Origin of the sequence: Vibrio sp. MED222 (genome assembly GCF_000153005.1) — a bacterium.
Taxonomy (GTDB): Bacteria; Pseudomonadota; Gammaproteobacteria; order Enterobacterales; family Vibrionaceae; genus Vibrio; species Vibrio tasmaniensis_A.
Genome location: NZ_CH902608.1, coordinates 57672 through 101440, shown reverse-complemented (window position 1 = coordinate 101440; position 43769 = coordinate 57672). Strand labels below are relative to the sequence as shown.

Below are 43769 nucleotides of genomic sequence, written 5' to 3'. Positions count from 1 at the left end.
TTATTGTGACTCTAAGTACTCAATTGATTGTATTACTAAGTGGGCAACGGGTTGGGAGAAAAAGGGCTGGACTAAGTCGGGCGGCGAGATCAAAAACCTCGATATTATTAAGCCTGCGTATGCTCTCTACCAAGAACTGGCTTCAAAAATCACCATCTACCATGTGAACGGACACGTTGGTATTGAAGGTAACGAATTGGCCGATAGAATGTCGATTGTGGCTATTTCATCGAAAGAGCAGGAGCTAGCTCAATATCGTGACATCGAAGATCTTGAGTCTATTTTGGCACTTCGAGCAGGTTAGCTAGGCTTCTTAATGAAAAGCTAATGAAAAGCTAATGAAAGTTACTGAAAGCATAAGTCGCCATCATTAGGCAGTGCTAAGTTGAGCGTTACATTTCAAATGGATGTAGCGCTCTTTTGTTCTTGTGGTGCTCAGTTGTTTTTATGTGCTTAGTAGCTCTTGTGATGCTTAGCCGTTCTTGCGATGCTTAGCTGTCTGAGTTAATCCTTATTGAGCTGGGTTCTCTATCCAACGAGATAATTGCTGAGCTTGTTTGATCGAATTAAAACTGTCTTTCACTCTCTCACGTGCCTTTAAACCCATCGATGTTTTATCGTTACTGCTCAGCTGCGCGAAACGCTCAATCGCTTCTCTTAATTCTTCCACGTTTTTTTCGCTAACCACAAAACCTGTCTCTGGTGAGACGATCTCTTTGCATCCCATGATGTTGGTGGTAATGACGGGTGTTCCCACGGCCATCGCTTCTTTTAAAACCAGTGGCCCTGTATCCACACACCCGGTTTCGGAAAAACAGAAGGGCGCGATTAGGCTGTCATAGTTCGATAGTTTCTCTTTCACCCACTCGTGAGGTTTCGCGCCAAGAAAGGTCACGTTTCGAGCAAGTCCTTTTTCTTTGACCTGCAATTTTAATTGTTGCTCTAAATCGCCAGTACCGATGATATCGAGATGAATGTCGAGAGGTTCGGCAATCGGTGCCAATGCATCAATAAGATGGTGGATACCTTTTTGCTCCACTAATCGACCAAGAAAAACAAAGCGAAGTTGCTTCGTTTCGGTTTTGGGGGTGAGTTGGAATTGTTTGGTATTCACTCCGCAGTGCAGGAGCTTAATGTTTCCCTTAGCCATGGTGTTGAAATCAGTGAGCATGTCTTTGCACACTGCGACCACAAAATCACTCGACGAAATCTTCTGTTCAATATCATAAGCGAACTCGTAAACATCATGACCGTGAGCAACGAACGAGCAGGTGATATTCAGTAGCTTTGCCGCGACGATGGCGTGAGCTGTAGTGTGCTGACAGAAATGCGCATGAACGTGTTCGACGTCGTTCTCGGCGAGTTGCAGCGCCAGTTTGAATCCATAAGCGAACAGTGATTTTTTTGGCATGCTGGTTTGCTTAGAAATAAATGAGATAGCCTTGATGAAACCTATCCAATTAATGCTGGCGACTTTACCCATCCGAACATTATTGCCTATTTCGACAATGTCGTAGTCGAACTGTTTTTCGCTGTTTTCAATTTCGAACGTCATTACACAAACATCGTGCCCACACGCTTTCACAGAGTCGACTTCTGTTTGAATGAAGGTCTCACTGAGTACAGGGTAGGTTGGTGCCACAAATGCTACTTTCTTCATTCCTTACTCCTCAAATCCATATGACTAAAGCTATCAAGCCAAGTTAATAACCAATAAAGCAAGATACGAACCAAGATCGAATCTTAGCTTTAGAGGGCTTTCTGAAGGTTATCCCTAAAGAAGTCGCTCGTTTTCTCAAATTGATAATCAAATTGGAGGTGCAGTTTTTTTGAACATCTGTGTTTGGTCGTCATTTTGAGAATAGGCGTGTAGGTGACTGATATAGAGCTGATTTCGTAGCAAGACGCTCTCGGCATAGAACGTGCAACGTTAGCCATATAACGTATAAATCTGAGGGCGTCATTATGGCTAAAGTAAGTGTTGTTATTCCTACCTACAATTGTTTGGATTACCTGCCGAAGGCAATTGGCAGCGTACTGAAGCAGACTCATCAAGATGTTGAGCTCATTGTCATTGACGATAACAGCAACGATGGAACGTCGACGTATCTCGCTTCGATAGAAGATGAACGCATTATTACGTTATCCACTTTGGGTGTTGGCGCGCCTCAAGCGAGAAACCTAGGGATTGAAAAGGCGACCGGAGAATACATCGCTTTTTTAGACGCGGACGACTTCTGGTTTCCAGAAAAAATTGAGCGCCAACTCGAATTTCATCAACGATACCCAGATCTTGCGATGAGCTTTACTAACTACGAACACCTTACTGAAGACTATCAAGTGATAGTTGATTGCTTTAGTTATTGGTCGCAGTTTCAAGACCAAGATGAAGCGTTTATCAATATAGAAAACCCATTAGAGTTCATCATTGAAAACAATGTTATTGGAACATCAACGGTGATGGTGAAAGCGGATGTGTTTTCTCAAACAGACAGTTTCAATGCTGACATTAAGTATGGGGAAGATTGGGAGCTGTGGCTTCGAATGAGTGAAAGCCATCAGATCGGTGTGTTGAACTCCGTGCAGGTTGGTTACTTGATGAGAGCGAGCTCTGTTACCCAAACTGAAAGTCTTAAATTGAGAAATTTGCAGTCTATAGAGGCCATTCTCCAGCGTTACCAAAATGACAATCAACGATGGAACCTACCGACGTCCAGTTTCAAAATTGCAAAGGCAAGAATACTAGAAGGTTACGCCGACTATTACAGAGGCTTACAACAGAACCGACGGGCCATCTCTTATAGCATCCGCTCGTTAGCGTTGGCTCCTCAAAAAAGAACCTTACGACATCTTCTTGGGGACTGTAAAAGTTTCCTAATGCCTGCATTGTAAGGAATAGGTGTCTGCTATGGGGTCACTAAAACAGTCCGCCTATTACGCCATTGGTATCGTGATGATGAAAGGGATCTCGCTCGTGATGATCCCCTATATCACCCATAAGATGACGTTGGTTGAATACGGTTCTTTAGAAGCCATCGTCTTGTTGGCTGACATCGGGACAATCCTATTTAGCTTTGGGATTGTTGAGGCAATGTACCGTTATGTGGGCGTCGCTGAGGGTGAAGAAAAGAGAAAGCTGGCCTCTAACTGTTTCACGTTGAGTGTCTTGGTCTGTGTGTTAGGCGGTTCTTTAATTGCTCTTAGTATGCCGTTGTTGTTATTGATGCTGCCCGTCGAGTTTCAGCCCTATCAAATATTACTTCTTCTGATACCGACCATGTTAGATGGTGCGATTTCTATCCCGTTAACACTGATGCGAATGAATGCGTTAGCTAAGCGCTTTTGCATGCTCAATGTATTGAAGGCAACGGTGCAAGCTGCAATGACCTTTGTGTTGCTTGAAGCGGGTTATGGCATTGATGGTGTTCTGATCTCTTCCGCTGTTTCGAGTGTGTTGTTGATGCTGTGTTTACTGCGTTATCAATGGCAGGAGATGGGCTCATTTGGCAGCCTAAAATACTCCGCTAAGATCCTAAAGTTTGGATTACCCACGTTAGTCGGTGGTGCTTCTATTTACATGATTACAGGCCTAGACCGTTGGGTGATGGCAAGCTTTGTGGGTGTTGAAGAACTTGCAATCTATGCGGTCAGTGGCAAGTTTGCGTTGCTGCTTGGCTTGTTACTGCAGCCTTATGCTCTGTGGTGGTTTCCAAATCGGGTGGCCATGCTACAACAGCCTGGCGGTAAAAAAGTCTGTGCGGATAGAGCGCTAGTCGGCGTGAATCTGGCCATAGTGTTGGGTTGTTTGATGATCCTTACGGTGCCTGGTTTTATTGCTTTGATTCTGCCCAGCAGTTATCAGTATGCAGGTACTATTGTTGTCGCACTCTTGGCGATTGGTGTGATTAAGAATGCAGGGGATTACCTCAACCTTGGTTGTTTCAGCGGTGACTCAAGCCAATCGCAAATGTGGATACAAGGCGGGTGTGCGATTGTAGCAACCATTGGCTATCTTGTTGTGACACCGATTTATGGCGTGTGGGGCGTGGTGGTGGTGCTTTGTGGTACTTATGCCGTGAGGCTGTCACTGCTTTATATTGTGAGCCAAAAGATGGAGTACTTGCCTTACGATCATCGTAAATGGATGGCTGCGGTGAGTATCGCCATACTTGCGATTACCAGTCACAGGCTTCTTGGTTGGGCGCTGGTTGATGTTCATGACTTTGTTTTAGGCAGTTTTGTGGCAATAGTGACGTTAGTCGTCTTTGTTCGATACTCTGTTATTCCTGTTCCACAAGTGTTGCTCGATAAGCTCACGTTAGGCAAACATTCCCACGTAAGTTGAACCGATTTCACCCAGAGCGCGGGTATTCTGATAAGCGTCTAGGGAAATATGAATTAATGATAATAAAACGCTGTTCATAATTATTTTAATTAGATAGTATTTATAAATCTAGTGAATGCTAACTATGGAAAGATATATGAATAAGTGGATGCTGCTCCTCTCTCTGTTTTCAGCTGCCTCATACAGTGATTCTCATTTTGCAACCGAGAGTGTTGATACTCCCGACTTCAATTCATCGGGTTTCAAGCCGCCTGAGGTTTCTCGACAGGAACAAAACAATATCGTTTGTGAAAGTGTCGTTTGTAATTCAATCTCGCGATCGCAGCCCGTTCCTGAAGTGGGCGAAGTACCGGATCGAGAGCCGAATAAAACATTAGAAACGATAGCGAGTGCGATTTTCATCGCGGGCGAAATTGGTATTGCAGACAATTTGATTGAACCAGACGAAGAGCATTATATTGTCGAGTAATGATTAATTAAAATGGCGGCATGTGAAGCTGAAATACAGAGCTTTCTGCATTCGTTCATTGATTAAATATTTACGAAGTTTTTAACAAGGACGAAAAATGGAAATCTGGAAGTTAATGCTATTCATCCCCGCTTGTTTCGCGCTCAACATGACACCGGGCCCAAACAATTTGTTATCAATGAACAACGCCCGTTGTTACGGATTTCAGGCCGCCTTTGTCCCTGGTCTAGGAAGAATCCTTGCTTTTTCCGGCATGATTGCTTTGGCTGCATCTGGTTTAGCGGTTGTGCTTTATACTTCTGAAACGCTGTTTTTCCTGATCAAATTATTTGGTGCAATGTATCTGTTGTGGATCGCGTTTAACCTATGGCGATCTCAAGCCAGCCCGGTCGCGGATATCGAGCGAAATAAGAACTGGTTTGGTCTTGTTAAACAAGAGTTCGCACTCGCTGCGGGCAATCCAAAAGCGATACTCATTTTCACTGCATTCCTTCCTCAATTTGTCGATGTTTCTGCGAACGTAAATACTCAATTCTTTGTTTTGGGAAGTACGTTTCTTGTATTAGAAATGCTCGCAATTTCTATCTATGCAGCCTTTGGCTTATATCTACGACATTGGTTTTCAAAACCTCAGATGGCCAAGCGTTTCAATAAAGCATGTTCTGTGTTTCTTGCCTTGTCTGGTGCGAATTTATTGGTGAGTCGTCAGTAGGAATTGACTGGTTTGTGAGTTGTATTTGTCGATGGTTTTGGTGCCATTAAAGAAGAGAGTGCCTATCTAGAGCCCGCATCTTGATGCCGGTTTAAATATGGGCGTACGCACGCCTAGGTCAACATCACGATACCGTGCATTAATACGACACTAGAGGTCAGTCGGGTTCGCATATCAAAGTAGCCGTCGGGGCCTTCACTTTGATTCTCTTCTCTCATTGACCTTTCCGCTCGCCAAACCGCAATGTAGCCTAAGATCAGAATCAGAGTGGTGAGGAACTCTTGTTGCTCACCGAGTAGCACCGCTAGCCACGCTGCCAACACAATAACATTGCTAAGAATCAGAGCCTTGTTGCTGGATTGGCTTTCGAAGTTCTCTATCCCATTGCCCCACAAGATGCCCGACAAAAAGCTCAAGATAACCACGCTGTAGGTGATGAAGAGTGTTTCGCCGCTCAAGCTAAAGAATTGCCTGTCGGTGAGTGATAACAGTAGGCCGAATAAAAAGGGGATTAAACCCATATAACCGAGCTTGGCCATGGTGTTGCGTGTTTGAGTTGTCTCCATGTAATCTAACCTCATAACTGCTGCTCTATTGCATTTTTGAGGGTGCTACTGGTTGGCGATGTAGAACTCGGGAAGGTTGCTATCACTTTGCCTTCTTTGCTGACCAAGAACTTGTAGAAATTCCATTTCGGTTTGATACCGGCTTGTTGTTGGATTTCGGCAAAGACTGGATTTGCGTTTGGCCCAGAGAGTGACGCGCGCGCCATCATTGGAAAGGTGACGCCATAATCTAGGTAGCAGATTTTTGCGGATTGCTTCTCGCTTCCTCTGTCTTGGCGAAAATCATTACTTGGGAAACCAACAACCGTGAACCCTTCATCTTTATACGTTTGGTGAAGCTGCTCTAGTTGCTCGAACTGAGGCGTGAAACCGCATTGGCTTGCCGTATTCACGATTAATAAAGTCTTACCTTGGAACTCTTCACACAGCTCAATTTCTTCGTTTGAATTTAGCAGCCTTTGTTTGCCGTTGAGTATCTCAGGGCAGCTTGCTGAAAATGCGAATGAACTTGTTAGGCTTGCGATTAGGGCGGTGGAGCACAGCAGTGAATGTTTCATAAGTCTGACTCATTTTAGTTGGCGTAACTGTTATTACTGTTCAGCGACTTGAAATGATCACTTTGCTAATCATTAACCGTCACTATTTAAGAACTAATCAAGTGTCATCGCTGATGAGATATGGAGCGACCAAACGACTTATGTTCACCCTTGCTCCAAGGCGAGATGCCAGTAGGTACATGCCTCCAATCTTTCGGTGGAGGAATAGAGCGTCTGCTGGTGGCGTATGCCAATACTCTTGCTCCATGCTGAGTATGGTTCCCGCTTCACGAAGCCTTTGTGCTAAACCACTGGCTTTGAAGTTGTAATCTTCGTCGACAAGCATGGGCTCACACGCCATAGTCACTAAGTTAAGAATGGCTTGGCGCTGATCGGGCAGTATGACTTCGCTAAAGAATCCAATCTGTTCGAGTGCTTGATTGAGCCCTGATTCGTCTTTATTAACAACAGAAGTAAAGGCCAAACGATAGCCATCACTGAAGCGGTCGCTGTATTCACGGGTGGCACCGAAATCCAATAAGCCAATCTGTCGTGTTTGTTCTACATACAAGTAATTGGCGAAGTTGGGGTCGGTCTGTACCATCCTAAAATCGAACAATTCCCTGAACATGAGTTCGAGCAAGCTGTGCATCACAAAATCTCGAGTACTTTGATCATAACCTTCAATTTGCTCTATCGAGATGCCCTCAATGAAGTCCATGGCGAGCACCGATTCTGATGAGATTTGCGCATGAATCTTAGGCACGACGAAGTGAGAGTGCTCTTTTAATGCATTTTGATAACGAGTCGCATAGTCGGCCTCGCGAGCATAGTCGGCTTCATCATGTAGTTGTTTTTTTGCCTCTTCTAACAAGCCTTTGTAATCGACTGACTTGGGTATCAACCCAACAATATTGAGCAATGTACCAACGTTATCCACATCACTGTCGATGCTTTTTCGAATGCCTGGGTATTGGACTTTTATGGCAAGTTTGTCTCCAGAGTCGCTATACGCTTGGTGAACCTGACCGATGGACGCACTGGCGATGGGCTTAAAGTTGAAGGAGATAAACTCCACCTTCCAGTTGATTCCGAGTGAATTTTCCAACACTTGGCTGAGCTGTTTGGCTGGCAGTGGGTCAGCGTCTGAACGTAGGCGAGAAAGAATATCGGCTAATTCAGGTTCTAAGACATCGCCTGCATCCATTGATAGCATCTGCCCCAGTTTCATTGCTGCACCGCGCAGGTGTGCGAGTTGATCGGTGAGCCGAGCAATGTTTTGTGGCGTTAGCAGTAAGTCTTTTGCTGTCGGCCTATTGCCCTGTGCGAGTTGCTTGGTGCCTTCCGTCAGCACATTACCCGCGACCCTTGTTGCCAGCGAGGCGAACTTACTGAATCTTGAAATACGATGGGTAGGTAGATTTCTTTCTTTTGCCGACATAAAGGTTCTCACTTAGTTATCAAGATTGATACCAATCGTAGTAAATAACTGTTCACCCTAGCTTGTTAAAAATCTCGATAACGTCGTTAGATTTTTTGATTGTAGAATAACTACTTATCGAAACTTCTTGTCGAAAAGAGCCGCCTTGTTCTCCAGCTTTTTCCCTGCGCTATTTTTGACCACTTACTTACTGTGATTGGTATGACTACAAAGTTCTATAAATCATTACCCAACCGAATGTTTTGTTGTGGTAACTTGTCTCGCGAAACAGTAAACAGAATTTAGAGGACAAAACATGAAGTTTATTTGGTTAAAAGTCGCGGTTACCGTTTTAGTTTTTGCTGCGCTGTTTGGTGTGGTGTATTACAAAGTCGCGAGTGGTATGTCTTAATACCAATGCAATTTAGTACAGCTATTTAGTGCAGCTGTTACCGTTGCAACGTGACTTTCCAGTTAGCCAGAAAGAGACTTTGTATCGGTTCTTGGCAAACCGCAGATAACACCAGTCGGCCATTGGCCTAAATATCGCCCAGCGCAATGGGGTATAAAGCCAACCTTTACCAACCAGCTTCCACGCTTGGTAAGTCACGTCCAAACCCAGCAGCAGTTTTCCATTCTCATCGAGTGCATGCAAAATCGTGTTGGCTGCCTCTGCATCTATCTGCGGGTAATCTGTAAACGCCTCACTGTAGATATCGATGGTTTGAATCTGATTTTTGGTATCAGATTTAGCCAGTGCCGCCATCTCTTTTGCACAAAGTGGACAGGTGCCATCGTAAAATATCGTTAATGCAGTCATTGTTTCCCTAACTATTTTTGCTAATTTTAAATTGTACGCAATCACCAACTAGGTGGATCATTTTACTCAGTTATCCGACACTGTAATTGTGACGACTATTTTACAGTACCATTACAAGGTAAATTCCGCGCTAATAACTAACGATAAAGAGTTGGTATTGATGATAATTAACGTAGCAAAAAAGTTTATTTTGGCAGCTTCTGTGCTGGTGCTAAGTGGTTGTGTTAGCTACAGCGTGACTGAGCAAGAAATGATGAACTACCTGCAAGATTCGGTGATGTTAGAACAAGAAGTCGGTGTGCAAAACGTTATGTATGCGCAAGTCGCTGTTGATGATTTAGCGGTGCAGATTGGTAGAGCTGATACCGAGCGTGTGTCTGTTTTAGCGAACACCAATGCAAAAGTTCAGGTGTTCAATATGCCGAATATGGGGTTGGACTTGGATATCGAGTTCAGTGCGATTCCTGAATACGACAAAGAGAGCGGCGAGATTTATTTGAAATCACTGCGTTTAGAGCGCTTTGAAGAAAAAGATAAACAGCTTTCGCCAGAGATTGCCAAACTACTTAAGCCTGCCGTTTCTATGATTGGTTTTGCTTTGTCCCAGTCTCCAGTTTACAAGCTCGACAGCAATAAAGTGCAAGAGTCGTTGATCAAGTCATCGGAACCCAATCTAGTGATTAAAGACAACAAGCTGGTCATCGAGTTATTCGATTAACCTTTCACGTTTAGCTTAGACTCAGATTTAAAACACAATGGCTGCCGATTTGGTGGCCATTTTTGTTTGTGTTGAATCAGTAAGATTTCTGTTTTTAGACTGTCTATTCAGCTTGTTTTCTCTGGCTTATTTATTGAATTAGCCGCGTATCTCACCTTTACTTTACTCTTGTGAGCAAGTCATCGCTTCAGTCATCAAATCATAAGAAAGAAAAGGTGAGCGAACTATGAAGAATCCAGTGATAGCGGATACCAAGCCAGTCAAAGTGGAGCTAACAGAAGGGGAGGAGTATTACTTCTGTACCTGTGGGAAATCGAAAAACCAACCGTTTTGTGATGGTTCTCATGCAGGAACGGGCTTCAAACCGAAGAGTTTCGTGGCCGAGGAAACCGGCGACGCTTACCTGTGCCGCTGTAAGTATTCGAACAATCTCCCTTTCTGTGATGGCACCCATAAACAGTTTACGGCTGAGCAAGTGGGCCAAGAAGGCCCCGATGTTCACATCCAAGCGGCAACGCCCGATCTCTCACCTGCGGCTTCTGCAACCAAAGAGGAGCCCACGGTTGAGTTCATTCATCAATTAGCACGAGATGGCTTATCCAAAGTGGGGCATCACGGGCCAATGATTTCAATGGGCGTTCCAAGATATCTATTGCCTCACTGGGATGATATTCAAGTGATGGTTGCACAAATGGCGACCAAACCGTTATTGGAACATGTGCCAGTTGGTACTGAGCTTATTATTGGGCCAAAAGCGAAAAAGCCACTCAAGTTGAACATATCTTTGTTTGTTTCTGATATGAGTTTTGGGTCGTTGTCTGAAGAAGCGAAAATCTCTTTAGCGACAGGCGCGGAGCTTGCGGGAACGGGAATTTGCTCGGGTGAGGGAGGCATGTTGCCCGAAGAGCAAGCGGCAAACTCACGTTACTTTTATGAATTAGCTAGCGCACAATTTGGTTACGATGAATCTAAGCTCAAAAATGTCCAAGCCTTCCATTTTAAAGGTGGGCAGGGTGCTAAAACCGGAACTGGCGGTCACCTACCGGGTGCGAAGAACATTGGCAAGATAGCAGAGGTGCGTGGCATTGAAGCGGGTACCGCCGCGATTTCTCCACCCACCTTTGTTGATCTAAAAACCGTCGAGGATTTCAAAAAGTTCGCCGACCGAGTTCGAGAGGTGACTGGCGGGATCCCAATTGGCTTCAAGTTGAGTGCCAATCATATTGAAGAGGATATTCAGTTCGCATTGGATGCCAGTGCCGATTACATCATCTTGGATGGTCGAGGCGGTGGCACAGGTGCGGCGCCAGAAATGTTCCGTGACCATATTAGCGTGCCAACTATTCCAGCGCTTGCTCGTGCCAGAGCCTATCTAGACAAGCAAGGCGTAAGTGGCAGAGTCACCTTAATCATTACTGGTGGGCTTCGTGTTCCAATGGACTTTGTAAAAGCGATGGCGCTTGGTGCAGATGGTGTCGCTATCTCGAACAGTGCCATGCAGTCGATAGGGTGTGTTGCCGCCCGAATGTGTAACACCAATAATTGCCCGGCGGGCATCGCGACTCAAAAAGCCGATTTACGCCAACGGTTAAATGTCGAGAAGGCATCGAATCAATTGAAGAACTTCTTCGAAGCCTCGACTGAATTGATGCAAGTGATGGCGAGAGCGTGTGGTCATGATCATTTGAATCAGTTTAATCCTCACGATTTGGCAACATGGAATCGCGAAATGGCCGAGCTATCCGGAGTCGCTTACTCTGGTGTCAGTCCATTAAATCAACTTAAGTAAATAGTATTTCGATCAAGCACACTCACTGTATTTTGGGTGTGCTTATTTTTGTCTGTGTAATACTAATCTATGTTTAACCTTTCGTAATTAACTGCTTTATAAGTGTTTTTAAATTATTTCCTATTTTTTGAAAATATCGCTTTACCTCAAGTTAACTTGAAGTTCTATCATCGTCCCCAATCTAAAAACACAATCTATCACCTTGTCGCCTAGTGCAGGTTTTGATGTTATCAAACAGACGTTACGAATCTTCAGTTATGAACTTTGAGCTCCGTAATTGAAGTCATGAGTGCAAAAAGGTGAGAAAAATGAACAAGGATCAACAATGAAAGTATTAGCGATTGGCGCGACCAACAGTAAAGCATCGATTAACCAACAATTGGCAGCGTACACCGCAAGCTTAGTTGAGGGCGCGCAAGTAGAGGTGCTCGATCTTAATGATTTCGAGATGCCCATTTACAGTGAAGACAGAGAAAAAGAGTCCGGTGTCCATCAACATGCGCAGCGCTTTTTTAGCAAGATTGGCGAAGCAGATGCTGTCGTCATCTCTTTTGCAGAGTACAACGGTTCATACACCGCAGCCTTTAAGAATGTGTTTGATTGGACATCACGAATCGACATGAAAGTGTACCAAGGCAAACCTGTTGTGATGCTCTCCACATCACCAGGCCCAGGTGGCGCCAGCTCTGTGTTGTCGTCTGCGGTACATTCTGCACCTTACTTTGATGCTGATGTGAAGGGCTCGATGTCGGTACCAAGTTTCTACGATAACTTTAATGTAGAAACGGGAGAAATCATCAATGCCGAAATAGCAGAGAGCCTGAAATCGATCATGAGTCAGATTTAGAGAGCGAGAACACCACAATAAAACAAAGTAGCTATTTGCGTGGTTTCTTTTCATTGCGCCCGTTATCAAAGTTTAAGGACATTAATTAGTTAAGATGAGAATTGGTCGTTATTATAAAGTTAAAGTAAGCTTTAAATATTTATGATCTCAAGGATAGTGTCGTAATGAGAAACATCGTATATCTCACCATAGGCCAATTGGCGGAGCGAAGTGGTGTGGCACCTTCAGCGCTGCGCTTTTATGAAACCAAAGGGTTGATTGCTTCGATTCGTACTAACGGAAATCAACGCCGGTATCAGTCGGCGATGTTGAGACGAATTGCGTTGATACAAGTCGCGCAGTCGATAGGCTTCACGCTCGAAGAGATCACCGAAGAGTTATCAACACTGCCAATGAACCATACCGCGACTAAGCGAGATTGGGAACGCGTTGCGAAGAAATGGCAGGGGCAACTGGACAGCAAGATGGCGCAGATTAAATCTCTACAAGAAAACCTAACTGGTTGTATCGGTTGCGGGTGTTTGAGTATGCAGAAATGCCAATTGTTGAACCCTGAAGATATTCTGCATGACCAAGGACAGGGCGCACAACGCATTGTTGATTAGACTAACTGAGTTCCTGAAAAACATGGAGCAACGGGCTAAGTTTTAGCTTTTACTCAATGGGTTAAGCAACAGTTGTGGCCGAATAGCGTGCCTAGACAATCACGAATTATAGGTCTAGTTTAGGTGGTTCTTTCAATAAAAGAAGAGGTTAGTTATGTTCAGCCATGTTTTTCTCGGTACCAAAGATATTGAACGCGCGAAGGCTTTTTATGACCCAATCATGAAAGTGCTTGGTTATAGCGAAGGTTCTGTTGATCCCAAAGGGCGCTGTGTTTACGTTAGCCAAACGGGTGTGTTGGGTTTAACGAAGCCGATTGATGGTCAGCCTGCGACTCACGGCAACGGTATGACGGTGGGTTTTCTTGCATCCTCCCCAGAAGTTGTAGATGAGTGGCATCGTGTTGGCGTCGAAAATGGCGGTACCAGTATTGAAAATGGCCCCGGAGCGAGAGGTTCTGACGAGCGTCGCTTGTACATGGCTTATTTGCGAGATCCTGATGGAAACAAGATCTGTGCAACTCACTTTATGCCATAGTGGCGTATACTTAGATGACATGGACTGTTAAGGATCGCTGGCGAATGCGAAGAACCAACAAAATGACACCTAATGAACTGTTTTATGAAAGCTTTGAGCGTTGCAGGATCGATGAAGAATTTCTAGAAACATTTTTGGCGGACTTCTGCGAACACAACCCTAGGTTTTCAGAGCGATTTGAAAACATAGGGTTAGAGCAACAAACCAAGATGCTTAAAGCTTCAATCATCCTTATCTATAACTCTGCAGGTCTGCCGAGCGTACGAAACTCGGTGAGAAAGCTTGGGAAGCGACATAAAGATTTAGGCATGGATATTTCTGAGCAAGAGCTCAACGAGTGGTTTAATTCCTTGCTCAATACGGTTAAAAAATACGATCCACTTTATGATGAAAATATCGAACAAGCTTGGGCACATACCTTGGAAACAGGACTTGCTATCATGAAGAAAGAGTGTGTAGTCTGAATCAAAAAATGTACAAAGTAAGCCCCACACAACAAGAGGCTTACTTTTTTATCGACTCAATTAAAAGGTAAAGCCTGCTTGGATATTCAGTACCGACTCAGCGGTATACCAACCAGTACTTCCGCCGAACTCATACCAATCAAATCCAGCTCGAGTCACAAACTTGGAGTGGCCGAAAACTGGTTTTAGTGACTTGTATTCTGCGCCGATGCCGTAAGTTAAGCCAAAATCACCATGGGACCCTTTGTGGACTTCATTATTATCGCTAGATCGGAACACCAATTTGGTATCTGAGTGTGCGTAAAACGCGCCCGCCTTACCATAAACAGCGAAGTTTTCGCTGAAGCTGTGCTTATACATAGGTGTTAATGAAAGCATTAAAGAATCGAACTCTTGCTCTGTTTGAAGCACCTTGTCACCATTATAGCTAGTAGACTTATCGTCAGTGCTGATAACAAGTAACGTCGATTCAATATACCAATTGCTTTGAACGATCTGGCTACCTAACGTGAATTGAGCGCCAACGTCACCGCTATCCATACCTACACCACCTAATGTGTACATTTCGTTTGATGCGAAAGCTGAAGTTGATGCGATCCCCGTAACTGAGGCAATCGTAAGAGCCGCTAAGACTAATTTTTTCATTGTTTTTACTCTGGTTTGTAAATTTCGGGAGAGGATTTTAGCGGCATTTTCAAAATAAAAAACACTGTTCGAATGGGCGATGGTAAGATTAAATGAAGATTAAATATCTCAAAACATAAGCCTGTATTTCCATGACCTAAAATTACAATTTTTTAGATGGATCAAATGCGCGGTGTGCGAGAGTTAGTCTATGATTTAATGGGTTTTCTATGAGGGAGGGCGGTGCATGTTTCACGCAGAAAAACCTCTGGCGACGGAGGTCATCACCAGAGATAAGAATCATTCGAGGCTTACGTTTTAATTGAAATTAAATCCAAATGACCAATGTTGGGTTGGCATTGGATTGGCCGAGGGTTCTAACACGTTACGATAATCGGATTAAAAGTGAGCAGCCCAACCAATCAGGAACCCTTGCGATGCGGTATCGTATTCAAAGGTACCTTTGTTTTCGTAATCAACCCAAGTGGATTTATACGCCAGATTTAAATCCGACCAGTCGTTAATTTGATAGCGAGCGCCGGTTAACAGAGATGAGGTAAAGTCGGTATCGCTTCCAAGGCCCATATCTAAGCTCGTGTGCACAGTCCAATTTTTGTTGAGTTCCTTGGTCCAACGAACGCCTATCAGATAATCAATCCAATCTTCTTCTAAAGATCTTGAATTCAGGGTTGTCCCGCTGTTTGTGTAGAGTTTGGAATCAATATCGTTATCCCACCAGCGTAATCCAACCATATAATCAATGGCACCAATGTCGTATTGGTAGCGTTTAAAGCCTTTTGCTTCTAAAACGCCTTGTCTGATCTCAAGCTTGCCATTAAGAATACCTGTGTTGCCGATGATTGAATCTGACTTTCCGCTCAGTTTCATGTAGCTGTAGTCAACGTAATAACCCCACTGATTGTTATAGATCCCCTCTAGTCGAAGCATCGCTCCCATATCCAAATGACCCATGATGAATGCAGGGTCGACATCAACATCGCTAGAAATATCACCAATTGTTGTATTACCACGGATATTTAAAGCAAGCGCATAAATTTCTATGCTGTGTTGCCACTTTTTCGTGTCCGATTGTGAACTTGCTTCTTGTGCATTTACGGTTGAACTAACAGCCAACGCTGATGCGAGTAGGTAATGCCATTTAGCCATATTGATATCCTTATCTTCGATGTGAAATAGCACGAATGTGAATGTGTGTTTTAACTATCCATTTTTCACATATGCAACTTGTATATTGCTGATTGTAGACTATGTTTTTTGAAAAGAGCCAAATTAAAAGAGTAAGGATATGAAGCCACAAAGCATTTTTTTGTTCGTTGCTGTTTTGGGTTTAACACCGATTGCGTTGTCGTACGGTTATGCCCCCGTTGTCTCCCTTGATTATCTTTTCGGAATTGATGCTAGCCCTATCAATGTCACTCATATCTTTCGTGCTGTGATGGGGTTGTACTTAGCGTTGGCTCTGTTTTGGATAGTAGGGGCGTTACTAAAGAAATACCGACTGCCAGCACTCTACAGTTTGGTGGTCTTCATGTTGGGTTTGGCTGCCGGCCGAGTCATTAGCTTGTTGATAGATGGCATGCCTCACTGGCTACTTGTCGTCTATCTACTATTGGAGCTTGGCTTTGGTTTGGTAGGAATAAAAATGGTTCACAAAGAGCAATCTGAAACAGTATAAGGACATTCTATGAAAAGGATTTTCCACCTTGTTGTGATGAGTGTGTTGAGTAGCTTTTCGCTATCAGCATGGTCAGCACAAGAGCAACCGAATATTTTTGTTATCTTCACGGATGATATTGGAATATCAAACCTGAGTGCTTATCACAATGGTGTGATGAGCAGCGAAACACCGAACATCGATAGTATTGCTGAAAAGGGCATGCTATTAACGGATTACTATGCTCAACCTTCTTGTACGGCGGGTCGTTCTGCATTCTTAACGGGTCAACTCCCTGTTCGAACAGGCATGCACTCAGTTGGGTTACCGGGTGGCCCAGTTGGTTTAAGTGCCGACACGCCAACGCTTCCTGAAATCCTTAAAACCATGGGTTATGTCACGGGGCAGTTTGGCAAAAACCACCTTGGTGATAGAGATGAATTCTTACCGACAATGCACGGTTTTGATGAGTATTGGGGTTGGTTGTATCACTTGAATGCAATGGAATACACAGAAGATCCAGATTGGCCAAAAGATGGATCTTTGGATGCGTTTGCACCTCGTAATGTTATTTATGCAAGATCAGACGGTAAAGGTGGTCAAACGATTGAAGACGATGGTGCATTGTCGATCGAGCGTATGCGTACACTCGACGATGAAGTAAATAAACATGCGATCAACTTCATCGAAAGGGCGGTTGAAGCGGATAAGCCATTCTTCACTTGGTACTGTCCATCACGTGGTCACGTTTGGACGCACCTGTCACCTGAATACGAAGCTATGCTTGGCCAAAACGGTTGGGGACTTCAAGAAGTGGTCATGAAAGATCTTGATGACCATGTTGGTGAAATGATGGCCAAAATGGAAGAACTCGGTATTGCCGATAACACCATCATCATTTTCACTGCGGATAATGGTCCTGAGATCATGACTTGGCCAGATGGCGGTATGACACCTTATCACGGTGAGAAAGGCACAACTTGGGAAGGTGGCGTAAGAGCCCCTGCACTGGTTAGCTGGCCGGGTAAAATCCCAGCGGGTACTGTAGGCAATGGCATCTTTGATGGTATGGATTGGTTACCCACTCTTGTCGCTGCGGCTGGTGGTCCAACGGATCTAAAAGAAAAACTGCTGAAAGGTCACGATGGCTTTAAAGCGCACCTTGATGGTTACAACCAAGTGGATATGCTGACTGAGAAAGGTGAGTCAAACCGTAAAGAGATCTACTACTACGAACGAGACAAGCTGCAAGCGGTTCGTGTTGGTGATTGGAAGGCGCACTTTGTGGTCCAAAATCATGGCTGGAGTGGTCCGAAAGAGGAGCTAAATGCACCATTACTGTTTAACTTACGTCGTGACCCATACGAGAGAGCGGCGGAAGAGTCGGGCATGTACTTGAAGTGGATGGGGCAAAAAATGTGGGCATTTGGTCCTGCTCAAGCTGCTGTACAACAACATCTAGCAACCTTCCAAGAGTGGCCCCCAGTGACACCAGATTTACCAGCTGAAAAAACAGGTGGTGTGGGTAACTAATACGCACTTGTAAAAACTAAGTGCCCGGTTAACAAACCGTTGACTGGGCATTTTTTGTTTGGTCTATCAATCTTTTCTTTGAGTAAAAATAAGCCCGAGTTAATAGAGTTCTGAGTAGATGGTAGCGCAAGCTAATCCCCAAGAGGCAACTTATAGCTGTTTTTCAACTCTTTAACCGAGATATTCGACTGAATCGCACTTACACCTTTTACTCGTCTGATCGAGCTAATACGCTCAAAGTACTCTTCTAAATCTTTCGCTAGCACTTGAATCATATAGTCGGCGCCGCCTGCAATACAGTGACACATAGGAATCCAATCGGTTACTTCGACAAACTCTTCAAACGGTTCTGTGTTTTCTACTTCATGGTTACCTAAGGTCACAAGAGTAAAACCAGCCACATGAAAACCAAGCTTTTTGCGGTTTAGCTTCGCGGCGTAACCATCGATATAACCCGTCTCTTCCATGCGTTTCCAACGGCGCCAACATGGGGTTTCGCTGAGGTTCACTTTCTCTGCGAGCTTGCTGTTGCTCATGCGTCCGTCTTGTTGGATATGTTCTAAGATGGCGATATCTGTGTCATCTAACACTTCTTTGGTGGATTCTTTCTGTTTCATGGTGTTTTTAGGAAGGTCTTGCTCAAATTTGCATTAATATTAGCCTATATAGCAATTTAATTCCTAGTCGAATCTGTAAACTCTCTCCGTATAAATACTTTACTTATTAGGAGTGAGAGGAAATGAGCTCTCAATTAATGCTGGCGTTCTTGCTATTTTCAACATCAATTGCAATTACACCTGGGGCAGGCAATATCGCATTACTTGGGATTTCAAGTCGTTATGGATTTGCTGCGACTTTACCTTTTATCTCTGGGAACGCTGTTGGCATCATCATCGTACTGGCAGGATCCAGTGTCGGATTGGTGAGTCTATTTACCCTTTACCCAGATCTTTATAACATTTTGAAATACGTGGGTGCGGCTTACTTGCTGTTTATGGCGTGGTCGATTGCGAACATGCAAATCGAAGAAAGCACCACAGATAAACGTTCAGGTTTTATGTCAGGTGTGTTGGTGCAGGTGTTAAACCCTAAAGGTTGGATAGCTTCATTAACCGTGTTTTCGCAATTCATTACTCCGAATGCAGATTACTTGATTCAAGTAGTGACCATTATCGCGGGTATGGTGATTACCGGTGTGCCGTGCATGTTGGTGTGGGCGTATTGCGGCACCATGCTGAAAAAATTACTGCAATCACCAAAACAGATGATGTTTGTGAACCGTTGCTTGGGTGGAAGCTTAGCGATGGTGGTTGCCTTTATGCTTTATCAACCGGCATAAATCACAAGGAAAAAAACCACTCCTAAATCCATAGGAGTGGTGTCTAAATGTCGACTAAGTCGTTAACAGTAAAGAATTAAGTTAACAAATATTTAAGGAACTTGAGTTAAAAGCTTTTATGCCTAGAAGCTTTTAAGTTTTAAGTTTTAAGTTTTAAGTTTTAGGTTTAAAGATTAAGCCGTTTCAGCCTCTTTAACTGGAGCTGAGTTACGGATTAGGTGGTCAAATGCACCTAAGCTTGCTTTTGCACCTTCACCCATTGCAATGATGATCTGTTTGTAAGGTACGGTTGTTACGTCACCCGCTGCGAATACACCTTTCATTGATGTTGCGCCATGAGCGTTAATTTCAATTTCACCGCGTGGTGAAAGCTCTACCTTCGAACCCTTCAACCATTCGCTGTTTGGCATCAGGCCGATTTGAACAAAGATACCTGCTAGTTCAATCTGTTTAAGTTCATCGGTGTTGCGGTCTTTGTATTCCAGACCGGTTACGCGGTTGCCATCACCAATCACTTGCGTTGTTTGCGCCATCTTGATGATTTCGATGTTTGGTGTTGCGTTCGCTTTGTCGATAAGCACTTGGTCTGCACGCAGTGTGTCTGCAAATTCAAGTACGGTTACGTGTTCAACGATACCCGCTAAATCAATTGCCGCTTCGATACCTGAGTTACCACCACCGATAACCGCTGTTTTCTTACCTTTGAATAAAGGACCGTCACAGTGTGGGCAGTAAGCGACGCCTTTATTGCGGTAATCTTGCTCACCCGGAACATTCATTTCACGCCAGCGAGCACCGGTACTGGTGATAACCGTGCGAGATCGTAATGTTGCGCCGCTCTCTAGTTCGACGTGGATGTAACCGTCGCCTGTGTCTTCGGCTGCGATGATGTTTGCAGCGCGCTGCTCAGTCATTATCTCAACACCGTACTCTTTTACGTGCTCTTCAAGGCTTGCCACTAATTTAGGACCTGTTGTCGCTTTCACGGAGATAAAGTTCTCAATCGCCATGGTATCCATAACTTGGCCACCGAATCGGTCTGCAACCACACCGGTACGAATGCCTTTACGTGCTGCGTAGATAGCCGCTGAAGATCCTGCAGGGCCGCCACCGACAACCAATACATCAAACGGTGCTTGTTCGTTTAGGTTAGCCGCTTTCTTTTCTGCTGCGCCTGAGTCAACTTTGTTCAGGATCTCAGCCAGAGACATACGGCCTTGACCAAATAGCTCACCGTTAATAAACACGCTTGGTACTGCCATGATGTCGCGAGACTTCACTTCGTCTTGGAATGCTGCGCCGTCGATCATGGTTGTCTTAACCAGAGGGTTAATCGCCGACATCATGTTGAATGCCTGAACCACTTCTGGACAGTTTTGGCATGAGAGTGAGATAAAAATCTCTACATTAAGCTCTTGATCGAGTTCTTTAATTTGCTCGATTACGTCCGCTTCAAGCTTGATAGGGTGACCACCACTATGAAGCAGTGCAAGTACCAGTGATGTGAACTCGTGGCCCATTGGCAAACCGGCAAAACCGATCGCGGTGCCTTTCTCTTGGTTCACTACCTGCATGATAGGACTGCGAGTGCTTGCGCTGTCATCTCGAATCACTTCAATTTTGTCAGTGAGAGAAGCTATATCATTCGCCAGATCTTGAAGTTTGTTCGCGGTGTCGCTGTCATCTAGGCTAAGGACTAACTGAACATTGGTTTTTAGGTTTTCTAGGTATGCTTTTAGCTGCTGCTTCATTGCTTGATCTAACATAATCGTGCCTGCTCTTAAATTCTGTGTCTTGGTATTGACCAATACCTTCTTGCTGAAAAAGGAAAATAAAAAGGGGGCGCAAGTCGGCAAATATTGTGGTGTTGATGTTTTGAAAGGGTGGCGCGCAACTGCCCTTTAGGAGGGAGGCCGAAGCGCGCCTGTAGAACCGTTTAACTGTTCTGTTTTACTTGTTCTTTCTTAGCTGTTCTTGTTTGAACTAGGCTTAGATTAAATCTTGCCTACTAGGTCTAGAGATGGCGCTAGAGTCTCTTCGCCTTCTTTCCATTTAGCTGGGCAAACTTCACCTGGGTGAGCGGCTACGTATTGTGCTGCTTTAACCTTGCGTAGTAGGTCTTCTGCGTCACGTCCGATGCCTTCAGCTGTGATTTCCATTGCTTGGATAACGCCTTCAGGGTCGATTAGGAACGTTGCACGGTCTGCAAGGCCTTGACCTTCACGCATAACGTTGAAGTTGTTTGTGATGTTGCCTGTTTGGTCGCCGACCATGAAGTATTCGATAGTGCCGATTTTGTCAGAAGTATCGTGCCATGCTTTGTGAGAGAAGTGCGTGTCAGTTGATACTGAGAAAACTTCTACGCCGCGAGATTGAAGCTCTGCGTATTTGTCTTGTAGGTCAACTAGCTCAGTTGGACATACAAACGTGAAGTCTGCTGGGTAGAAGAAGAATACAGCCCACTTGCCTTTAACGTCTTGCTCAGTGATTTCTACGAATTCGCCGTTTTTGAATGCTGTTGCGTTGAATGGTTTGATTTCTGTGTTGATCATGATTCGACTCTCTTTCTAATTTGTAGTGTTTAACGCTATCCCGCGTCGATGGAGCTATATTGCATTCGCACCGAAAATTAGTGAAATCGGACATTTCTATAGATTCAATAGGCAAATCCTATCTTCGTAAGAAGATCGCTATCGACAAAAACTATCGATAAAAGTTATCAAACTAGGGCTACGTTCTATTTCGGCTTATCTCTATTCACGTAAGCCTCTATGTATCTATGTATCTATGTATCTAAGTAGGCAAGGGCAGGCGTGGCTTCTTTAAGCGAGCTGGGATTTGATGCTAAATCTGTAAATAACAAAAAATTATCATTAATATAATTAATGATAATTTCATTTAATCGTTACATCTCCATATACTCTCTCCATCGAAACGAAACATCGAAGCCAGTCTTCGAAACGCACAGAATTAAAAACGAATTTGGAGTAAGTTATGAAAATGAATCACGTAGGCATCATGGTGGGTGACATGGATCAAGCAGTCGAGTTTTACACGAAAGCGCTGGGTCTAAGAATCGTAATGAACAACACTAAGGTTATGGAAGAGCGTGAATCAGCAATCGGCCGTATGTGTATCGCAGTATTTGGCGAAGGCTTCAAAGGCTTCAACATTGCACACCTAGTCACATCTGATGGCATCGGTGTTGAACTGTTCGAAATGAAAGAACGTCAAGAGCGTCACGAAGTAGACTTCTCTCGTCTAGGCATCTTCCACTTCTGTCTGCAACTTCCAAAAGAGCAGTTTCATTCAGCTATTAAGCGTGTTGAAGAGTATGGCGGTAAGGTTCGTATGGACATCATGCGTTACCACCCAGAAGACGAACTAAAACAAGCGCAAATGGTTTATCTAGAAGACCCGTTTGGCAACCTATTCGAATTCTACTCGCACACATACGAAGACACGTACGCGACTGATTACGAGTAATCGCGTTACCTGCCTGTCATAAGGTAGAAAACCGAACCCCCCCTAAAGAGGATTGGTAGAGATACCAATCCTTTTTGTATTTGGATCGACTTCGATTGGCCTGACACATAAGAATGCCGTCGAGAAGAAGCTTCCGCTGAAGCGTATAACTCGCCGGAAAGTGACCTTACGATTTTAGTTCGGTAGGAGAGTGCCCAGTCCAATTTTTGAATGCTCGGCTGAATGCGCTCGAATCTGAGAAGCCAAGTTCGTGAGCGACATAAGTAATATTACCGTCGTTTTGGTTAAGTAAGGTCAGGCTCAGTTCAAGTCGATACTTATCAAACAAACGACGGAAACTCACACTTTCTTGTTTAAGTTTACGGTTCAAGGTTCGAGGGCTTATGTGCAGGTTGCTTGCTACGCTATCTAGGTTTGTGTCTTTCACTGCAAGCACCTTGAACGTTTCATTCACTTTGTAGATTAAGTTGGTTTTTAACACCTTTTCCATCTGTTGGTCAGCAATTCGTACTAACTCTGCATGAAAATCAGGTTGGAATTGGCGAGGCTTTCTCTGTGCCAGTTCGTTAGAGAAAAGGAGATATCGGGCAGGGTAACCTTCTTTCATTTCTATATTGAATACGCGCTCGAAGATAGCCAAGAACTCATCGCCAATGGTGCTCTTGTTGATATGAATGGTAAGTTTTTGCTTGGGCGCATTGAGGTACTTTCGAATGAGCTTGAGAATAATACTGAAATAGAGCCCCAAGCTAATGTGTGTCATTAGCGTTGACTCATCAATGTATTCGGGTGTCACTGTCCAAAGTTCCAGTTCACCGTTATCGGTTTCACGACTGAATATCTTCAATAGTGGGTGTATATGAATTGAATATCGACTCAGTAGTTCACAAAAGCTGGAGATATTGGGGGCGGTTAGCATGGCCATGACCGGAGCGCCCATTTCAAGCTCATCAAAGTAACGGGCTGATTCATCAAACAAGTCGATCAGTTCATGATCAAAACGTTGGTAGATATTGGTGATCCCGGTTTGAAGCTGATGGGCCGAAATCGTTTCGGCGGAGCAAAGTTGTTCATATACCTCTGCCCCTGACCAGATGTCACTGCTGTCTCCAATTCTAGCTTGGATCGCTGAATCTAAAGTTTTAAACCAAAATATGGGCAACTGAGTACTAAAACTTTCCACCATAACTTCCTGTTATTGCTGGTTGTTGAAGAGTGTTCTCCTCGTTAATGTGCCTCAAATTATAGGATTTTTTTACTGGTTACAAGCAGTGAAAAGCTCAGTTAGACCTTAGAACTTGTAATCAACACCTACTGAAACTACATATTGTGACGATTGGTAATATTCAATATTCGATGTGGTTGTTTTTGCACCTAATAGTGATACTAGAGACCAGTTTTTTGCATCAAAGATATTGGCATATTCATAGGCGATAAATGCACCGAAATCTTTGTCTTCACGCGTCTTATTGAAAATAGGGTTCTCTTTATCATAGTCGCGTTTTGCTGCGTTGATCGTGAAAGCCAGACCATGATTGCCGAATCTTTTCGCTAAGTTCACCTCTGCTCCAACACTCAGGAATGATAACGCATTACCCTCAGAGTTCGACGAGAAAACATTGATTGAAGGCGTGAGAATGCCAGACCCATCTTTTAAGAAGTACTGGTAACCCGACTTTAGGTAAAAATACTCTCGCTCTCGCGTCATTAATGCTCGCTCTTCGTCCGTTAAATCAAGTCCTTTTAATCCTGTGTTTTCTTTTTTCACATCGGACTCGCCAAAAGCCATATCGATATTAAAGTTAGTCCCCATCATTTTAGACAGCTGCATTCGAACCACGTTGCCGGTTAGGTCGGTTTCTTCTCTCTTCGAATCAACGGCATAAGGGTCATCCCACACTTCGCCAGAGATCAGCGTTGGTAAGATGGAAAAGTCGATAACCATCCCGCTCTCCAGTTGCTGTCTATAGCCCACTTCAAATGCCAACGTACCTGTAATGATGTCGTCTCTAGAGGTGCCTAAGAAAATTTGCTTGTGATTCAAAGCGCCAAAGGTGTACTGCATCGAACCTAAAATAGCGACCATTCCATTGGCTTCAGTTGCACCAGACGACATTAAATCGGTTTGAGATTGATGATTACTTTGGCCAACATCTAAGTTGCTTGAGTTTGCGGTGAAGCCGGTTAGGAAGGTCATGTTGCCACTGAAACCTTCGCTTGGTGCTAAAGCTGCGTATGAAGGAGAAGCAAGCATCATAGTTGCCAAAAATAGGGAGATAATATGTTTCATCAATAGACTCGTACTTGAATGGTTTTTAATCGAACTGATTTCGAAATCGAATAGCTCTTGAAAATAAATAGCTCTTGAAAGTGAATTGCTTTTTAAAGTGCATTGCTTCTTAAAGTGCTATTGGGGCTTTTTTATTTGCCCAAGGCTTGGCGCTTTCTAGTTGATAGGCCAATTCAAATAAGAGGCGGTCGTTGCCTCTTGCTGCGGAAAAGTGGCTGCCGACTGGAAGGTTCTGCTTGTTCCAATAAGAGGGAGGCGACTTGATGGGAGAACACGCAATATTCGCTAAAGTAGGAAGAGAGTTCGTTGCAGCTGAAGGCGCAACTTTACCCATGGCTTCGAAAAAATATCGATATTTCAATTCACTGACAGTCATCATTTCTATCCCAAGTTAGAAAGTCACTATCCTTGTTTCGAAATCTAGCTTGCTAGATCTATCTTCACTCCGTGTGCTGATTTATGGGAGTAGAATAAAGATCAGGGTGTTGGTTTGCAGTGCAAATATCGCCAATGCTCATACTATTTACGCCAACTGGATTGTCGGGTTATGTGTAGGTAAGCGTTATTACTACACAAAAAAGTAGCCATCGTCGTTCTGAATAGAATGATAAAGAAACAAACAACATTAAGACGTTGTTAAAGTTGACGTTTTAAGGATAAAACCTTTCATGAAAATGACGGAAGAAAGCGTAGTTTATGGAAATATTGCGGGCTCATACCGAATGGTAGCCTTGACTGAGCTGTGACTATACTCAGCACAATATTACTAACCAACAACAACGAAAATAGAGAAACATGCAGAGATTAGCGTTCCCAAATCACATGAAAAAACGACATATCATCTTTACCGCTCTTATTCTTATGATATTAGCTGGATGCACCTCAACGTCGGCTGTCGGCAGTTCTAAAACAAAGGACTATGCCAAGTCACATGCTCTTGTGGGTAAAGCTTCTTGGTATGGCGATAAATTCCATGGAAAACTCACAGCAAGTGGTGAGACATACAACATGAATGCCTACACAGCGGCTCATAAAACCTTGCCCTTTGGGACGATCGTGAGAGTGACCAATACAGACAATGGCAAGTCGGTCGATGTGAAAATTAACGATCGAGGCCCTTACGTAAAAGGCCGAGTTATCGACCTTTCTCACAAGGCATTTGCACAAATAGGTAACGTTAAGCAAGGCACTGTGCCTGTCAAAATTGAGATTGTTGATGACAGTAATACCTTTAGGTATAAGCACTAACCAACTTCAAGTATTCCTTTGAATTGTCAACCACTACTATAAACGGTGCTAAGAGCTAGGCCGGTACTGGTTAGTAATCAAAAGTGAAATTGTATTCGTTAAGCAGGCTCACATCTTACTAAACTTGTGAGACATAAAATGGCCGACGGTTAAGTTGGGAATATAGAATTGAGTCGCTCCGCCAGGTAGGCCTTGCGAATTACCTCTCATTTCAAGAGCTGTATTTCTTTTGGATTGTGAGCCTGCATCAATACGGTCCATCCCTTTAAAACCGCCAAACCAAGCATAAACCGGAGATTTTAGTCTCATCTCCAATAAGTAATCCAATGAACTCCAGTTCTCTTTGATAACTGAGGTCAAACGTCCCCATTCTCTAAGAGATACGCCATTACGCTGCGCAATTTTTTTCTTTTGTTCTAGTCCTGCATCATGTTGGAAAGGGTCGGTTGGTGACCACCATGGTGAGAGTGTGGTCTCATCTGTAATTTCGCCTCGCCCTAAAGTTGGATAACCATTAAATTTATATATCGATGTCCCAGCTGGAAGGAGTTCTCTAGTGGGTTGGCCATATTGTAATTGAAAGGCATCTCTTACAAATGTTCCAGGGCCAGTTGGTATAGCGCCAACAATACTCCAGTCTAAATTATGATTTAGTATCACTTTAATACTCCTGCGTGATTCATTATAAATAATTGAATTTGCGAATCGAATAACTGTCTGAAAAATATCTATTATTATTTTCTTACAATATCACCACCAAGCATTACCTAGCAATATTACTCAGTGTTCATATATGTTCGGTTTTAATGTATTTGACAAGTGCGCAGGAGGCATGAGTTGATTCGCTATGTCTATATTTCCCCGTCGAAAATCTACATATAGGGTGAGGATGATTAGGGGCAAAAATAAGTGAACTTAGGTGAATTAAGGAGATTAAAAAATCGGCTTTCAATGCTGAACCAACAAGTGACATGCTGACTTTGGAGGGCGTCACTTCTCGTAAGCGCCAGATTGGCCCTGCAGTGCAAAAGGCAATTGAGAGCTTGTAAGTAGAAAGAGATTTTTGGGAGAGGGATTGGTATAGATCCCCCCCCCTTCTTTTTGATAAGCTAATTAACTTGGACTTTAGGACTAAATTCACCAGTGTTTTCGTTGGCAAAATACTAATACTCGCATTGTATAAATATGGTAAAAAGTAGAGTTTGGTTGTTTATATGAAGTGTATAAATAAAAATTTCTTTTTATTTGAGTAGAAATGCATTTTCTGTTGTCCAAAACACACAATGTTTCTACCTAAAGGATTTTGTTCTGTATGAGAAAACTAATAATAACCGCTCTTTGTCTTTATATATCTGGCTGTGCAACCAACGGTGCTGTCTGCATTCCTACAGGAGTTAGTATTTACTGTGGTAGTGGTGTCTAAATAAGCAATATCAATTGTGGACAACCAGCAGTCAATTAATCTTAAAAATTATTTTCATTGGCATTATAGCCTTGTTCGGTTCTCAACCAAAACTCAGAAAGATCTTCAAACAAGTCGTCGTTGTCTAAGATACTTAAATGATTTTCGTCGTAACCAAAAATTTGGTCGGCGTTTAATTGAGCTGGGCGCGAAAGCTGGCTTGATAGGTCAATTACGCCATCATTACTGTTGGTATTAAATAACTCCCCTGAATTGTATCCAAACGCTAAAAAGTGCGGGGTATGGTTTTTAGTCTTACTACCAAATAACTCGGCGATAAATTTTCCGTCTGGATTTAAATCTACCCAGGCTGGCATCACGATAGGGGAGTATTCAACTCCTTGCTTGGCGGATGCCACACCCCCAAACGGGGAAGATATGGTGGTGATGCTGCTGACAAAATTGCACAACTGCCCGATTTGGCACTGACGAACACTGTTTGCCACGATCAGCCCGCCCATGCTGTGTGCCACCACGTGTAATTGTTGGATCTTGTATTCCGTCACTATGGTATGCAGCAGGTTATTTAAGCCTTTCGAGCTTAAAACCAGAGATAAGCCAGAAGGGTAGTTGAATACCCATATTTGGTATTTAGATTGATCGATTTTTTCGATTAATGGAGCAAAATCTAAAGCGGTCGCATTGATACCATGTACAAATAGGATAGGGATTTTAGTTGGGTCGTATTCCGACAAAAAGTAGAGTCCAGCATTCCCTTCAAAAAAGAATGTTACTGGCTGCCACATGCCGAGCTTAGCGTTTTCTCGCTTAAAGGGCGGATCCGTTAAACTCACAACAGTGCCTATATCGACAAGATCCAATTCCACTTTCAGTAAAGAGGACAGTGAGTGATTAACAAAGGCTCTGGGCGCTTTGTTTTCGTCAATGGCGAGTGAAATTCTTACTGTAGAATTGTCTTGGTGATCGTGCAGATTAACGACACTGAATGGTTCGTCAGCTTGTAGGGTTAAATCTTGGTTTTTATCATCAAAGACAAGTAGGTAGTGTATTTTTCTAGATAGCTGCAATTGAATACTGTCGCTATCTATTATGCCGTCGTAGCCATCAACTTCGCTTTTATTGATATCTTTTATCTGTTGAATAACGACGGCTGAGCCCGACGCTGGTTCGGTCAAAATGATTTGGTACTGGTCGGTATAGGCATCAATTGCGTCTATCTCATTCGATAGGTTTCTAAAATTACTGCACCCTGATAGCACTGAACTGAGTAACAATGCTGAACTGAAAAATATTGCAGTAAGTAATCGCCTCATTCTAATTTCATCCCCATATCAACAAGCTTCGTCATTCAATCAATAATTTTTATACATAAACAAACAGCATGAGTTTAATACTAGCAAGAAAACAGAGAGTTAGGTCATACGTTGTTCTTGAGCATGTATTGTCTTGGTCCGAGTTTACTTAGTTCACGCTGCTCGACCGCGGTATGGCTGATGTCGATTGTCTTTTCGATACTGATTGTCTTTCCGACCCTGATTGTTGGTATATGATTTTTACGATTCTCAATCGCTTTGATTCATGAAAATTATCGACATTAAGAAAAAAATTGAACTTTATTATTTTAGTTAAGTCGTAATGCTACGTTTACCATAACAAGACATCTGCAGTTTAGATATGATCTCAAGTCGAAACACACATCAGCTAACTCGTAGCGCACTATTATTAGTGGGTTGGGTTATCTGTTTCTGTCTCGCCAGTAATATGAGTTTTATCCAAGGCTGCAAAGTAAATTATGACAACAGTGATTCTGCTATTTCTACTGCCGTGCAGGCAAACAAGATTAGCGATGGTGGCGTTTTTATTGATGGGGCATCTCAATCCCAAGACGGCCAATCCGTCCAAAAATGTGAGTTATCAGAACATCTGATAAATTTTGATCACCACCAAGTCAATGATCAAGCAATATTCACGTACTTCATACTCGTTGTCGTCGTATTGTGGCTGCTAAGTACTGTCCCGTATTTCCCTCCCTTCACTGAGCCAATCCTCCACAAAGGTAGGCGCATCCATCTCAAGGTCTGTGTCTTTAAAGAATGAGAATAAGAGCGTTTAACTAACACTCATATTATTCATTTTTTAAGGAAAAATTAGACATGCCTAAAAGCAAAATGTCATTGCGCTTTGTTGTGCTTTGGCTATTCGTTGCGCTGTGTTCAACATTCACTGTGAACGCAAGTGCGAGCGAATCGATGACTCCTGTTACAACGGGTTGGATGCAAGACAAGTTACATCCGTATGTAGAAACGCGTTTTGTCATGACAGGACAAATTAATAAAGAAGATAAAACCGCGGCGGGTTATCTGGAAGTGAACCTTTCTGATGAATGGAAAACTTACTGGAGAAGTCCTGGCGAAGGAGGCATTGCGCCCAAAATTAAATGGGCCGACTCTAAGAACGTTTCGCAACTGCAATGGTTTTGGAAGTTTCCTCAACGCTTCAACTTGCTCGGCATAGATACGCTGGGCTACAAGCACAACATCATCTTTCCGATGAATCTTCATATTGATGATATGAACAAACCTGTTGAGCTCCATGCAGTGCTGACGATGTCTTCATGCACCACCATATGTATTCTCACGGATTTTGACATCAACTTGGTGTTTAACCCAAGTGAGATGACCGTGAATAACGACGCGATGCTTGTCTACGCAAAAGCAATGAGCGAAGTGCCGAAAGACTCACCGCTTGTAGAGGGTACATCTACGATTTGGGATGCTCACAAGTCGCAACTTCAAGTTATTGCTACACATAAAATTGGTTGGACTGCACCCGATATAATCGTGGATGGTGATTCAGATGAAATGCAAGATGCTGAATTTGGTATTCCTCATATTGAAATTGAAGGTAACCAAGCCATTGCGACTTATGACGTAAGCAGCTGGATGGGCACACCCGATCTCAACAACCAACACATTCGTGTCAGCATCAAAGACAAAGACTTCATTACAGAATACCCAGCCACTGTTACCAACGGCATAGTGGGTAATAGCTCTATGATAAGTATGGTGCTTTTGGCGCTATTAGGTGGGTTGATTCTCAATATCATGCCCTGTGTATTCCCTGTACTTGGAATGAAACTGAGTGGGGTTATTTCTGCTCAAGGCATGGCAAGAAAACAGGTTAGGTTCCAATTCCTTGCATCTGCGAGTGGCATCCTCGCATCCTTCTGGTTAATCGCCACTTTCTTGGCTGTGTTAAAAATATCAGGCAGCGTTATCGGTTGGGGAATTCAGTTCCAAAACGGTTGGTTTATCGGAGGGATGTTTATCGTCACAGCCCTTTTCAGCGCCAACATGTTAGGGCTTTTCGAGATCCGTCTTTCATCGAATACCAATACGTGGATGGCAACCAAGGGAGACAGTAGTTACGTCGGACACTTTACACAAGGCATGTTCGCAACGCTATTGGCTACGCCATGTTCTGCTCCATTTCTTGGGACAGCCGTTGCATTTGCTCTTGCCACGACTATCCCGACGATGTTTGGTATTTTCACCGCACTTGCCGTTGGTATGGCACTTCCATGGATCATCGTTGCTGCATTCCCATCGATAGCTTTGGCGCTGCCTAAACCAGGAGCATGGATGAACCGTGTTAAATACCTGTTCGGCGGAATGATGCTAATCACTAGCGTTTGGCTCTTTAGCTTGCTTCGACCTCACGTCCCTCAATTGTGGTTATACGCAATATTGGCAGTCAGTGTTTGCTTATTGCTTGTCCGGTTGGTTCAAGTGCATGGAATCAAGACTGCGGGTGCTGTTGCCTTGCTGCTGTTGAGTGTTATCTCTGCCTCGTTATTTGTCGAGAAGGCAACATCCAAAATTCTGCCACCAGAACCTGAGTGGGAAGCTTTGTCGACCGTAGCCATTGATGATCATGTTGCTAACGACAAAGTAGTTTTCGTTGATGTTACCGCTGATTGGTGCGTGACTTGTAAAGCAAACAAGATCGGGGTTCTCTTACAAGATCCTGTTTACAGCGTATTGACTGAAGGTGATGTAGTGCCGATGGAGGGCGATTGGACAGTCCCAAGTGATAGTGTCACGTCATACCTACAAGATCACAACCGTTTCGGTGTTCCGTTCAACATGGTTTATGGCCCTAACGCTCCGGAAGGTATTGAGCTTCCTGTCATCTTAACCAGTGATGCGGTGATGGAAGCCATTGAGAAAGCAAAAGGTGGTGACGAATGATGAGAAAAAAAGCTAAGGCAAAACCTCAGTCCAAAAAGCAGAAGTTGAGATCGGCATTACTGTATACCTTGTTCGCATTGGTCGTGGTCTTTGGTGTTGATTATTGGCGTACAAAAGACGTTCCAATGCAGAACGTTCCGCCAATGGTTGGGATGTCGTTATCCGGTAAACCGATAGATGTAATAGAGATGAGTAAGAAAGAGCCGGTATTAGTTTATTTTTGGACGACATGGTGCGTCGCCTGCAAATTTGTGACGCCAGTGGTTGATTGGTTTTCATCGAGCTATCCCGTCGTTGGTGTATCACTGACTTCGGGTAAAGATGAAAGAGTTCAACGCTATATGAATGCTAAAGGGTATAGCTACGACAACATTAATGACACTCAAGGTAAAATTGCACGCGATTGGGGAATCTCCTTAACGCCAACACTCATTGTTATTAATGATGGAAAAGTAACAAGTGTTACTTCAGGAATTACTACGCCAATAGGTATCGCAGCCCGACTTTGGTTAGCTAAGTATTAATGGGAAAAATATGAAATTCATTACAAAAAGCATCATCACACTATTGGTTACTCTGGCTTTCTCACCCGTCACTTTCGCAATGACAAAACAAGAAAAAATTGCCGAGATAACGCAAATGCTAGAAACGAACGAAGGTATTATCGATTCAGTTCACGACAGTCTAGCTGCTTACATAGATCAACAAAGTAGCTTTGATAAAACGTTAGTTGAGAGTCATGACTTTATTTATAACAACCCACATCACCCTTGGTATGGTTCCGAACATCCAAAACTGACGATCGTAAATATGACTGATTTTAGTTGCCCGTGGTGTAAAAAATTAGACCCTGTTCTTCGAAAAATAGCGGATGAGTTCCCTAATGACATCAAGGTGATAAATATTTATATCCCTCTAAAGGAGAGAGATTCGCCATTGAACTCAGCAACTTTTGGACTCAATGTCTGGAACAATGACAAAGAAAAATACAAAGCAGTTGAAGAGATGTTGATCAGTAAGCCTGGTATTCACAACGTTCGTTCGATAATGAAAGTAGCGAAGAAGAACAAAGCCACCGATTATGTTTCTTCAGACAGTGAAATAGCGATTGAAGTTGCTGAAAACTATAACTTATTTACGAGGCTGGGTGTTCGGGGTACACCAGCGATGCTAATTGATGGAACATTGCTCCCCGGCTACTTGCCATACGAAAAACTATATCCAATAGTAAAGGCTAAGCTAGAAGAGAAAAGTAAATAGAATAAATTTACGATAACTTAAGTATTATCTTTGATGGATAAAAAGCCCTATTGATTAGGGCTTTCTATCATTTAAATATTAATTGTAAAAGTAGATTACAAATTAATAAACAATATACAACGCAGCTAGTCCAAATATGCCTAGAAAACTCAGAACACCACATGTCGAGTACAACAACAGTCTCATTGTTAATTCCTGATTACAAAAAATGATTAATAGTATTTATTTTATAAATTGTCTTATGTGCAATTTAAGGGCGAGGGGTTGACAAGGTTATATTAAAATAGCACCTCCAGATAAATTATCATTTAACATTTAGTTAGAGTTTTCCATGCTGAAATAATTCCCTTTACTCTGTGTTTTTTACGAAGTAATTAGAGGTTGTTTATGTTTAATTTTTACAGGTTGCTATTCCATTTCATTTCTTGTGTGGTTGTTATTTGGGTGGGTAATACGTGAATGTAAATTAATTCATAGAGTGGGAATTAACTCGAAAAACGGAAACTAACTCGTAGAATGGAAGTTAATTTCTCTAATCTGGGTGATCAAGTTATCCTCGATGAGGACTGATACGCTCTCGATTAAGTTGTTATCAACACCGTTAAATTCGTTCACGTTAGTGATTAGCTTTTTCATAGTCTGCACCTTTTGGAAATGAGTGTGTGTCGCTGATGGAGTCATCATATGGGGGCAGCATTTGAAGAATGGCCATTTGGTGACAGTGATGAATTGGGTGTGTTTTTGCTATTGCTATAAGAGAAGGAAGGGAGATTTCTGTCGAATCATTAATTTGAATAATGATTATTGGTGGTGTCACAAAATGGTAAGTTTTGCTCCTTTTCGAGCGCTAAGATGTATTTCAAATCAAGGCGACTTATCAAATTAGAGAGAGACAGAATGACTAAATCAGACAAAGTTTACGGGTTCAACACACCACAACGTCTATTTGTAGGTTACACGTTAGCTGTGCTGGTGGACTTAGTGGTACTTAACTTTTTCGATGAGTACTGGGACTTCGTCAACATTGAGTCTTTCACTATTTCTTTGATAGCAGCGTTATTACTGCAGTTATTGTTGAAGCTCTCTATTGGCTTAGAGCACAAGATTGCTGAGCACTTCAAAAGTAAACCGGGTACCGGGCCTAAGGTTTATCGCGCCATCACTACTTACATCATCTTGGTGGGTTCAAAGTTCGTGATGCTAGAAGCGATTAACTTATTGTTCGGCGAGAAGGTGAGCTTTACAGGCCCTTGGAATGGTGTAGTGGCGTTCTTCGCCGTGGTATTTACGATTCTCATTGCTGAAGTAATTGTATCGAAGATCTACTTTGCGCTTGATGATAAACAAGAATCAAACTTGAAAGAAAAGACAGCTTAAGCATAAGTAGAGTTAAACATAGGGGAGTTCGGAATGAACCCTCAATTGAAAAGGGTTGGCATGTTTGCCAACCCTTTTTGTCTTTTAGCTATCCCACACTTTAGAGTAAGCGACTAATTCAGCTTATGCAGACCGATTAATTAGTACTTAACTTGGTAGTTCAGAGTGTAAGTACGGCCGCGGCCTTTGTAGTCATACGCTGCTGAGTCGTAATGAGACGAGTAAAGGATTTGAGCACGTTGACCCCAAACAGTGGTGTAGTCTTTGTTCAGTAAGTTTTGAATACCAAAACCTAGACTACCGACAGGAAGCTGATACGTACTCACTAGATCAAACACGGTGTAGCCATCAAGTTTGTTTTTGTCGTCTTCGTAATCAAACATAGTTTGGCTTTGTACTTTTACAGATAGGTCTGTGTCATACCAACCTGCCCAAGCACTTGCTTTAGAAGTACTTGCACTTCCTGCAGATACATCTTTCCAACCGTCGTTACCTTTCACTTCAGAGGTGACGTAGTGACCAGAAGCGCCCAGTTGAATGTTGTCATGTACCCAGTAAGAAGCCATCGCCTCTAGCCCGTACACTCGCTTTTTGTCATTGATGTTTTCAATCAGCAATGTCTTTCTGTTGTACTTCACTGATTTGTCAGATTGTGAGTAATAAGCCGCGGTTTGCAAGCTTAGCTCGCCAGTATCAAGGCGGTAACCTAACTCGAAACTGTTGGTTTTGATACCAGACATTTTTGAGTCATTAACGTTGATGCTGTCGTTGAGTTTCCAGTGATCACCAACGAGCTTGTAGCTGCCTTGTCCGTAGTATTTAGCTGGGTCAGCAAGGTCGAAACCTTGCGAGAAGTTTGCCCAAACTTGAGACTCGCTATTAAGGTGGTAGATCGTACCTAGGTTAAATAAGCCAACACCGTAATCAGTTTCACCACCTGGTACTGCGTCTGCTGTTTTCCCTTTACCGGCAGCAATTTTCTTCTGCTGGCTGTAGCCGACAAAATCATCAATCTTGTTAGAGATGTATTGGTAGCGGAATCCACCTTCCACCGTCCAATCATCGGTGATCGCATAGTCAGATTGTACAAAGCCCGCGATAGAGCTGACTTTAACACCGGCATAGCGACCCACTTGTGCATAGGTCTTGTTGACTAAGTTGCCTGAATTGTTCGCAATGGTGCGATCGTAAAGCGCTTGATTGCTATCAAGCTGATCTTGATACGCATCGATACCATAAACAATATTGAACTTATTGAAGCTCTTAGCCAGTGCTGTTTTTAATGAAATAACATCGGTAATTTGTTGACCAGAAGATTGGAAGTAAGGCGTGTAAGTTTGGTCTTCTTTACGGTATGAAGCTTCAGCAATAAACTGATGCCCAAGGAATTGATCATCGACGTAAGAGGCACTCAGCATGATGCGCTCAGTTCCGTGTTCGCGATCCGAGTAAAACCCTTTACGTACGTCAACAAAATCGCGCCCGGTGATGTATAGACCGTAAGGAGAGTTTTGCTGGCTATCGTAATATTGTGCTAGGAAGTTGAGCTTTTTGGTCTCAGACAGGTTCACGCCAACAGTTGTCAGGAAATCTACCGTCTTGTTGAACTGCAGTGAGCCTTGTGAAATGTCAGGAGTAACAATATCGCCATCAGCATCAAATACACCTTGTGTCTCGGTGTAAACCACGGAAGAGCGAGCTTGAACTTTGTCGTTACCGCCAGAGATAGATTGACCGACTTTGTAATCGAAATCTTCACCTGAATTAAAGCCCGATGAGCCACCGACATAAGATTCGAATTCTAACTCTTCACCTTGTGCTTTTTTGGTGATGATGTTAATGACACCACCAGAAGCACCGGCACCGTAGATAGACGTTGCACCCGATAACACTTCGATGCGATCAATGTTAAATGGGTCGATTGAATCTAAGTGGCGGCTGATTTGGCGAGAGGATTGCAATGATACGCCATCAATCATAACGAGCATTTTACGGCCACGTAGATTTTGACCATAGTTAGTACGAGCGCCGCTGCTTACATCTAAAGAGGGAATACTCGCCGATAGAATTTCACCTAATGATTTACCGCCACGGTATTCCTGTTCGATTTTATCTGCGTCGATGTACCAAACTGTTCCCGGAATATCGCTGATCGCTTTAGGCGTTCGGCTTGCGACAACCACCATGTTTTCTTCGGTTGTGTATTCTTGTGCTTGGGCTGTAAACACTGTGCTTGCTGCGACAATCGCTAGCGTAACGGTGGAAAGCTTGAAACTTCCTTTTTCGGTTTTCATTTTGTTCTCAATCTTGATCAATAAAAGGCTGCACAAAGACTCATATTTGTGCGATGACTTTGTTTTTTATAAGTAAACAAGCGTTCATCTTTACTGGTTAGTAATAAATGAAGCCTCCTAAATTAGAAAAGAGGTTAACGTGGTCACTTACTTATGGCCCCAAACATATTCATCTCGATATCTTTCAAGCTTGTATACGTTCGCATTCACGCCACCTAAGCGGTTACTACTTCCATAGTTAAAGTACGAAGTATTATCGTTAAGTTTATCAATTCTAAATAAGAATCATTATTATTGTGTTTTTGTTGCGAAAATACAATATGAAAATGCAATTTTCTTTTATAGATTTGGAAACACTTGTTTGCCGGGGGGTTAGTCACTCGGGCGGAACAGAGCCAGTGCCTTGTTCCGCAAGTGTTTAGGCGGGTGTGATACGTATAATTCAGAAGGTGTGAAAGTGCAGGTATTAGGGCCTGTTGATCTTTTGAACAAAATTTAACAACGAAAGGTAAACAGGCCTCGTGTGTTCGTGAAGTCAGAATGGTATTTTCGATGGTAGAAGGACACGATAAGGGCAGCCATGATTTGACTGCTCACGTAGTTAACTGTTTTTTGCCATGATGCTGTTGATTAAACTTTCTCGCTGCTCCATAGAGACCGTCATTACGTCGTTGTAGGTGCGTTTCATGACTCGAATGTCATTTTCCAGTAGCTGAGCTAATTTTGTCGAGGCCGTTTGGTTGTCACCTTCTAGCACCAATTCGATGATCTCTAGGCGACGCTGGCACGATTTAGTGACCGAAGATTGAATGTGCATCGAGACGAGATCGGTCGCTTTACGTAGGCGATTATGTTGTTGCATGGTGCTCAATAAGAAGCGATTTCCTGAACATGCGGCAAGTTGCTCGTGAAACTCGGCACTGAGGCTAAAGAGTTGACTGGCGTTGACTGATTCTGGGGCGTTAATCGCTTGAGCATGGCGATCTCGGCAGCTTTCAATTGCACTGTTATCAAGTGTCCATGTTGGTTCGAGTAGGCCTGCAGGCTCGAAAATGAGTCGACAGCGATAACTTTCGGTGTGTCTTTCTAAGGTGTTCAACACACCATCAAGCTGCCATTTGTATCCTGGACTGCGACGAAAAATACCATCGCTTTCTAACAGGCGCAGTACGCTTTGCATCTCACCACGGTTGGCATCATAACGTTGTTGCAGGTCTTTCTCGGAAAACGACTGACCTAACTCACTAAAAAATAAATCCATGAGTACGCGCAGGTATAATTGTTCTTGGCGAGGTTGTTGGTCGTTGTCTTGGCCTGAAATTTCGATATCTGCCGCATCGGTTTGTAATACAGACCCTTTATAAGGGACGACTTTAGTGATGCCTTGCGCTGACAAGTGTTTTAGCACCGCTCGAATAGGGCTTCTTGATACTTCGAATTGCTGCGCCAAAGATGATTCATTTAGGCTGCTTCCCGCTTTCGCGTTGTCGGCTTTTAGCCTCGCGATGACCTTGAATAACAAATTTTGTTGGAGCTTTGTAATTGTCGTTATGTCCATGACGCTCAGAGTATGTGTTTAATCTTGATTCCATGGTAAACACAAAAAGGCTTAAATACCATAAATTGTGTTTTTGTAACCAAAAGACAATGTTAATCGACCTGTTGCAATGGATAGATTGGTTGGTAATTTAGCGGTTGATTGGGAATTGATCGGTTATTGATAGCTTTGTTGGCAAGTGTGTCAATGAGTAAGAAGAGAGCCCGCTTAAAGCCTCGACTGCAAATGGAGGCTTCAAACGGGGGCTTTAAGCGGAGAAAGTGACTTCTCGTGTGTGCTTATTTTCTCATTAGATAGAGGAAGTAGCCGCCACCAATCAGAGAGGCTAATAGACCTGCCGGGAACTGCCAAGGGAACCATAGCGTACGACCAATCCAGTCTGCAGCCACCATGATGATAGCGCCTAATAATGCTGCTGTGAGCATTTGAGGAATCGCGCGATATTGGTGAAGCGAACGCGCCATGTGTGGCGCCAATAATCCAATGAAACTTAATGGCCCAATGACGATGGTGCACAGAGTTGTTAGTGCCGCGACTAGCAAAAGCAAAGCCAATCGAACAGCGGTTGTGTTCATACCTAGGCTGCTTGTGGTGACGTCGCCTAAGTTAATCAGCTCTATCCAGCGATTCAAAGACAGCGCCACTGCACTTATGATGGCAACCCCAACGGCGAGCAAAATGACATCTTGATTAGCGACTAAATAAGTCGAGCCTGAAAGCCAAGTGAGGAGCGCGGTTGCATTCTCATTACCCGAGCTCATTGTGATGCGCAATAGAGCGTCGAGCCCTGCACTTAGCGCGATGCCTGTTAACAAGGTTTGCGTTGGGGCGAAATTGTGTTTTCTTCCCATTAACCAAACCACGGCAGTCACTGAAGTTGCACCGAGTGTACCAAGCAGCATTTGCTCTTCTCGGCCGACTGCAGTGCCAAATAGTGTGCCGAGCACTAACGCCAGAGCAGCCCCTGAGCTGATCCCCAATACTTCGGGGCTCGCCATTGGGTTGTTTGAGATGCGTTGAATAATCGTGCCTGCAAACGCAAGCCCGATCCCTGCCAATAGCGCGACTAATACACGCGGTAGACGCAGATCGAATAGCGATGAGTTGAGTTCAAGATTCCAACCGAACTGGTTTTTACCTACTGTAAGAGCAAGAACACACATTACCATCAACAGCACTGACATCGCGGCCAGTACTTTACGCGTACTGACGAATTTGTAGTGCTCAATGGTTTCACTGCGGTTTTTGAGATCGGACTGCAGCTTGGTACGTTGCAGTAACCACAATAAGAAAGGAGCACCCAGTAGCGCCGTCATTGCGCCGGTAGGGAGCAGTTCGCCACCGAAGCCAGAGAAGGGCTGAATCAATAAATCCACAATCAATAGAATGAAGCTGCCTACCAACCCGCTGACCAGAATCTGTTTCGCGAGTGCTCTTATACCGATAAGCCTAGCGATAGCTGGAGCCACAATGCCAACGAATCCGATTAAGCCTACTTCACTGACTACGGCTGCAGTAATAAAAATCGCCAACGATAAGCAAAGCAATTTGATTTGTTTGATGTTTACACCAAGCGAAGTGGCGACATTATCGCCAAATTGCAGCGCTGATAATGGACGCTGCAAAACCAGTAATAACAGCGTCGGGATCGAGACTAAAGGTATGAGAACCTGCACGCTTGACCAATCATTCTGATTCAGTACACCGGCACCCCAAACAAAAATACTGGTAAGCCGTTGTTCATGCAGCATGAGCAACATGGTGTTGAGTGAGCCTAAAAATAGGCTGACCACCATACCGGCTAACACCATGTGTAATGGTGAAAAGCCTCGTGAAGAACTTAAGGTAAAAACTAAGCCTGTTGCAAGGCAGCCCCCAATGAAAGCGGGAATAAACCCTGGGATAGCTAGGTTAGCAGGAATTAAAAGGATCCCTAATACCATGCCGAGTTCTGCGCCCGCAGCAACACCCAATGTGGTAGGTGAGGCAATGGGGTTACGCAGTACAAATTGCATCACACACCCAGCGACTGCCAGTGCAAAACCACAAATGAGAGCGACGGTAAGCCTAGGTAAATAGGTGAGGTGAGTAATCAGATGCTGATAATTTGAAGAATCAAAGTGAAACAGCGTATCCCAAATCAAGCCAACCCCTTGCGAGTAAGGAGCGGTAATTTGCAGTAGCGAGCTGATCAACAAAACAGCAGCGACAGGTAGTGCCGCTGCCTTGATATTGAATCGCCCGGTGACGGTTTTTTCGATCTTTGCGGTAGCCATTATTTTTGGATAAGCAGTTCGGTAATGTGGTCACTAAACCTTTGAGCGGCGATTAGCCCACCGAAGGTCCAGATGGTAGGAAGTTCGTAAACGGAGTCTGTACGCGTAAACGCCATCGCTTGCCAAAGAGGGGATTGAGTCAGTTTCTTATGCTCTTCTTCCGTTAGCGGGCCAAAGATCATCACATTCGTCTGTTGGTGTTCAGCGAGCCTTTCAGTACCTGTAGTGGTAAAACCCCAGAGGTTTGTCTGCTCTTGCCAGTCGTTTTTAAGACCCATGCTGCTTATGGTGGCTTGCGCTAATGAACCTTGGCTATGAATGCGTAAGGTTTTGTCGTTGATAAAGCGTGCAAAAATCAGTGGTTTGTCTGAGTTGCCTGCGGTACGTATTTTTTCACCGTTATCGCTTAGTCTCTTATTTGTCTCATCAATCACTTGTTGGGCGCGTTGTGCTTTGTTAAATAGCTTGCCTAAAGAGAGGGTAACCGAAGTTGCGGATTCAAGTGGTTGTTTCTTTTTGCTGTAGACACTGTAAACCAAGACAGGTGCGATTTTATTGAGCTGGTGGTAGGCCGCCGCCATATGCTCACTGATTAAAATGACGTCAGGTTTGAGTTCTGTTAGTAGCTCTAGGTTTGGTTCTCTTCGAGATCCCACATCTGTCACGTCTGCATTTAACGCAGGTTTTACCACCCATTGCTGATAACCTTGTGCGTCTGCCACACCTTGCAACTCAACGCCTAGGCTTAATACGGTTTCGGTGAGTGCCCAATCTAAAGCCACCACTTTTTTAGGTGTAGCATCGAAAGAGACACTGCCCATTTCATGTTTGATTTCTAGTGCGTGAACGCTCTCTAGAGCAAGGGCGTTGAAAGCTAATACTGTGAACAGCATGGTGATGAACTTTTTCACAACAGGTTCCTTTTGATTTAAGGGATGTAGCTGATAGGTTGCCCTGTCTCAGGGTGTTTAAAGAGCGCAAGCTCCATTCCGTAGATTTGCATTAGTGTTTCTGGCGTCATCAAATCTTTAGGCGAACCGGAAGCGATCACTTTCCCAGAATGAAGCGCAATCAAATGATCACTGAATTTGGCGGCCATGTTCACATCATGAAGCACCATGATCACGGTTAAGCCGAGTGACTGATTAAGCTCTCTGATTAAAGCGAGCAATTCATGCTGGTGCGCGACATCGAGTGCTGAGGTTGGTTCATCAAGCAAAATACATTGGCTTTGCTGAGCAAGCAGCATGGCGACCCAAGCTCTTTGTCTTTCTCCGCCGGAAAGTGTTGCGACAAATCGGTCAGAAAAGGCATTAAGGCCAACTTTCTCAATCGCTTCGTCTACGATGGCATAATCATCTTTGCTGTAACGTCCAAATGCGCCTTTCCATGGATAACGGCCAAAGCAAACCAGTTCACGAACGGTCACGCCATCAGTAATCGGTGGGTGCTGCGGCAAGTAGGCGACTTGGTGTGCAAATTCAAGGTTACTGTATGAGGTGAGTGGTTGCTCATTGAAGAAAACGTCACCTTCTGTTGGCGTGTTTTGTCGACTTAACAGTTTAATGAGTGTCGATTTGCCACATCCATTATGGCCAAGCAAGGTGGTGATCTTCTTTGGTTCAAAGGTCAAAGTCGTTGGCGAAAGGATTTTCTTACTGTCGATTTCGAACGAGGCATTGGTAAGTGTGTACATAATGCAATATGAAGTTGAGTTATGGGCTGCTAGCCGCTAATGTAACACAGTGAAATCAAAATGATAATTATTCGCTAAATCAATCTATTTATCATTGTAATGTGCTCGTGCCCACTACGAACCTACCAACCTTATCTAGCGCCTTCGAGTTTATGTCTGTGATACAAAATAAAAAATTTCAACTATTGGCTATTGGTCTTGCTTCGGCTCTTATGGGAATTGGGCAAAACGGCTTACTCGTTTCCCTGCCTTTTCTTGTGGAACAGTCTTCATTTAGCTTGCCTACGTGGTCGATTCTTATCGCAATAGGAAGCATATTATTTCTGCCATCTGCGCCGTTTTGGGGAAGGCAGAGCGACAAATATGGCCCTAAAAAAGTAGTCATTCAAGCACTGATAGGCATGGCTATCAGCTTTGCTTTGTTGTGTTTTTTCGCCATGTTTAGCAAACAGGGGCAGGCATTCGTGTTTTGTTTGATTGGGCTGGTGGTCGCGCGAATTATTTATGGTTGTACGGTGTCTGGAATGGTGCCTGCGAGTCAGCATTGGGCGATATTATTGTGTGGTGAGAAGAACCGTTTACAGGCTATTACATCAGTGAGTCTTGGCCTAAGTGTTGGTCGATTAATTGGGCCTTTGGTCTCCATTTTAGCGTTAAAGTTATCGCCTTTTGCTCCCCTGATCGTGATGATCTTTTTGCCGTGTGTTGCTTTACTTGTCACGATGTTGTTACCAACCCCTAAAGAAGAAACTCGGAAGGCTGAAGGAATAGGGCAAGCACCTTGGTTACCGAATAAAACATTACTGCCTTTTTTATCTTGCGGGTTGTTGTTGTGTGCCGCAGTCGCGTTGTTGCAATACAGTTTTTCTCCACTTATCTATTCGATCACCCGTTGGCCTACCGATCAAATAAGTGACACGATCGGGATTCTTTTGACTATCAGTGCTGCCTGTATTTTTGCTACTCAACTCTTGGTTATCAAAAAAGAAAAGCTGACACCGTTTGTTATGTACCGTTGGGGGGCATTGGGTTTGCTTGTCGGCTTTGGAGTGTTCTTGATTCCCAGTATGTGGGCGTTAGCTGTGGCGATGGTACTGACAGCGATTGGCGCAGCGTTGCTTGTTCCTGCTTACACGTTGTTTGCCACTGAAAAGCAAAGTGGTACACCGGGTGCAGCCGCAGGGTACATCGCCATGTCTCATACTCTAGGCTATGGCGTTGCTTCATTGCTTGCATTTACTTCAACCTTGAACCCTATGTATCCCATCTACTTATGTGTACTGTGTTCAGCACTGATCTTTGTAACGAGCTACATTGTTAAAAGAGAGGGAAATATCAAGGTCGCTGAGCAAGCTTAACCTTGTATTTCCCTGATACTTTTTAGCGAGCCAATTGGAAGTGAGCTAACGGATAGCATATTAACTAGTAGCAAACGGCTTTGTGTCGAACGTTGGTTTGCTAATTTATGTCTTTGAAAGCAGCGTCTTCGAAAACCACATCTCCTCTTAACACTGTCATCAACACCTGAGTCTTGGCTATTTGTCTTGCCGATACTGTAGTGATGTCTTTGTTGAGAATCGCGAAGTCCGCTGATTTTCCTACCTCAATAGATCC

At 43.6% G+C, this 43769-nt stretch carries 43 protein-coding genes and 1 pseudogene (1 of these 44 only partly in view); 22 read left to right on the top strand and 22 right to left on the bottom strand.

The features are described 5' to 3' along the window. Nucleotides 1-304 (top strand): RNase H family protein (locus MED222_RS10120; protein WP_009847230.1); only part of this gene is annotated, 304 nt, incomplete at its 5' end. A gap of 207 nt (nt 305-511) precedes the next feature. Here the strand turns inward: MED222_RS10120 and MED222_RS10125 are convergent. Further along, the gene (locus MED222_RS10125) at nt 512-1660 is read right to left on the bottom strand and encodes a glycosyltransferase family 4 protein (protein WP_009847229.1); all 1149 of its coding nucleotides are present in this window, start codon (nt 1658-1660) and stop codon (nt 512-514) included. Between the two features lie 305 nt (nt 1661-1965). On the opposite strand from MED222_RS10125, the gene MED222_RS10130 reads away from it, so the two are divergent. From MED222_RS10130 to MED222_RS10145, 4 genes are all read left to right on the top strand, one after another. Then, entirely contained in the window at nt 1966-2892 is a 927-nt protein-coding gene (locus tag MED222_RS10130) for a glycosyltransferase family 2 protein (RefSeq protein ID WP_009847228.1), read from the top strand. Nucleotides 2893-2908: 16 nt separating this feature from the next. After that, complete coding sequence (locus MED222_RS10135; protein ID WP_009847227.1) at nt 2909-4345, top strand: lipopolysaccharide biosynthesis protein; 1437 nt, start codon at nt 2909-2911, stop codon at nt 4343-4345. A 136-nt stretch (nt 4346-4481) separates the two neighbouring features. Further along, a complete protein-coding gene (locus MED222_RS10140; RefSeq protein ID WP_009847226.1) occupies nt 4482-4814 on the top strand; it encodes a hypothetical protein in 333 nt (110 codons plus the stop codon). A 97-nt stretch (nt 4815-4911) separates the two neighbouring features. After that, on the top strand, nt 4912-5526 hold the full coding sequence (locus MED222_RS10145) for a LysE family translocator (protein ID WP_009847225.1): 615 nt from the start codon (nt 4912-4914) through the stop codon (nt 5524-5526). Between the two features lie 113 nt (nt 5527-5639). Here MED222_RS10145 and MED222_RS10150 read toward each other — a convergent pair whose 3' ends face one another. From MED222_RS10150 to MED222_RS10165, 4 genes are all read right to left on the bottom strand, one after another. Continuing rightward, nucleotides 5640-6107, bottom strand: coding sequence for a DUF3429 domain-containing protein (locus tag MED222_RS10150; protein ID WP_009847224.1), 468 nt, complete (start codon nt 6105-6107; stop codon nt 5640-5642). After that, nucleotides 6104-6649, bottom strand: coding sequence for a glutathione peroxidase (locus tag MED222_RS10155; RefSeq protein WP_009847223.1), 546 nt, complete (start codon nt 6647-6649; stop codon nt 6104-6106). Before MED222_RS10155 ends, MED222_RS10150 begins: the two co-directional genes overlap by 4 nt. Before the next feature lie 97 nt (nt 6650-6746). After that, entirely contained in the window at nt 6747-8069 is a 1323-nt protein-coding gene (locus MED222_RS10160) for an ABC1 kinase family protein (RefSeq protein ID WP_009847222.1), read from the bottom strand. Nucleotides 8070-8481: 412 nt separating this feature from the next. After that, nucleotides 8482-8868, bottom strand: a complete 387-nt coding sequence (locus tag MED222_RS10165) for a thiol-disulfide oxidoreductase DCC family protein (RefSeq protein ID WP_009847221.1) — start codon at nt 8866-8868, stop codon at nt 8482-8484. Between the two features lie 160 nt (nt 8869-9028). On the opposite strand from MED222_RS10165, the gene MED222_RS10170 reads away from it, so the two are divergent. The 6 genes from MED222_RS10170 to MED222_RS10195 all read left to right on the top strand — a co-directional run bounded on the left by MED222_RS10170 (nt 9029) and on the right by MED222_RS10195 (nt 13826). Then, nucleotides 9029-9586 carry a DUF1439 domain-containing protein gene (locus MED222_RS10170; RefSeq protein WP_009847220.1) on the top strand — a complete coding sequence of 186 codons (558 nt, stop codon included), beginning with the start codon at nt 9029-9031 and terminating at the stop codon, nt 9584-9586. A 226-nt stretch (nt 9587-9812) separates the two neighbouring features. Further along, nucleotides 9813-11375: a glutamate synthase-related protein gene (locus MED222_RS10175; RefSeq protein WP_009847219.1), complete on the top strand. Its 1563-nt coding sequence runs from the start codon at nt 9813-9815 to the stop codon at nt 11373-11375. A gap of 325 nt (nt 11376-11700) precedes the next feature. After that, entirely contained in the window at nt 11701-12222 is a 522-nt protein-coding gene (locus MED222_RS10180; RefSeq protein ID WP_032555252.1) for an NADPH-dependent FMN reductase, read from the top strand. Between the two features lie 164 nt (nt 12223-12386). Next, entirely contained in the window at nt 12387-12827 is a 441-nt protein-coding gene (gene soxR / locus MED222_RS10185; protein ID WP_009847217.1) for a redox-sensitive transcriptional activator SoxR, read from the top strand. A gap of 154 nt (nt 12828-12981) precedes the next feature. Beyond that, nucleotides 12982-13362: a VOC family protein gene (locus MED222_RS10190; protein ID WP_009847216.1), complete on the top strand. Its 381-nt coding sequence runs from the start codon at nt 12982-12984 to the stop codon at nt 13360-13362. A gap of 62 nt (nt 13363-13424) precedes the next feature. Next, nucleotides 13425-13826 carry a globin gene (locus tag MED222_RS10195; protein WP_029224030.1) on the top strand — a complete coding sequence of 134 codons (402 nt, stop codon included), beginning with the start codon at nt 13425-13427 and terminating at the stop codon, nt 13824-13826. A 60-nt stretch (nt 13827-13886) separates the two neighbouring features. Here MED222_RS10195 and MED222_RS10200 read toward each other — a convergent pair whose 3' ends face one another. Continuing rightward, nucleotides 13887-14471, bottom strand: a complete 585-nt coding sequence (locus MED222_RS10200; RefSeq protein ID WP_009847214.1) for an outer membrane beta-barrel protein — start codon at nt 14469-14471, stop codon at nt 13887-13889. Between the two features lie 378 nt (nt 14472-14849). Next, the gene (locus tag MED222_RS10205; protein ID WP_009847213.1) at nt 14850-15617 is read right to left on the bottom strand and encodes a hypothetical protein; all 768 of its coding nucleotides are present in this window, start codon (nt 15615-15617) and stop codon (nt 14850-14852) included. 139 nt (nt 15618-15756) lie between these two features. Between MED222_RS10205 and MED222_RS10210 the strand changes: the two genes are divergently transcribed. Together MED222_RS10210 and MED222_RS10215 are read left to right on the top strand one after the other, a co-directional pair. Further along, complete coding sequence (locus MED222_RS10210; RefSeq protein ID WP_009847212.1) at nt 15757-16146, top strand: DUF4345 domain-containing protein; 390 nt, start codon at nt 15757-15759, stop codon at nt 16144-16146. 9 nt (nt 16147-16155) lie between these two features. Next, nucleotides 16156-17658 (top strand): arylsulfatase, encoded by a 1503-nt coding sequence (locus tag MED222_RS10215; protein WP_009847211.1) that lies wholly within the window; start codon nt 16156-16158, stop codon nt 17656-17658. A 131-nt stretch (nt 17659-17789) separates the two neighbouring features. Here MED222_RS10215 and MED222_RS10220 read toward each other — a convergent pair whose 3' ends face one another. Further along, nucleotides 17790-18275 carry an Lrp/AsnC family transcriptional regulator gene (locus tag MED222_RS10220; RefSeq protein WP_004736367.1) on the bottom strand — a complete coding sequence of 162 codons (486 nt, stop codon included), beginning with the start codon at nt 18273-18275 and terminating at the stop codon, nt 17790-17792. A 122-nt stretch (nt 18276-18397) separates the two neighbouring features. Between MED222_RS10220 and MED222_RS10225 the strand changes: the two genes are divergently transcribed. Beyond that, the gene (locus MED222_RS10225; RefSeq protein ID WP_009847210.1) at nt 18398-18997 is read left to right on the top strand and encodes a LysE family translocator; all 600 of its coding nucleotides are present in this window, start codon (nt 18398-18400) and stop codon (nt 18995-18997) included. A gap of 173 nt (nt 18998-19170) precedes the next feature. Here MED222_RS10225 and ahpF read toward each other — a convergent pair whose 3' ends face one another. Continuing rightward, nucleotides 19171-20763: an alkyl hydroperoxide reductase subunit F gene (ahpF, locus tag MED222_RS10230; protein ID WP_009847209.1), complete on the bottom strand. Its 1593-nt coding sequence runs from the start codon at nt 20761-20763 to the stop codon at nt 19171-19173. A 228-nt stretch (nt 20764-20991) separates the two neighbouring features. Then, nucleotides 20992-21549 (bottom strand): alkyl hydroperoxide reductase subunit C, encoded by a 558-nt coding sequence (ahpC, locus tag MED222_RS10235; RefSeq protein ID WP_004736364.1) that lies wholly within the window; start codon nt 21547-21549, stop codon nt 20992-20994. 442 nt (nt 21550-21991) lie between these two features. Here ahpC and MED222_RS10240 point away from each other — a divergent pair, with 442 nt between their 5' ends. Then, nucleotides 21992-22483, top strand: a complete 492-nt coding sequence (locus MED222_RS10240) for a VOC family protein (RefSeq protein WP_009847208.1) — start codon at nt 21992-21994, stop codon at nt 22481-22483. Nucleotides 22484-22649: 166 nt separating this feature from the next. On the opposite strand, the gene MED222_RS10245 is transcribed toward MED222_RS10240, so the two are convergent. From MED222_RS10245 to MED222_RS10255, 3 genes are all read right to left on the bottom strand, one after another. After that, complete coding sequence (locus MED222_RS10245; protein ID WP_009847207.1) at nt 22650-23669, bottom strand: helix-turn-helix domain-containing protein; 1020 nt, start codon at nt 23667-23669, stop codon at nt 22650-22652. A gap of 105 nt (nt 23670-23774) precedes the next feature. Continuing rightward, on the bottom strand, nt 23775-24773 hold the full coding sequence (locus tag MED222_RS10250; RefSeq protein WP_009847206.1) for a DUF2860 family protein: 999 nt from the start codon (nt 24771-24773) through the stop codon (nt 23775-23777). A gap of 109 nt (nt 24774-24882) precedes the next feature. Next, the gene (locus MED222_RS10255) at nt 24883-25152 is read right to left on the bottom strand and encodes a hypothetical protein (RefSeq protein ID WP_032555251.1); all 270 of its coding nucleotides are present in this window, start codon (nt 25150-25152) and stop codon (nt 24883-24885) included. A gap of 416 nt (nt 25153-25568) precedes the next feature. On the opposite strand from MED222_RS10255, the gene MED222_RS10260 reads away from it, so the two are divergent. After that, nucleotides 25569-26021 (top strand): septal ring lytic transglycosylase RlpA family protein, encoded by a 453-nt coding sequence (locus MED222_RS10260; protein WP_009847204.1) that lies wholly within the window; start codon nt 25569-25571, stop codon nt 26019-26021. 108 nt (nt 26022-26129) lie between these two features. Here the strand turns inward: MED222_RS10260 and MED222_RS10265 are convergent, their stop codons facing one another. Further along, a complete protein-coding gene (locus MED222_RS10265; protein WP_009847203.1) occupies nt 26130-26681 on the bottom strand; it encodes a hypothetical protein in 552 nt (183 codons plus the stop codon). Between the two features lie 269 nt (nt 26682-26950). Between MED222_RS10265 and MED222_RS22330 the strand changes: the two are divergent. Further along, nucleotides 26951-27070, top strand: a pseudogene (locus MED222_RS22330) (manganese-dependent inorganic pyrophosphatase); the annotation flags it as partial. Between the two features lie 415 nt (nt 27071-27485). Here MED222_RS22330 and MED222_RS10270 read toward each other — a convergent pair. Further along, on the bottom strand, nt 27486-28757 hold the full coding sequence (locus MED222_RS10270; protein ID WP_009847202.1) for an esterase/lipase family protein: 1272 nt from the start codon (nt 28755-28757) through the stop codon (nt 27486-27488). A gap of 840 nt (nt 28758-29597) precedes the next feature. Here MED222_RS10270 and MED222_RS10275 point away from each other — a divergent pair. Genes MED222_RS10275 through MED222_RS10285 form a run of 3 tightly spaced genes read left to right on the top strand, consistent with a single transcriptional unit; the run spans nt 29598 to nt 32954 of the window. Then, nucleotides 29598-31694, top strand: coding sequence for a protein-disulfide reductase DsbD family protein (locus tag MED222_RS10275; protein WP_009847200.1), 2097 nt, complete (start codon nt 29598-29600; stop codon nt 31692-31694). After that, on the top strand, nt 31691-32218 hold the full coding sequence (locus MED222_RS10280; protein WP_009847199.1) for a protein disulfide oxidoreductase: 528 nt from the start codon (nt 31691-31693) through the stop codon (nt 32216-32218). Before MED222_RS10275 ends, MED222_RS10280 begins: the two co-directional genes overlap by 4 nt. A gap of 10 nt (nt 32219-32228) precedes the next feature. Continuing rightward, nucleotides 32229-32954, top strand: a complete 726-nt coding sequence (locus MED222_RS10285; protein ID WP_009847198.1) for a DsbA family protein — start codon at nt 32229-32231, stop codon at nt 32952-32954. Between the two features lie 504 nt (nt 32955-33458). Here MED222_RS10285 and MED222_RS22740 read toward each other — a convergent pair. Then, nucleotides 33459-33590, bottom strand: a complete 132-nt coding sequence (locus MED222_RS22740) for a hypothetical protein (protein ID WP_009847197.1) — start codon at nt 33588-33590, stop codon at nt 33459-33461. Nucleotides 33591-33851: 261 nt separating this feature from the next. On the opposite strand from MED222_RS22740, the gene MED222_RS10290 reads away from it, so the two are divergent. After that, a complete protein-coding gene (locus MED222_RS10290; RefSeq protein ID WP_009847195.1) occupies nt 33852-34331 on the top strand; it encodes a hypothetical protein in 480 nt (159 codons plus the stop codon). A gap of 140 nt (nt 34332-34471) precedes the next feature. Here the strand turns inward: MED222_RS10290 and MED222_RS10295 are convergent, their stop codons facing one another. From MED222_RS10295 to MED222_RS10315, 5 genes are all read right to left on the bottom strand, one after another. Then, nucleotides 34472-36625, bottom strand: a complete 2154-nt coding sequence (locus MED222_RS10295) for a TonB-dependent receptor (RefSeq protein WP_009847194.1) — start codon at nt 36623-36625, stop codon at nt 34472-34474. A gap of 601 nt (nt 36626-37226) precedes the next feature. Next, nucleotides 37227-38183, bottom strand: a complete 957-nt coding sequence (locus MED222_RS10300; protein WP_009847193.1) for a GntR family transcriptional regulator — start codon at nt 38181-38183, stop codon at nt 37227-37229. A gap of 278 nt (nt 38184-38461) precedes the next feature. Next, nucleotides 38462-40459: a Fe(3+)-hydroxamate ABC transporter permease FhuB gene (fhuB, locus tag MED222_RS10305; RefSeq protein WP_009847192.1), complete on the bottom strand. Its 1998-nt coding sequence runs from the start codon at nt 40457-40459 to the stop codon at nt 38462-38464. Then, nucleotides 40459-41370 (bottom strand): iron-siderophore ABC transporter substrate-binding protein, encoded by a 912-nt coding sequence (locus tag MED222_RS10310; RefSeq protein WP_009847191.1) that lies wholly within the window; start codon nt 41368-41370, stop codon nt 40459-40461. Before MED222_RS10310 ends, fhuB begins: the two co-directional genes overlap by 1 nt. Nucleotides 41371-41387: 17 nt before the next feature. Beyond that, entirely contained in the window at nt 41388-42155 is a 768-nt protein-coding gene (locus MED222_RS10315) for an ABC transporter ATP-binding protein (protein WP_009847190.1), read from the bottom strand. A gap of 152 nt (nt 42156-42307) precedes the next feature. Here MED222_RS10315 and MED222_RS10320 point away from each other — a divergent pair, with 152 nt between their 5' ends. Further along, entirely contained in the window at nt 42308-43513 is a 1206-nt protein-coding gene (locus tag MED222_RS10320; RefSeq protein WP_009847189.1) for an MFS transporter, read from the top strand. Nucleotides 43514-43613: 100 nt separating this feature from the next. Here the strand turns inward: MED222_RS10320 and MED222_RS10325 are convergent, their stop codons facing one another. After that, on the bottom strand, nt 43614-43769 hold the 3' end of the coding sequence (locus tag MED222_RS10325) for an amidohydrolase (RefSeq protein ID WP_009847188.1). The gene runs 1560 nt beyond the window's last position; 156 of the gene's 1716 nt are visible here — the last part of the coding sequence; its start codon lies beyond the right edge, outside the window; the stop codon is at nt 43614-43616.

Coding starts and splice junctions, on each gene's coding strand:
- MED222_RS10190 (WP_009847216.1), top strand. CDS start 12,982: ATGTTCAGCCATGTTTTTCTCGGTACCAAAGATATTGAACGCGCGAAG.
- MED222_RS10285 (WP_009847198.1), top strand. CDS start 32,229: ATGAAATTCATTACAAAAAGCATCATCACACTATTGGTTACTCTGGCT.
- MED222_RS10165 (WP_009847221.1), bottom strand. CDS start 8,868: ATGACTGCATTAACGATATTTTACGATGGCACCTGTCCACTTTGTGCA.
- fhuB (WP_009847192.1), bottom strand. CDS start 40,459: ATGGCTACCGCAAAGATCGAAAAAACCGTCACCGGGCGATTCAATATC.
- MED222_RS10315 (WP_009847190.1), bottom strand. CDS start 42,155: ATGTACACACTTACCAATGCCTCGTTCGAAATCGACAGTAAGAAAATC.
- ahpC (WP_004736364.1), bottom strand. CDS start 21,549: ATGATCAACACAGAAATCAAACCATTCAACGCAACAGCATTCAAAAAC.
- MED222_RS10225 (WP_009847210.1), top strand. CDS start 18,398: ATGAGCTCTCAATTAATGCTGGCGTTCTTGCTATTTTCAACATCAATT.
- MED222_RS10200 (WP_009847214.1), bottom strand. CDS start 14,471: ATGAAAAAATTAGTCTTAGCGGCTCTTACGATTGCCTCAGTTACGGGG.
- MED222_RS10250 (WP_009847206.1), bottom strand. CDS start 24,773: ATGAAACATATTATCTCCCTATTTTTGGCAACTATGATGCTTGCTTCT.
- MED222_RS10270 (WP_009847202.1), bottom strand. CDS start 28,757: ATGAGGCGATTACTTACTGCAATATTTTTCAGTTCAGCATTGTTACTC.
- MED222_RS10130 (WP_009847228.1), top strand. CDS start 1,966: ATGGCTAAAGTAAGTGTTGTTATTCCTACCTACAATTGTTTGGATTAC.
- MED222_RS10245 (WP_009847207.1), bottom strand. CDS start 23,669: ATGGTGGAAAGTTTTAGTACTCAGTTGCCCATATTTTGGTTTAAAACT.
- MED222_RS10140 (WP_009847226.1), top strand. CDS start 4,482: ATGAATAAGTGGATGCTGCTCCTCTCTCTGTTTTCAGCTGCCTCATAC.
- MED222_RS10215 (WP_009847211.1), top strand. CDS start 16,156: ATGAAAAGGATTTTCCACCTTGTTGTGATGAGTGTGTTGAGTAGCTTT.
- MED222_RS10210 (WP_009847212.1), top strand. CDS start 15,757: ATGAAGCCACAAAGCATTTTTTTGTTCGTTGCTGTTTTGGGTTTAACA.
- MED222_RS10195 (WP_029224030.1), top strand. CDS start 13,425: ATGACACCTAATGAACTGTTTTATGAAAGCTTTGAGCGTTGCAGGATC.
- MED222_RS10220 (WP_004736367.1), bottom strand. CDS start 18,275: ATGAAACAGAAAGAATCCACCAAAGAAGTGTTAGATGACACAGATATC.
- MED222_RS10280 (WP_009847199.1), top strand. CDS start 31,691: ATGATGAGAAAAAAAGCTAAGGCAAAACCTCAGTCCAAAAAGCAGAAG.
- MED222_RS10295 (WP_009847194.1), bottom strand. CDS start 36,625: ATGAAAACCGAAAAAGGAAGTTTCAAGCTTTCCACCGTTACGCTAGCG.
- MED222_RS10155 (WP_009847223.1), bottom strand. CDS start 6,649: ATGAAACATTCACTGCTGTGCTCCACCGCCCTAATCGCAAGCCTAACA.
- MED222_RS10260 (WP_009847204.1), top strand. CDS start 25,569: ATGCAGAGATTAGCGTTCCCAAATCACATGAAAAAACGACATATCATC.
- MED222_RS10205 (WP_009847213.1), bottom strand. CDS start 15,617: ATGGCTAAATGGCATTACCTACTCGCATCAGCGTTGGCTGTTAGTTCA.
- MED222_RS10150 (WP_009847224.1), bottom strand. CDS start 6,107: ATGAGGTTAGATTACATGGAGACAACTCAAACACGCAACACCATGGCC.
- MED222_RS10180 (WP_032555252.1), top strand. CDS start 11,701: ATGAAAGTATTAGCGATTGGCGCGACCAACAGTAAAGCATCGATTAAC.
- MED222_RS10135 (WP_009847227.1), top strand. CDS start 2,909: ATGGGGTCACTAAAACAGTCCGCCTATTACGCCATTGGTATCGTGATG.
- ahpF (WP_009847209.1), bottom strand. CDS start 20,763: ATGTTAGATCAAGCAATGAAGCAGCAGCTAAAAGCATACCTAGAAAAC.
- MED222_RS10290 (WP_009847195.1), top strand. CDS start 33,852: ATGACTAAATCAGACAAAGTTTACGGGTTCAACACACCACAACGTCTA.
- MED222_RS10125 (WP_009847229.1), bottom strand. CDS start 1,660: ATGAAGAAAGTAGCATTTGTGGCACCAACCTACCCTGTACTCAGTGAG.
- MED222_RS10300 (WP_009847193.1), bottom strand. CDS start 38,183: ATGGACATAACGACAATTACAAAGCTCCAACAAAATTTGTTATTCAAG.
- MED222_RS10240 (WP_009847208.1), top strand. CDS start 21,992: ATGAAAATGAATCACGTAGGCATCATGGTGGGTGACATGGATCAAGCA.
- soxR (WP_009847217.1), top strand. CDS start 12,387: ATGAGAAACATCGTATATCTCACCATAGGCCAATTGGCGGAGCGAAGT.
- MED222_RS10175 (WP_009847219.1), top strand. CDS start 9,813: ATGAAGAATCCAGTGATAGCGGATACCAAGCCAGTCAAAGTGGAGCTA.
- MED222_RS10145 (WP_009847225.1), top strand. CDS start 4,912: ATGGAAATCTGGAAGTTAATGCTATTCATCCCCGCTTGTTTCGCGCTC.
- MED222_RS10160 (WP_009847222.1), bottom strand. CDS start 8,069: ATGTCGGCAAAAGAAAGAAATCTACCTACCCATCGTATTTCAAGATTC.
- MED222_RS10320 (WP_009847189.1), top strand. CDS start 42,308: ATGTCTGTGATACAAAATAAAAAATTTCAACTATTGGCTATTGGTCTT.
- MED222_RS22740 (WP_009847197.1), bottom strand. CDS start 33,590: ATGAAAAAGCTAATCACTAACGTGAACGAATTTAACGGTGTTGATAAC.
- MED222_RS10275 (WP_009847200.1), top strand. CDS start 29,598: ATGCCTAAAAGCAAAATGTCATTGCGCTTTGTTGTGCTTTGGCTATTC.
- MED222_RS10170 (WP_009847220.1), top strand. CDS start 9,029: ATGATAATTAACGTAGCAAAAAAGTTTATTTTGGCAGCTTCTGTGCTG.
- MED222_RS10255 (WP_032555251.1), bottom strand. CDS start 25,152: ATGATGACTGTCAGTGAATTGAAATATCGATATTTTTTCGAAGCCATG.